Consider the following 57,671-nt stretch of genomic DNA (forward strand, 5'->3'; position numbering starts at 1 on the left):
CGGTAAAGGTTCGGTCTCGGGGATTCCGGAACAAGGAGAGGTTCAAGCGGGCGATTCTATTTCACTACGGCGGACTGCCAATGGCACCTGACCCACACAGATAAGTGAAGAGCCATATAAAACCAGTAATGAAAGATCGATGGATATGGAAATCCCCACCCCGATACCAGCCCAACCAACCCGCTTTTTGGACAAGGTCCGTGCTTTTATACGCCTGCGAGGCATGGCGTATAAAACAGAGAAAACCTACCTGTTCTGGATCAAGCGTTTTATCCGTTTCCATGGTCTGCAGCACCCTGAGGTTATGGGCTCTTCAGAAGTCGAAGCATTTCTGTCTCATCTTGTTTTGCATGCAAACGCAAGCGCCTCTACCCAGAGGGTCGCTCTAAACGCCTTGGTATTTCTCTATCGGGAATTCCTGAGCCAACCTCTGGATGATCTCAACTTCAAGCACTCAAAAAAACCGGTTAAGCTTCCAACGGTATTCAGTGCCGAAGAAGCGAGATCCGTTATTCGTAATCTGAGCGGTGACTACAAGCTTGTTGCCATGCTGCTCTATGGCTCCGGTCTGCGTATTAATGAAGCCTTGCGCCTGAGAGTGAAAGATGTTGATTTTGATATGCAACAGTTAGTGGTTCGAAGTGGCAAAGGTGGTTTTGGTGTTCGCAGTCCGGTGGACGAGGGCTTCTGACTTGGCCAGTACTGAGGCATTACTTCCCGAGTAGCAGGCAATTCAGCCTTTATGTTGGTTCTTTTGCCTAAAGCCGCCGAGTAACGTACATATACAAGAGCCGTTTTGGCCAGGCTCCTGGAGCCTGTTACTCATTGAGCCGCCATTCAATGCACTAATTTGGTCGGCGACCAACTTTGAAGGATATATCATGAGCGATCTAACAACCCTCAGGGACATCGTGGGTCTTGGCAATACTGCCAGCCCAATCAGCGAATCTGCCCTGGTGATTATTGATGCCCAGAATACCTATCGCGAAGGCGTGATGAAGCTCGACCACGTGGAGCCTGCCTTAGAGGAGTGCAAGGTTCTACTGCAACGTTTCCGTGCTGCAGGCCGCCCGGTCTTTCATATTCAGCACGACGCTGGACCAGGCTCACCTTACGATCTGACAGCTCCCATCGGCCAGATTGCCGACGCGGTAGCCCCGATTGCGGGCGAAGCGGTTATCACCAAGAACTTCCCCAGCTCCTTTGCCCAGACAGACCTGGACGAACAGCTGCAGAACGCCGGTATCAAGAACCTGATTCTGACCGGGTTTATGTCTCACATGTGCATTAATTCTACTGCCCGCGCTGCATTCACGCTGGGGTACAATCCCACGGTGGTTGCCTCTGCTACGGCAACCCGTTCTTTGCCGTCGAGGGCCTCTGGCAAAACGGTTCCATCCGAGCAGGTTCATGAGGCCGCATTAGCAGCCCTGTCGGACTTGCCTTCTGCCGTGGTTCCCTCAACGACTGATGTTCCAGACTGACCGGTATATCCCGTAACTCTCTTAACCGGGGCTCAGCATGACCACGCCAGTTGCGCCCCGGCCTGGCACTCAACCGCCCTGGCGTCAGCGCTGCAAAGCGAAGATGGTGCTGAAACGGATACTGCTCCAGCGCCTATAATCCTGCCTCTGCTAATGTCTGGTAAAAACTGCGCTGGCTCTCCAGTGCCTGCTTTGCCAGTTCACATCGCTCCCGAACATTTACTTTCCCTGTACCGGCCTCACACAGTTTTTGATTCAACATGTCATGCAGAGGCACTTCATATCGTTTAGACAAGTAATACTGGTCGGCGACGTAGGCATCGGGAAGGTCAAGTTTGGCCAATTTTAACACTGCTTCATACACCAGTGACTTGCGCTCCGAATCGGTTACTTCATGATGCTGATCCAGAAAGCGGGTCGCTTCACTCAAGGCACTAAAGGTTGCATCCGGCCTTTGAATAAATCCTCTGGCCATCTGAGTTGCCTGTTGCCAGTCTTTTCGAGCCAGCACTGTCCGGAATTTCACCAGTTGCAAATGGAGGTTGTTGGGCTCGTAGGCCAGTGCCTGATCAACAAGCTCTGCATAAGATGGGCTTGTCGGCTCATAGTTATCGATCTTCTTAAGTGACGTCACCGGCTTCAACTCATCCACATTGATCTGCATATCGCTGAACGACCGGGCCAAGGCAGCCCCATCGAGATCATAGATAACCATCCGGACAATCTGTCGCCGCTCCTCTGAGGATAGGTATTCCCGGCCGCTCATGTCACTGGCGACGGAAGAAATCCATTTCTGGATCTGGCTGTCGCTGACTTCAGTTTCTTCGTTTTTGAGTTTATTTGCCGCAGCGGCCCCCATTTCTTCATAAGCACTGCCGGCTATCGGCACATCGTTTTTTCCTTTACTGAGTTTTGTTAGCAGCGCGACCATCGACATCGGGCTGTAACGGGAGGCTTCCAGTACTTTGGCTGCCAACAGATCGGCTTCTGTCTCCTGCTCCCTGTTCCACTGAGTAAAACCCGCAGCGGCAACCAAGGCGTCCGTTGATCCGCCAATGCGTAGCGTTGTTTCCCGCGCATTGTCGTCGTGACTGAATATTGAAATTGCCTGGGCCAGATCGACTAAACCCGTTGCACCGGTCTGTAGCTCATTTTTTTGGTGATGGGCCAACCACAAATGGGAAAGTTCATGCGCCAGCAGCGCTGCGACTTCGTCGCGGGTATCCAGGTACTCCAGTGTGCCGGCCTGAACTACGATGGTGCCGTTGGGGTAGGTAAAGCCACCAAAGCTATACCGCGGCCCCAACCGAACCTGACAACGGCACGGTGTGCCATGCCAATCGTTTGAAAGTTCGTCGGCAATGGCCTGGAGTTCGGCTGTCACGGAAGTAGCCTCCAGCGGAGATACACTATCGCTTCGAAGCAGCACCGCGTCCTCTAACGGGTCCCGATTGTCGGCACTGTGCTGTTCAGCTTTGGCCGTGAGTTTTTTGATTTCTGTCTGCCTTAACTCGCGGTCGCTGGCCCAGTCTTCAGACTGATACGGTGAAGAACTGCACCCGGTCAGCCCCATTACGACAATCAGAGCAACCCCGGAATATCGTGTATGTAACCTCACTCGCAGTCCTCCCCCAGGCCACGGGCGCTGGCATTACGATGATCGCTGGCAAGCAGGATCTGGGGGCGATCACACGGAATTTTGATTGCCGCTGTCTGGTTCGTTATTACCTCGGGAATAAACACCCGATACTGTTCTCCCTCTGCATTAAACAGGTACTGACCACCCTCCTTGCCGGTAACATCAAATTTATAGGGGGCTTTCAATCCCGAGTTCTTAAGCTCCACCATAGAACCATCGGATTTGAACACGAAGGCATCTTCCCCATCATGAAAACCTTCAATAACCAGCGTCTCTGCCACTACCGAGCTGCTCAGGAGTACAAGCAGCCAAAGCGCGTGTTTTATATTCATTTTCCATCTCCTTTCGCTCATTCCGGATGGCTACCCACAGCCACGGCATAAAAGCCATGAGGTCTGTGAGGAAGCCAGGGGTACGATTGCACTGCAAGACCGCGATATAGATCAGACCAAGCAAAACCAAAACCACTGTTGTTTCAATAAGTTCCATCGTTAATTCGGGCCAGCCCGAGGTGTATTCCCAGCCCCATCGCCAGTGTAAAAGCATGCGCACCACAACCAGCACAACCCAAAGGAGCAACGGCCAGGCCAGAATCAGATCAATGGGAAGAGTCCAGGGCGGCTTCCCGTTAAACCCCAGATTTAGCTTCAAACCAATGGGTTTCAGATAGTCAGGGCCGTAAAAAAGCAGATTGCGGAGAGCCTCCGCGTGCAGATAAACGCCCGGCAAGCGACCGGGTATAGGGGGATCAAACAGGTCTCTTGCCGACGGAAGGGAAACCCCAACCATGGCAATCCGTTCGCTCTGCGATCCTCCTGTTGGAAAGAAATCATCGCATTTGCCCTTAGGACAGAACACATCACTGAGCATCGCGGTGGGTATAGGTGGGCAGGGCTGTTGGCCACCGGATCCAATGGTCTCGGATCCGAATAAATTTCGGATAGCATCCCACACTACAAGACCAAACACTTTTACTGAATTAGCACTTGGCTCATGGCCGGTGTCGCAGCGTAACGAAGCAGCCACTCTCTGCGCAGGCTGGCCCCAGCTTATATGCATTCCCGTCCCACTGGGCACCAACGGGGCCGCTTTCGCCTCGGCCAGGTCATCACAGTCGGGGTGGCGACAGTAGGCATCAAATCCCGCTTTTGCCAGTGTCTTACGGTCGCCCAGTTCCAGGAATACCGGGTAATACTCGCCATAACCTGACCAACCGGTTAACCCCGCAGCTGTTACCGAGTCAATCAGGGGCAATATTGACTCTTCAAGCTCTGGTTCTGGATTGACACCTGCGCCCAAAATTACACGTGTGCCCACTTCATCGCGCAAATAATCGAGTCGTCTGATCAGGTTCTGGAAACTCTTGTTCGTCTCCCCCCCTAACCGACGCTCTCTGTAGAAGGTAATATCAAGAATGATCGTGCCATAGCCAAGCCGCTTCAGCGCATTAATTATTACACCATAGTCGTTGTAGGACAGCGGCCAGTCATTCGCTTGCAGGTATCCAATTTCCGGATTTGAAAGAGAGCGAATCGAAAAGTCGTCTATGAGGATAACGTCAACAAGGTCGGCGGAAGGGAAGTTGGCGAGTTCACGGGTGTAGACCGGAGAGTACATGCGATCAAAAGCATCGCTGAGGGCCTGACTAGTCTTCGAATTGATACCGAAAGGATCAACAAAAGCGAAGACGTACCCCACTAATAGTACCCGCCAGTGACGGCGTACCAAGTCCAATAAAGAGATGCCCTTTATTGTGCCCACCCTGCGCCTCCGCATGGGAATAGAATCCCGGTTTGCCCGCACTGCGGAAGCGAGCATTATTTACATCTGATAAATAACGCAACATTTAAGCCATTGGCTAAAAATTTACCCCTAGTTAGACAGTTAAGTGCATACGCCTTTTGAGAGTATGCACTTAACTGTAAAATGAGCTGACACTTTCCACTCTTTGTGACAAGTGCCGGGCGTTAATGGACACCTGTAACCCGAGCGAGACATAGAGCCTGGTCGATCACCACTCCAACTGAGCCCCGGTTTGGTACTCAATCACCCGCGTTTCAAAGAAGTTCTTCTCCTTACGCATGGTGGCTTGTTCTTCCAGCCAGGGGGATACGTTTTTCGCCCCCGGGAAGGGTTCTTCCAGGCCCACGGTGCGGGCGCGGCGGTTGGCTATGAAGCGGAATTGTTCTGTGTGGTATTCCGCGGAGTAGCCCAGTATCGGGTCGCGTAAAATGTAGTTGGCGTAGTCGCGTTCGGCGGCTTCGGATTCGTCCCACATCTCACGCACGGCTTTGGGGTCGAAGCTGATGTTTTCTTCTTCCAGTATCTGGTTGACCACTTTCAGGCCGAAGGCGAAGTGCATGGCTTCATCGCGCAGTATGTACTGGAACTGTTCGCCGGTGCCGCGCATCAAGCCGCGGCGTTGCAGGGCGAAGATGGGGCTGAAGCCGTTGTAGAACCAGCAGCCTTCAAACACTGCGGCGAAGAACAGGTACGACATGATGAATTCTTGCAGGTCGTCTTTGTTACGCAGGTTCAGATCGGAGCGCATGGCGGCGTCCAGGCGACGGTTGGCCATCTGGATTTTGGCGTTTATTTGCGGCACTACGCGGTAGCGGTTGTAGATTTCGCTTTGGTCTAGGTTGAGGGTTTCAATGCAGTGCTGGTAGGTCCAGGTGTGCAGGGCCTCTTCGTATACCTGGCGCGCCTGGTAAATTTGCAGTTCGGGCGCGGTCATTTTTTCCATCACCGCGAGGCCGATGTTGCGCATGGCCAGTATGTCGGAGGTGGTCAGGTAGGCCACCACGTTTTCGAACACGTGCTTTTCCGCCGGGTTCAGGCGGTGGTGGTAGTCGTGAACGTCTTGCGCCATGTTCACGTCTAGCGGGGTCCAGTGGTTTTTGTTGGCGTTCATGAAGAACTCCCAAGCCCACGGGTATTTAAACGGCGCCAACTGGTTTACGTCGGTTTCGCCGTTGATCACGCGTTTGTCGTCTACGTTCACCGGGGCCACGCTGCTGTGTGCAGCGGGCTGGCTTTGGGGTTTGGTTTCGTCGTCCCAATTCAACATGGTTGTGCCTCTCTGAATAAGTAAGTGGTTACTGACAGGCTTCGCAGTCGGGTTCGTCGATGCTGCACACTTGGGGCTGCGGTGCGGCTACCGGGGCAGCACTTTCATTCACGCCAGTAGCACCGAGCGAGCGCAGGTAGTAGGTGGTTTTCAGGCCACGTTCCCACGCCAGTTGGTACAACTCGTCCAGCTTTTTACCGCTGGGTTCGGCCATGTACAGGTTCAAACTCTGGGCCTGATCCAGCCACTTCTGGCGGCGGGAGGCGGCTTCCACCAGCCAGCGCGCGTCGATTTCAAACGCGGTGGCGTAACGGGATTTCAGTTCGGTGGGTATGCGCTCAATTTGCTGCACGCTGCCGTCGTAGTATTTGAGGTCGTTCACCATCACGTTGTCCCACAGGCCGACCGCCTTGAGGTCGCGCACGAGGGATGGGTTCACCACGGTGAATTCGCCGGAGAGGTTCGATTTCACAAACAGGTTTTGGTATGCCGGCTCGATGGATTGCGACACACCCACAATGTTGGAGATGGTGGCGGTGGGCGCAATGGCCATTACGTTGCTGTTGCGCATGCCATGCTTGGCGATAAGGTCGCGCACCGGCGCCCAGTCCAAACGGCTGTCGGTGTTCACGCTCAGGTCGCCTTCAAGGCGCGCGGCTTTCAACAGTTCGATGGAATCGATGGGCAGTATGCCCTGGCTCCACAGGGAACCTTCGTAGGTTTCATAAGCGCCCCGCTCGGCCGCCAGTTGGGCGGAGGCGCGAATGGCGAAGTAACTCAGCTGCTCCATGGCCACGTCGGCGAATTCCACTGCTTGCGGGCTGGTGTACGGCAGGCCCAGTGCGTACAGCGCATCCTGGAAGCCCATCAGGCCAAGTCCCACTGGGCGGTGCTTCAGGTTGGAGTTACGCGCTTGTGGCACGGCGTAGAAGTTGATGTCGATCACGTTGTCGAGCATGCGCACAGCGGTGTTTACGGTGCGCTCAAGGCGCTGTACATCCAACTCGCCGTTGCTGATGTGAGCGGCCAGGTTCACCGAGCCCAGGTTACACACGGCGATTTCATCGGCGCTGGTGTTCAGGGTGATTTCGGTACACAAGTTAGAGCTGTGCACCACGCCCTTATGCTGCTGTGGCGAGCGCAGGTTGCAGGGGTCTTTGAAGGTGATCCACGGGTGGCCGGTTTCAAACAACACGGTCAGCATTTTGCGCCACAGCTGTTTGGCCGGGATGGTTTTGAACAGCTCGATTTTGCCTTCCGCGGCCAGAGCTTCGTAATGCTCGTAACGCTCGCGGAATTCGTTGCCGTACAGGTCGTGCAGGTCCGGCACGTCGCTGGGGCTGAACAGGGTCCAGTCGCGGTCCTGGCGCATGCGTTCAATCAGCAGGTCCGGCACCCAGTTGGCGGTGTTCATGTCGTGGGTGCGGCGGCGTTCGTCACCGGTGTTTTTCCGCAGTTCCAGAAACTCTTCGATGTCCAGGTGCCAGCTTTCCAGATAAGCACACACGGCGCCTTTGCGCTTGCCGCCTTGGTTTACCGCTACGGCGGTGTCGTTCACCACTTTCAGGAACGGAACCACACCTTGGCTTTGGCCGTTGGTGCCTTTGATGCGGGAACCCAGCGCGCGCACGGGCGTCCAGTCGTTGCCCAGACCGCCAGCCCATTTCGAGAGCATGGCGTTGTCGCGAATGGCGCCGTAGATGTCTTCAAGGTCGTCGCCTACGGTGGTGAGGTAGCAAGACGACAGCTGGGAGTGGCGGGTGCCGCTGTTGAACAGCGTGGGCGTGGAGGCCATGTAGTCGAACGACGACAACAGGTTATAAAACTCGATGGCACGGCTGTTGGGGTCGTCTTCACGCAGGGCCAAGCCCATGGCGGCGCGCATGAAGAATACCTGCGGCAGCTCCAGGCGCTCGCCTTTCCAGTGCAGGAAGTAACGGTCGTACAGGGTTTGCAGGCCGAGAAAGCCAAACTTCTGGTCGCGTTCAGGTTTGATTGCCGCGCCCAACCGCTCGAGATCAAATGCGGCCATGGCTTCATCCAGCAGTTCGTAACGAATACCGGCATGGATAAAGGCGGTCAGGGCCTGTGGATAAATGTCCGCAAGGCTCAGGCTGGCATCGAGGTTCAGAGCGGTCACGCTTTCAAGGCGCAGTTGCTCCAGCAGCAAGCGAGCAGTCACGGCGCTGTAGTCTGGCTCGCGCTCGATACGGCCGCGAGCGGTCATGATCAGGGCGCTCAGTACTTCGGCTTCATCGATGCCGTTGTAGAGGTTGCGAATGGCGTCTTCCACCAGGGATTCGGCTTCTATGCCATCCAGCCCTAGCGCGGCCTTTTCGACCTGTTGCTTCATCAGGCCCAAGTCCAGCGGCGCAGTTCGGCCATTGGCCTGCCTTACGGTGAGCGTTGGGTGAGCTTCTACCGGTTCGTGCAGGGCGCGTTCGCGGGCGTGTTCTTCGCGGTAGAGCACATAGGCACGGGCAACTTTCTGCTCTTCCGCACGCATCAGGGCCAGTTCTACCTGGTCTTGTATGTCTTCGATGTGTACCCGGCCACCGGCTTTCAATCGGCGGCTGATGGCCTGCACCACTTGCTCGGTTACCCGGTGTACAGCGTCGTTTATGCGAGCAGAGCCTGCAGCTTCGTCGCCTTCAACGGCAAGAAAAGCCTTGGTTACGGCTACGCTGATTTTGGATGGGGTAAAGCTGACCAGATTGCCGTTGCGCTTGATAACTTGCAGGGCTTCTGTGGCGGATGGTGATGAGAGTTGGGGCTCGGCCAGAGCGGTCGCAGACATGCGGTGTTCTCCTGAATACGCGTGAATTCCATAACCTTCGCGTACGCAGGACAAACGTCGGCATCAGCCTTTAATCGCTGCAATCATGCCTTGTTCGTTGCTGCTCACCTTATGGTGCCAAATGCAGGCGCCTGAGTCGCGAAGGTGCAGTGTGTATTCCCTGGCTTGTCTTCGGACTCAGGGGCATGAACCTTTCGGCTCTGCCTTGCGTGGCGACTTCCCGGCTTGCGCCAGTGTCTTTATGCCACGCTCGTTCCCCAATACCGCTGCGCGTCAGTTCCGGATTCTCACCGGATTCCTGAATACCATATTTGGTATCCAACCAAGGATGTGGGCACTATATACGGGAAAAACAGGAGAGACAAGGCACCTTTCCCTAATCTGCCGGTCTATCACAAACACACAGAAAAGTGGGAAAATTTCATGTTTATCGCCAACCGCTCTTATAGCTCACTGGTTTGCATTCTGGCCTCTCTGGCTTCTCCACACCTGCTGGCGCAGGAGCCATTTCTTTCCCCTTTCTCAAAAATGGAATCGCTATCCGATGGCTGGGAACCGCTGGAATTCCCCAAGATAAAGCAGCACTCACGTTATGAACTTGTTACGGAGGACGGCGCCCAGGTAGTTAAAGCTGAAACAGACGGCGGCGCTTCCGGCCTGATTACCCGGCTGGATATAGAACCTGAAATCGCACCGCTGCTGAACTGGCGCTGGAAGGTGTCCAATGTGTTTGAAAAGGGCGATGCCCGGGCAAAATCCGGCGATGATTACCCTGCCCGGATCTACGTCGCCTTTGAATTCGAGCCGGGAAAGGCGGGCTTTTTTGAACGGGCGAAGCGCAAAACTGTGGAATTGCTGTTTGGCGAGGAACTGCCGGGCAATGCCCTGAATTACATCTGGGCAAACACCCTCCAGGAGGGTGAATTCGTAGCCAACCCCTACACAGACAAAACCGTAATGATTGCGGTCAGTTCTGGTAAGGAAAAGGTCGGAGAATGGGTGAGTATTGAGCGGGATATTGTGGCGGACTATCACCAAGCATTCGGGGAAAACCCACCACCAATCCGGGGTATAGCAATTATGTCGGATTCAGACAATACCGATGGGCAGGCGACGGCCTGGTATGGCGATATTACCCTGACCAAAGCCAAACAGGATTAGAACGCGGATCTAACGATACTCTTCGGGAAACCCGGGGATAACATAGCCCGCCTTGAAAGGATGAACGGGTGGAGCCTCACCTCGATCAACAAGCCGCAAATAGGCATCATCAAGTTTTTCCCGGAGCAGTGCCGCCTTGGGGTTTGCCAGGGAATACAGCCAGGCGGAATAGCGTGATCTCACCTCAGAACCGCGAATTGAGCTATCTGAGGGTTTAATCAGCATTTCCTCCACCGTTTCGCGGTAATCCAGTACAAAATCACCACGCTTTAGCTTGAGCATCTCCATCGCCGCCCGGCTGTTCGGAGCTTCCGTAACCTGAATGTGATCGGAACGCTCAAGCCATGACAGCAGCCCACCATAGGTGTACCCCGCAATCACGATAACGGTTTTGCCTTCAAGTTGTTCAAAATGAGTCAGCGGCTCTGAACCCGCCAGGTACCAGGCATTGAGCCGTGTTGGATACACGTTCACCCAACTCTCCATTACCTCATTCGCAAGACTGGGGGTATTGGAGAGGCCGGGAAACAGATCAACCGTGCCGTTTTTCAGATAAAGATAAATCCGGCTTACAGGCAAGTAGATAAACTCAGCCTCGTAGCCGGCTTCCTCCACAACTCTTCGAGTGAGGTCAACAAAAAAACCTGCCGGCTCACCCTGCTCATTCTGGTACTCCACGGGAGGAAAGTCAGCGTAGGCGATGCGAAGTCTGTTTCCGCCGGGATCAGCCAGAACAGGATGCGCCAGTCCGGCAACCGCCAGGAATGCGAGCATAACCAGTGCCCGCACTGACGTCCGACAAAACAAAGCCGGGACCCTGTACACATTCCAGACTCTACGCATAGTAACAATACGCTTACGGAGCTGATTGGAAACCATCAAATATGGTACATAACCATATACAGGCCAACACCCCCCATCACAACCGTGTAGGGGAATGCCATAACCACCATTCGACCATAGGACAGTCGAACCAATGGCGCAATGGCTGAAGTCAGCAAGAACAGGAAAGCCGCCTGACCATTCGGGGTCGCAACGCTTGGGAGGTTGGTACCTGTGTTGATGGCAACGGCAAGGCTTTGGAAGTGCTCGTAGCTGATACTGCCGGCATCCAGTGCCTGTTTGATCTCACTGATATAAACCGTTGCCACAAAAACGTTATCGCTGATCATGGAAAGCAGGCCGTTAGCGAGAAAGAACATGCCCGGCTGTTGCCCTTCGGGTAGTGACAACACATAGTCGATCACCGGTTTGAACAAGTGCTGTTCATGGATAACCGCCACCACGGCAAAGAAAACAACCAACAGCGAGGTGAACGGCAATGACTCCTGAAAGGCTTTCCCTATCTGGTGTTCACTGGTCACACCGGTAAATGAGGTGATCAGGATAATTACAAGCAAACCGATCAGGCCCACTTCCGCCAAGTGCAGTGCCAGACCCAGCACCAGAATAACCGCTGCAGCCGCTTGCACCCAGAGTGCCGCCTGATCTGCCTTGGTGCGCTTGGCCCGCTCGTTATCAGCAAACTCTTCCAACACCCGCCGTACCGGCTTGGGTAGGCGACCGCCGTAGCCAAACCAGCGCATCTTTTCCAGCACCCAGCAGGTTACCAATCCTGCTACCAGCACCGGCACACTGACCGGCGCCATGTGCAAGAAAAACCCGATAAAGTCCCAACCCACCACCTTGGCAATCAGCAGGTTTTGGGGTTCACCAACCATGGTTGCAACGCCACCCAGGGCTGTCCCTATGGCGCCGTGCATCAGCAGACTGCGCAAAAACGCCCGAAAATTTTCCAGGTCTTTCCGGTGAAGTTCGATAACCTCGTCATCACTGTCGGAATTATGATCACTGCTCTGATACCCCTTACCGGAGGCCACTTTGTGGTAAACGGAAAAGAAACCGACGGTCACGCTGATAATAACGGCAGTCACCGTAAGCGCATCCAGAAAGGCAGAAAGTACCGCTGAGGTTGCACAGAACAGAAGCGAGAGAGCCGATTTGGAACGCACCCCAACCAGAATCTGGGTAAACGCCACCAACAGCAGATCCTGCATGAAGTAAATGCCGGCCACCATGAACATCAGCAGCAGAATGACCGGGAAGTTGGTCAACACTTCCAGATACACAGCATCGGTCGTAGTAAGACCAATCAACAATGCCTCTATCGCCAACAAACCACCGGGTAATAGTGGGTAGCATTTCAGCGCCATGGCGAGGGTGAAAATGAACTCGGCGATGAGCAACCAGCCGGCTGTAACCGGCCCCAGCAGGTACAAAACAATTGGGTTAATGAGCAAAAACAGCAGAATAATCTGCTTGTACCAAACGGGAGCCTTGCCAAGAAAGTTGCTGGAAAATGCGGAAAACACGGTTGTGGGCATTACGGAATTCTTCTGGTTTAGCGAGCGATAACAGTTATGGCGTCATGCCTTTAACTTCCTTGACATTTCTGCGCCGATTAATGTTACAAAGATACAGGATAGTCCTGTTCTTTAGTACTGTCAGCTAGGCGCCCTACCTCTCATCAAACGGGGCATAAACTGGAAAACTGCGCGGAACGCCCGATGTTCTTTGACTGCAGCCGCGCTTCCTCTGGCCACCAGTCTTACTCGCTCTCTCGGTAAACACTGAGCCAGTCGCGAGGCTGACAGGGGCGTTAGTGAGCCTAGCCGCGGATAACCGCCAATGGTCTGGCGATCATTCAGCAATACAATTGGCTGACCATCCGGCGGCACTTGCACGCCGCCGAGGTTAATTCCCTCTGAAACCAGTGTGCTGATACTGCTTCTCAGCCTCGGCCCGGTAAGACGCACCCCCATACGATCGGCACGGTCATCCACTTGCCACCAGGCATTGAATGCATCAAACAGGCTACGGCCGCTAAAAGATGCAATCTGTGCACCTGGAAGCAAATGCAGAAAAGCCGGTTGACTGAAATCCGGCACGATCTCTTCCGGGGCTTGTCCAGATATCTGGCCACTGGCAGGCTCCGGGCAGAACACAGAAAGCTCATCACCCGGTGCCAGTTTCATTCCATCCCCCCTGAACCCGCCCAGTTGTTCACGGGTTACGCAGGCCACACTCCCCAGCACCGGTTCCGCCGCAAATCCACCACATACTGCCAGGTAAGCTCTAAGCCCGCTCACAGGTGCTGAAAACCTCAGGATTTCGCCTTCTTTCCAGGTTATTCGCTGCCAAAGGGGAACAGGGTTATGCTCGATGGTTACGGCCAGGTCGGCACCTGTAATGGCTATATCGAGATCTTTCACCGCAACCAGTTGCAGGCCACCGAAGGTAACCTCCAGATTGGCTGTACCCCAGGGATTTCCGGTGAGGTGGTTAGCCCATGCCCAGGAGTAGAGATCGGCCGGGCCGCCCTGAGTCACACCCAGGTGGCGTGCACCAAACCTGCCGCTGTCTTGAAGGAGAGCAAGGGGCCCGGCGCGCATTACCCGGATTCCCGGCTCCGGATTTGCCCGCAGCCTCACGTTACAGACCCCATGGGTTGTGTGTTCCCGCCTTCGCGCTCAAAGGTTTCGCGACTTACGGAAACAAAACGTACCCGATCGCCAACCCGCAACAGGCTGAATCCTTCGCGCTTGCGATCAAATAAACGGGCACTGGTTCGGCCCAGAAGGTTCCAACCACCGGGGGTTTCTGTCGGGTAAGCTGCTGTTTGCCGGCCAGCCAAAGCCACACTGCCAACGGGTACTCGCTGGCGCGGCGTCTCCAACCGGGGGCACTCAAGGTGAGGATCGACTAGCCCCATGAAAGCAAAACCGGGTGCAAAACCCAACGCAAAAACCCGATAGGTGCGCTGGCTGTGGGCTTCAATCACCTCGCTAACCGCCAAACCAGCATGCTCTGCCACCCGCGGCAACTCCGGGCCTACGCTGATGTCGTACCAGGTGGGTAGTTCGTGGGATTGTCCGTCTTGAACAGCATCCTCCGGCTGCAGATCAGCCAGAATCTGGCAGATCATGGCTCGGCTCTGTGATGGCGACAACGCAAGCGGATCAAAAACAACAAGAAGTGTGGTGTAGGAAGGCACCAGATCAATCAGTGCATCACCAAAAATCTGCTCGCACCGCTGTGACAAGGCAGACAGCCAGGGCAGATTGCGCTCGTTGATATCTTCAAACAACCTCACAATCCAACCATCCAGCCCGGCAGATTCAAGCACTGGCTTGCAACTCACTGCTTCAGAGCCTTTTCCATCGCTTGTGCAATGCCAAGCACAGTGCTATCGGTGCCATGCCGACCAACCAGCATCAAGCCGCTGGGCAGATCACCGTCTTGCTGGTTCGGCAGTGTGATTGCGCACAAATCGAGCAAGTTCGCTACGGTGGGGTTGCGCAGAACCAGTAGATTCAGGCGCAAATAATCCACATCACTTTCAAACTCCGTAAGCAGAGGGGGCGCAATAGCCACAGTGGGCGCAAGAAGCCCGTCATAGGCACTGAGCCAATGGTCTGCCTGCTTCTTCCGTGTGGCCCTGCGCTGTAACAAATCAAGGTAATCCGCGGCGCTTATGCCGGCGCCCCGCTGCATACGCTCGCGCACTCGCGGGTCGTATTCCTCGCCTCGCTGCTGCAGCCATTGCCGGTGAACATGATAACTTTCAGCCGCTGCAAGACCACCACTCTCCATCAGTTCCGGCAATGCATCCAACACCGGAACTCGTGCCTCCACAATCTGAGCACCACTATCACGCAACTTGCGGAGGCTGCCGGCAAACGCCTCGGCGACGCCCGGCGACACATCATCCAGCATGTGATTCGCGGGCACCACGAAGCGACGCCCACGCAAATCTGCCGGAGCACTCTTTTTCCAGCGCTCGCCAGCCATAACAGCATCCAGGCGTGCGCAACACTCAACGGTATGGGCAATGGGGCCTATGGAGTCCAGGCTTCGGGACAAGGGGAATACACCGTCACGGGGGATGCGTTTTTGAGTGGGTTTGAAGCCCACCAGGCCGCAAAAAGCCGCGGGAATGCGTACCGAGCCACCGGTATCACTGCCAATGGCTGCTGAGGCCATGCCAAAGGCGACTGCGGCTGCGGCTCCGGAGGACGAACCTCCCGAAATCCGCCCCGGTGCAAGCGGGTTGGCGGGGGTGCCGTAGTGGGGGTTAAGCCCGAGCCCGGAGTAGGCGAACTCGGTCATATTGGTGTGGCCGGTGATGACGGCCCCGGCCCGGCGCAGACGCGAGACAATCAGCGCATCGCTTTGCGCTTTCTGGCTCCACCATTTGGAGCCAGAATGGGTCACTTCACCGGCAACATCAAACAGCACTTTTAGTGCAATGGGCAGGCCCGCAAGCTCTCCCGGAGGAACACCTCCCTGTTGAAGAACATCTATGGCAGCAGCTTCAGCCCTGGCTGTGTGATCAAAGCGGGCTGTGTAGACCTGATTGGCGGGGTCGTCGTAACGCTCAATATTGCTCAGGCAGGTTTCAAGGAGTTGGCTGGCACTCCATTTGTTCCGCTGCAACCCGGCCAACAGAGATGACAAGGCTATCTCTGTCATTTTCAAGGACTTCACACAGTGCCCTCCTCACTAGCGCTCGTTTTATAGACTGACTGCGACTCGCGAGACACCTCTTTCTCCAGTTGCTCGGCTTTCTCCCGGTCATGTTCTTCCAGCATCTGGATTACACGCCCACGGGTCACTGCCTCTCGAAGCTCTTTCTGGCGCTGTTCATTACTCAGTGAGCGCAGCAACGATATTGCCATAAATACCATCAGCACCATAAACGGAAATGCCGCCAGGATGGATATTGTCTGTAGTGCCTCCAGGCCACCACTGACCAGAAGCACTCCGGCGACCAGCACCTGAATCAGACCCCAGGCAACCCTGAGCCAGCGTTTCGGTGTCAGCGTACCCTTACTGGTAAACATTCCTAGAACGAAGGTCGCGGAGTTGGCTGAAGTAATAACAAACAGAACAATCAATATAAGCATCAGGGCGCTGATGATGGACGTTCCGGGCAAATACTCCAGAGTTACAAACAGAGCCGAGCTCATTTCCCGAATGACGGCTTCACCCAGAGGCGCACCGTTAAACATTTCAAAGTACAGGGCCGAGCCACCAAAAGTGGAGAACCAGAGAATACTTAGCAGCACCGGTGTACCAATAACCCCGAGGATAAACTCGCGAATAGTTCTGCCTCGGGAAATACGGGCAATAAAGCTGCCGACAAACGGCGCCCAGGACAGCCCCCAGGCCCAATAGAATATGGTCCAACGCTCAACCCAATCATCGCCGGTGTAGGGGGTCATTACCAGGCTCATGCCCATCATGTTGGCGAAATAATCCCCAATAGCGTTGGTCATGGCTGCCGTGATGAAATCAGTGGGGCCAAAGAAGAACACGAAAACCAGCAGGAAGGCTGCCAGCACCATGTTGGCGTCACTAATATAGCGCACGCCACTTTCAAGTGGAGCCAAAGCACAGAGCAGAAACACCACCGCGATCGCCCCCAGAACCAATAATTGCTGGTTGGCACCGAAGCTCATATCAGTTACGGACACCAGCCCGCTGTTAATCTGGATAACCCCGAGCCCCAGCGTGGTGGCAACACCAAAGACCGTAGAGACCACCGCAAGGGTGTTGATGCCATGACCAATACCGCCGTCTACACGATTGCCAAGGGACACACGGAAGGCTTCACTGATCAGGCCGGGGCGTTCCAGGCGAAAACGCACGTAGGCAATGGCAAGCCCTACCACTGCAAAGTTGGCCCACTGATGAAAGCCCCAGTGGAACAGCGAATAACGCATGGCAAGACTGGCTGCTTCGGGGCTTTCTGCCTCCGCCGCGCCAAATGGAGGCGCCATGAAGTGACTCATGGGTTCTGCCACTGCCCAGAAAACCAGGCCGACCCCCATACCGGAGGAAAAGATCATCCCGAGCCAGGTCAGGTAGGGGAATTCAGGCGCCTCACCGTCCGACCCCAGACGGATCTTCCCGTAATCGCTCAGAGCTACCGCAACGCAGAACACCAGAAAACCGGTCGTGGCAAATAAATAGAGCCAGCCAAAATGAACCGTCGTGAACTCCAGCCCGATATTGCCCCAAAGGGTGAGCTCTTCCGGGAGAAAAACTCCCACCCCAAAAAACACTGCCAATAGAATAACCGACAGGTAAAATACCCAGCCAGGCGCTGTAGTACTTGCCAATTTTTTTGCCTCCTTTGCTTCAGTCTGACTTCTGGCGCGTGTGGCCTCGTAATAAAGTTGTAAAGTTGGTTACTCTCCGAAAGGCAAGCAGGGTCTCCTATCAGGGAGTTGGGACATGATGACACTCATCGAGGATGATCTGGCGATATTACCGGACTAGGCTGGAGATCTTATTCTGATCACCGCGCAACTATCCTTGATTGCTATAGTTCAACGCAGGCTTTCTGCCCCCCCGGTTTACAATTATCCGATGTCCCTCATATATCCCAAGGGCCAGTATCGTAAAACCAGCCGCGACCATGCTCAGATACTCGTTGCCAAATATTTGAGATACATGCTTTCCAATAGATGCAGAAAGCGAAACCCCCAGATATATAGCTGAAGTATTCAGCCCCAAAACAATGGATGCGCTAGACGGCGCTGCTTTCACTAACTGGTGCTGCAGTGGCACCAGACAGCTCCACGCAATCGCCCCCCAAACGGCAAGTGGAAAAACCGATACTAAAGGAGAATAAGTAAGCACTGGCAACAGTAAGAAGTTGAGGCTTAGAACCGTGAGCCCGCCAACAATAATTGGTCTCGCACCCCATCGGTCGGTCAGCCTTCCCGCGGTAAAGGTTCCAATAGTGGCCGCAATGCCCCAAGCCGCCATTAAAAGAGCCAATGTCTCACCCCTTCCATTAGTCGCGGGCATAAGAATGACACTGGCATAGGTATGAACGATGTAGGACCCGATCATTAAAAGCAGTGTCGTTCCCAACACGCCCAATACAGCCGGCTTCGTCACAGAGGCCAACAAATCCTTGGGTCTCTTCTTTGTATCCGGTCTTGGCATGGCCTCTAGTAAAGTACCAATCCCAATAGCCGCTGCAACGGCTAGTGCAGCGACAAGCCACATGCCCAGCCGCCAGTCACAAAAACTCGTTGAGAGAGCAATTCCCACCGGTGCTCCAATTGCGGTTGACGCACTCAGACCGGCTGTAATGATAGCCAGTGAACGCCCCCAATGCTCCTGTGAGACTATCGCGGTCGCCGCTGCTCCGGCAATTGGCATAAACAGTGCCCCGCCCAAGCCTCCCAGCGCACGACCCGCAACCGCCACTTCCAGACTTGGCGCCACCGCTGAGACCATATGGCCTGCGGCAAGAATGCTCATGCCCACCACCAGTATGGGCTTATAAGGCAAATTCACCATCAGAGTTGCTGCGATTGGTATCACCAAAGCATAAGCTACGGCGAACGCGGCGATCATACTCGCCGCATCACCAACACTGATATTAAAACTGGCTGCCATCTCTGGCAGAAGGCCTGCCATAATGAAACTGGCCGTGCCAATGGAAAACATTCCTAAAGCCAGGATGAGCAATCTGTTCATCGGTTCTTCAAACGCCTGTTACAAGATATCACTCCGCATCGTCATATTTCATGACAGCTGAACGAAAGCTCAAGCACTTACGTCTCCTCAGAATTACGACCTGTTCGGAAGAGAGGCTTCACAGCGGAGCTAGATAAATTCGGTCGTCGTTTTCCGTTATTTCAGCAACGCCAGAATCTCGTGCGCGGTGGCAGCGGATGAGGCAGGGTTCTGACCGGTGACGAGCTTGCCGTCACGCAGTACAAAGCTGGCCCAATCAGCGCCTTTCGCATAATTGCCACCATTGGCTTTGAGCATATCCTCGACCAGGAAGGGCACAACGTTGGTCAGGCCAACAGCCTCTTCTTCTGTGTTGGTGAAGCCTGTCACTCGTCGCCCTGAGACTAAAGGCTTGCCATCTGTACCTTGAGTGTGGCGGAATACGGCGGGAGCGTGACAGACGGCCCCGATAGGCAAGTCAGCGGCGGCAAAGGCTTCGATCAGGCGTTTGCTATCTGCATCTTCGGCGAGATCCCACAAAGGGCCATGACCACCGGGATAGAAGATTGCATCGAACCCGGCTTCTGTCATATCAGAAAGTTTCACCGTAGTCGCAAGATGCTTTTGCGTCTCAACATCGCTCTTGAAACGACGGGTGTCGTCGGTTTGCGCTTCCAGACTATCGCTGGACGGATCAATGGGTGGTTGCCCACCCTTAGGCGTGGCCAGAGTAATATCCACACCGGCATCCTTGAAGACGTAATAGGGCGCGGCAAACTCCTCCAGCCAAAAGCCGGTCTTCCTGCCGCTATCACCCATCTCATCGTGCGATGTCAGTACCATTAAAATCTTCATGTATTTTCCTTAAATTGACTGCATGGTTAGCGCTTTGTTATCCCACTTTTCATCATCTACTGCCTCGGCCAAAACTGCGGCGACATCGCCTCTTGCAGCGATTCCATCAACATCAACTGATTCGCCAAAACGCATGTTCCTGGTCCCGCTTTCATCGGTCAGCCTAACCGGACGAACGATGGCATAGCTCAGGCCAGAAGCTGTCAAGTGTTCGTCAGCGTCATGCTTGGCCTGAAGGTAATGCGCGAGCTTATGTTCAGGGTCGGGGTTGTCCGCGCCCACACTACTCAACATAACGAAACGGGATACCTTTGATTTCGCTGCTATATCAACGAGACGCTGCGCGCCATCACGGTCAACCTTATCGGTCATATCAGCACCCGTGTGGCTGCCAGAACCTGCGGCAAAGATAACAGCGTCACAACCCTCACAGACATCTTCTTGCAGGTCGGTCAAATCGCCATAGCGCAGTTCAACATCAGACGGCAGTGTATTCGTGTCGGAACTTTCACGAACCAACGCAATCGGGTAATGGCCACGAGATTTAAGTTCATCAATCAAGCGAAGCCCTGTTTTTCCGGTAGCTCCAGCGACAAGAACTTTCATTATCTTCTCCACTATTTCGAGTTTAGGATTCATGATTTACCGGCAAAAAAGACTACGCCGGCACCATAAGCACCTGCATGCGCTTCAGTGTTAGTCTTGCCCAACCCGGATCACGCGCTTGCCAAAGTTTTCACCATTGAGCAAACCAATGAACGCTTCCGGCGCATTTTGCAGGCCATCGATAACCTCTTCACGATATTTGATCTTCCCGCTTTCCACCCAAGCCCCCATCTGTTCGGCGAAATCCGGGTATAGGTGACCGAAACTGTCAAAGATGATGAATCCCTGCACCTTGACCTTGTTCCGCAGAATCTGTCCCATCAACCAGTTCATGCGGTCCGGTCCGCCGGGCAGTTCAGTAGCATTGTATTGCGAGACCAGTCCACACACTGGCACACGCGCATGCGGATTCAAAAGTGGGATCACCGCATCAAGAACCTTACCGCCCACATTTTCGAAATAGACATCGATACCGTCGGGGCTAGCCTTGGCAAGCTGGTCTGCAAAGTCTTCTGCTTTGTGATCAATGCATGCGTCGAAGCCCAGTTCGTCGACCGCGTAGGCGCACTTGTCTGGACCGCCTGCGACACCCACAACACGGCAGCCCAGCAGTTTGCCAATTTGACCTACGGTTGCACCGACCGGCCCCGTCGCCGCGGCCACCACAATCGTCTCGCCGGGTTTGGGCTCGCCGATTTGGGTCAGGCCAGCCCAGGCGGTAAACCCAGGCATGCCTAAGATTCCAAGCGCCCAGGATGGGTGCTCTGGCGAATTACCAAGATTGGTAACCCCTTCGCCATCGGAAAGAGCGTAATCCTGCCAACCATTGAAGCTAAGCACCCAGTCGCCCTCCGCGAAGCCATCAAGCTTCGAAGTAACCACTTTGGCAACCGTGCCGCCAACCATCACATCACCCACCTCAACCGGTGCAGCATAAGAAGGCGCATCACTCATTCTGCCGCGCATATACGGGTCGAGTGACAAGTACTCGGTCCGCAAAAGCATCTGATTCTCACCGACAGCAGGAATCGCCTCCTCTTCTAACCGTAGAGTGTCCACGGTCGGCTCGCCTTTAGGGCGTTCCGCCAATACGAGTTTGCGGTTTGCAGTGTCTGTTTGTTTCATGCTCGACTCCTCCTACAAAGCAGCTTCAAGAATGCGACGAGCATCATCGGGGCCAATAGCTTTATGTTCCCCAAGTGCTGTCATCCCGTGTTCCTTTAAAGCACTAACGATGTGATTGATTCCGTCAGCATCAACGTCGTAGTCGCCTAACCGGGTCTTGATGCCCATCTGTTCGAAGAAACCACGCGTCGCTTCGATCACAGCGTCAATTCGCTCATCGTTAGAGCCTTCGCGAATATTCCAGACATTGCTGGCATACTGAAGAAGCTTCTCACGCTTAACCTCACGCTGATCATTCAACAATGCAGGCAGCACAACCGCCAGGGTACGGGCGTGATCGGTGTCATTCAGTGCAGTAATCTCGTGCCCGATCATATGAGTGGCCCAATCTTGAGGTACACCTGCGCCAATAAGCCCGTTCAGAGCCATTGTCGCGGTCCACATCAAATTGGATCGAATGTCGTAATCTTCGGGAGTCTCAAGCGCCTTGGGGCCAAGTTCGATCAATGTGCGCAGAAGGGTTTCGGCAAAACCGTCCTGAACTGGCGCGGCAGCTGGGTAGGTCAGATACTGCTCGGTCGTATGAACGAAGGCGTCCACTACACCGTTGGCAATCTGACGCGGTGGCAAGGTATAGGTCACCTCTGGATCTAACACCGAGAACACCGGGTAGCAATGAACGCTGCTAAACGGCAGTTTTGCCTCTTTTTCTGGATTGGTAATCACCCCGCCAGAGTTCATCTCGGATCCTGTAGCTGGTAGCGTCAACACAGATCCAAACGGCACCGCTTGGGTAATGACTGATCCACGTGAGGTGAGAATGTCCCAGGCGTCACCGTCATACTTTACCGCCGCCGCAATAAACTTGGTGGCGTCGATGACCGACCCGCCGCCAACGGCAAGCAGGAAAGTGACGGCATTTTCGCGAATCATCTCAACTGCTTTTAGCGTTGTAGCATAGCGTGGGTTAGGTTCAATACCTCCAAACTCCAGCATTGCCCGGCCAGCAAGAGCATCGCGTACCTGGTCCAGCACACCCGTACGTTCGGCACTGCCACCGCCATATAGAATCAAAACTTTCGCATCAGCGGGAACCTGATCTTTCAGCTCCGCAATGCAGCCTTTACCAAACAGAATTCTGGTAGGGTTGTGAAAGTTGAAATTTTCCATAATCAGTTTCCTTCAGTTTCAATATGTAAGCGGACATCAATATTTCCGCGGGTCGCATTGGAATATGCGGCAAAGCTGGAACCTATTTATAACCCGGGAATTAATAGACCGGTCACCTATAGCCGAGACAAATAAAAACAACAAAATTGTCTTGCTAATCATGTGAATTTCTAGCTTAGCCGCAACTAGACCAGTCGTCTAGTGTTTTTTTGGAATAACCTTGTTCTTTAAGGGCAACACCCTGTAAAAGGCCGTTACTCCGCCTCATGAATTCTCGCGGCTCTGTATTTCAACATGCCGCCGTTTCGACCATTTACCACTGCACTGATCTCTGAGAGGATCGCCATAGCAACGCTCTCTGAGGTGTCTCCCCCAAGATCAAGACCAACAGGGTAATAGAGCTTTTCACGAGCCTGAGCAGTTTGTGCATCATCACCAATGTCAGCCAACAGTCGCTCTGTTCGGTACCGAGGCCCCAACTGCCCAACATAGCAAGCACCGCTCCTCAGGGCTTTGCTCAACCACCGTGTATCCTGAGTCACGCTATGGGTCATCACGACAACAGCGGCGCCATCTAGCAAGGAACTCGCGGACAGCGGCTCGTCAACATTCATCACCCGAACATCATCAGCTTCAGGGAAGCGGTGTGCCATCGCGAAGTTTGCCCTTCCGTCTATAACGGTGACATGCCAGCCTAGAGTTTTCGCCAACCGGACCAGTGGTTGAGCATCATGCCCCGCGCCAAACAGCACAAGCTTTTGAGGTGGCGATACAACTTCCAGGAACACCTCAACCTCAGCCGCTTGGTCGCTGTATTGATTCAGCGCCGATTTCCCGCTTGCCATTACCTCACGTAAATCGTCGGCAAGCACTTGCTCCAATGAGCTATCCACCAAACTGCCGTCTAAATCTCCTTCAGGGGGAACTATCAGACGGTCTCCGACAACAAAGGCGGACTCGTCATCCGCCGAGATTACGGTAGCGATCGCTGCCTTTCGTTTTTCTTCATGAACCATTTTCAGGGTTCGGACAAGTGGAGACGCAGCGGCAGGCAAAATTCTCTCAAACAGCAGAAATATCTTGCCATCGCAACCGAGACTAAAGTGATAAGAAGATTCGCTTTCTTCACCATCTTCAGCCGTACTATAGCTGCGAACCACCGGGCCATCGGAGGTCAGCCACCAAGCCTTTTTGATGACATCCTGCTCCAGGCAGCCTCCACTGACCGTTCCTTCAGATTGTCCAAGCGCGGAAATCAACATTCTGGCCCCGGGGCGGCGATAGGCCGAGCCTTCGACTTTAACAACCGTTGCGAGGACAAATCCCTCGCCCAGGCGCTCCTGCTCGTCGATCGTCTTTATCAACGACACTAATCCCGACATACCTCAACACCCCGTTCACCTTCAGTGCAATGACAACGACCGACGCTCGCCGACCTGCTCCGGCTCTATTGCAGTATCAAGCCTGCCAAAATGGCTCAGTACAAACGTCGCCAAGGCCGCCAGCTCCTGGTCATTATAGATAGCGCCGAAATCGGGCATTCTATGATTCACCGGCAACGACGATGCAGGGTTCCCCTCCAGCAATATGCCTAGCAGATTAGAAGCACGAGGGTCGCTTACTGTCTTCAGACCCGACAGCGTAGCTGTGGGGCTCTGATTACCTCGCCCATCCCACTGGTGGCAACTAACACAGGCATCGGCGAAGATTTTACTGCCCAGATCTTCATTCAACGGTGCTCCCGCTAGTTTCGGCTTCACGGCGGGCCTCGGTACCCCAACAGCTTTGGGGTCGGTTGCTTTTAGATAAGTAGCTATGGCCCTGAGATCACTCTCACTCAGGTGTCTCAGGCTATATTCAACCACCTCGGCCATTGGTCCCCCAGCTACGCCATGACCTTCTGCATACCCCTCACTGAAATAGGATACCAACTGATCTTCTGACCACTGGCCAATCCCGTGCGAATCACTTGAGGTAATGTTATAGGCTCGCCAGCCCCCAATATCGGCACCAGCAAACAGCTCGCTGGACTGCGTCGCCTGAAAAATATTTCTCGGGGTATGACATTCGCCGCAATGCCCGGGCCCATTCACCAGGTAGGCACCGCGATTCCAGGCCTCGCTTTGATCAAGGTCAGGCTGGAAGCGCTTGTCATCCAAGAAGACAAAATTCCAAAGGTACATTCCCCAGCGCTGATTGAAAGGAAAGCCAATATCGTTCTCCCTCGCTGGTTGGTGCACCGGTTCCAGACTGAACAAATACGCCTTGATTGCAAGAATATCTTCCCTTGGCATTTTGGTGTACGAGGTATATGGGAAAGCGGGGTAGTAATGCTCACCCTCTCGGCTTATCCCCTCCTGCAACGCCCTGACGAACTCGTCATCTGTCCAGTCTCCAATACCCGTTTCAGCATCTGGCGTAATGTTCGGGGTGTAGAGCGTCCCGAACGGCAATTCAAAAGCAAGCCCTCCGGCGAACGGCTTTTCGCCCGGAGCCGTGTGGCAAGCCACACAATCCGCAGCGGTTGCCAGGTATTCGCCTTCGGCGACTAACGCCTTGTCGCTGCTAACTGCCATAACATCAACACACACCAGAAGGTACGCGAGCAGGCCAAAAATAATCTTTCTCACAACGCCCTCCTTATGCAATAAAATAGCCCGAACGAACAAGCGGTAGACGGCGAACCCGATCTCCGAATGTCGCGTTGACCGCGTTAAGCAAAGCAGGCCCTATTAGCGCGGTACCAGCTTCTCCCACCCCTCCCGGCGCTTCAGCGCTGGGTACTATATGCACTTCTACAGGCGGTGCCTCGCTGATGCGCAACTGGCGGTATGCATGGAAGTTTTCTTGCTGCACCTGACCGCCTTTAATATCAATTTCATTAAACAGCGCTGCTGACAACCCAAACAAGGTGCCGCCCTCCATTTGCGCTTTCACCGAGGTCGGATTCGTCACCAGTCCGCAATCAACGACGGTGACCAAACGCTCGATTCTGACGCCCTTTTCTCCAATGGCGGATAGCTCAACCATCGTAACCACAATGCTGCCGAACACTTCCCCGACAGCCAGCCCTCGACCGCGACCACGGGGCACCGGGCTATCCCACGCAACCTTGCTGGCCAGCAGATCCAATGCCGTCAGCACCCTGGGCTTGTGGGCCAACAAGGTTTTTCGGTAGCTCAGTGGATCTTTTCCGGCGTTATGAGCTAACTCATCAACAAAACACTCAATGGCAAAAGTGCTGCGCAGAACACCAACACCTCGCCACCAGGAAACGGGCACCACTTCAGGCTCTTCACGAATGAAGTGGACCTTCAGGCTGTCCAGTTTGTAGATGGGGTCAACGGCCACTTCTACGGCGTCAGGGTCGACACCGCTGGCCGGGAGGCTCCCCACATAACGGGCAAATATAGATCCCCCTGCAATGCGGTGCTGCCAACCAACCGGAAACCCTTCGCCGTTAACAGCAGCGGTCATCCGATCGGCATACTGTGGGCGGTAGAGGTCGTGGGTCATGTCCTCTTCCCGGCTCCAGGTCAGCTTGACTGGATAGCTAACTTTGCTCGCGATCCGCACCGCCTGGGTAATAAAGTCAAAATCCAGGCGCCGCCCAAAAGCTCCCCCGATCCATTGGTTATGCACTTTGACTTGCTCGGGTTTCAAGCCTGTTACTGCTGCTGCGGTTTGCTGCGCAAATCCAGGCACTTGCGTTCCTACCCAGAGATCGCATCCGTCATCCCGCACATGCACCACACAACTCATTGGCTCTAACGGTGAGCGGGACAGAAAAGGCTGTTCATAAACGGCCTCAAACTTCGAGCTCGCCGCTTGAAGCGATGCGTCTATAGCCCCTTTCTCAGTGGCAACTACACCATCCCGCTGAATTGCATCCTGAAGTTTCTGATCGACCACAGCGGAGTCGATCTTGCTGTTGGCTCCATAGTCCCATTCAATATTCAATGCCTTGAGGCCCTGAAAGCAGGCCCAGGTGTTGGTCGCTGTTACCGCAACCACATCCTCGAGGATCACAATATCTCTCACTCCAGGCACACGTCGGGCGGCTTTGTCATCGACCTGCCGCACCTTCCCACCATAAACGGGACAGGCCCGTGCCGACGTTATCAACATGCCCGGCATATCCAGATCGATGGTGAATTTTGCCTGACCATTCACTTTGGTCGGTGTATCCAGACGTGTGGCCGGGGTGCCGATCAGATGAAAATCTTCCGGTCGCTTCAAGATCACATCGTCGGGTAAAGCGTAGGTCGCGGCGAGATCAACCAGGTCGCCATAGCTGATTTTCTGCCCAGTCGGGCCAAAAACCTTGCCGTCCCGTGCATGACACAGGTTGGAATCCGTTTCCCAAACCGAGGCTGCTGCTCGAACCAACAGCATTCGAGCAGTAGCACCGGCCCGTCGCAACGGTTCCCATGTGTAACGCGTTGACGTAGAACCACCGGTCGCCTGGAACTGAAGCAAAGCGTCGGTGTACAGTTCCGCGTTGGGTGGAGCTTCCTGTATGTCTATCTGATCCAGACCGACTTCCAGCTCTTCTGCCACCATCATGGCAATGCCCGTCTGGATGCCTTGCCCCATCTCGGCCTTGGGCGAAATCAACGCGACGCGACCGTCATGCCCAACACGGACAAAAGCGCCGAATCCATCGGCCAAAGAATCCCCGAGCGAAGCCTTTCCCTGTGCAACCGCCTCTGCCGCGGCACTTTTAGGCGCCATTGGCGGTAACCAGGCGCCAACCACCAACCCGCCCAAAGCTGCACTAATACCTTTCAGAAAACGTCTCCGGGAAGCCATCTCAAGTTTCACCTGCTGATCCTTCATGGCTGCCATACTCCCACGCTTTCACTCACATCTTTGATTGCTTCCCGAATACGCGTATACGTTGCACATCGGCAGAGGTTGCCTGCCATCGCAAGATCGATCGCATGATCATTGATTGATGTCTGGTCGTTCAGCAAAGCCAAAGCCGACATGATCTGGCCTGACTGGCAATACCCGCACTGCGCCACCTCATGGTCCAACCAAGCGCGCTGCACCTTTCGAGCCAAGGGCTTTTCAGAAATACCTTCAATCGTTGTTATTTCTTGCCCTGCAACACTTTGAACCGGCAACACACAAGAGCGGACAGGTTTCCCGTCCATATGAACCGTGCACGCGCCACACTGGGCGATACCACATCCGAACTTAGTGCCAGTGAGCTTCAAAATATCCCGTATTACCCAGAGCAGCGGCATGTCCCCGGGCACATCCACCTGATGCGTTGTACCATTTACATTCAATGTCAACATTGTGGCCGTCTCCTCGCCCGTATTCCCTTCACTGGCACGCTCTCCTTTCTAACGTTGAACTCATCCGGCCTGGCAGTCCGGAGCAAAAATTGAATATCGAGCATTCCGCGAAATACTCGAGCTAAATAGCGATATCGTTAAACTGTTGTCATGCTAACAGAAATTAGACCGGTCGTATATTAGAAAACGGTACGTTCACAGTACGTTCGATGTTGTCGTCGCCAAGAGCAGACAGACCTATAGCAATGACAAGAGCATCAGCAAGCCAAAGAACAACGCGAGAATACCGATAATCGGGCTAAAGCTCTGAATCTCTTGTTGCTGGCTGAAAAGGCTTCGCTTGAGGGCCTTATAGAAGCGCTTAGGTGTGTAAAGGTTTTTCTTGTAATGCGTTCGATAGTAATTCCGCAATCCTCCCGGCATTCTCTTGCGGTCAAACCGATACCAAAGCTTTAACACACCGAGCAGGTCTTTTTTACGAGCCCAATTCTTTGACATTATCGGGAGGTGCTTGAGCAAAACAGCTGAGCCAAAATCAATAATCTTCGGCTCCCCTGACGGAGTCATCAAAATGTTGCCGGAATTACCAAGATCAAGGTGGACCATTCCAGTTTGATGAAGTTGCTGCACTGCAGCGTAAAGCTTTACAAAAAATTCCTTTGGAATCTCGCCGTTTTCCTGGAGCTCCTTCAATGAAAAACCTTTGAGGTACTGATAACAAACTCCACCACCACCGTTGGCGTTCCAACGTACCTGATTTGGCGTAAATACTAACTCCTCAGCCTTTTTGAGCATTTTATATTCATGACGGGCCAACAATCGAAAACAATAACTGAGCGGGAAAAACAACAAGGGATAGGTTTTCATAATCCTTTTCTCACCGCACTGGTCTACGGTGACTACGGTAGCCGGCTTGTGCCAGCGCTTTGAGCCAGAAGTACCGTGAGCATGCACATCCAGACAATCCAATGAGTTGCCTTTATCAAAGCTCATTGCTTGATCCTTACCAATCATTTTATATCACCCCGTCATCTCGATGACTCCGAGCAGAAATTATTGCGAGGAATTGAGAGCCTGAATAATTCTGTAGCGATATTCGCGATATCACTATGAATGATGGGGTCCAGCGAAAAGACCAAAGTTATCGCGCAGCCGGGATAATGTTCCCGAAATACTGAAAGTGAGCCCCCTATCAAGGAGGCTCCTCTCATCCAGCAGTTCCTTAGCCTGTCACCCTCTCTGGTGTTCTGGGCTCCGAGGCAGCCTGCGAGTCGTAGGTGGGATAATCGATATATCCCTTGTCAGTTCCACCGTACATGGTTGTGGGGTCAACCTCGTTCCAGGGCAGCCCTTGCCGTATCCGATACGGCAAATCCGGGTTGGCAATAAACGGCTTTCCAAAAGCGAAAAGGTCGCCGTATCCTGCATCAAGCATACGAAGTGCTTTTTCCGGAGTGTAGCGGCCCGCATAAATCAAAATGCCACTAAAGGATTCCCTGAGTGCACTGCAGAAGCTTTCCGGCAGTCTTGGCGCATCATCCCAATCGGCCTCAGCAATTGAAATGTAGGCAACACCCATCCGATCCAACACCCTTGCGGCCTCCAGATAGGTTTCGTGAGGGTCCGATTCAACCAGCCCAAGATAGACGCGCTCCTCTTCCGTGCTCTCAAACAAGGGAGCAAATCTCACTCCCAGGCGCTCGGCCCCCACCTCCTCTGAGATTGCGGCCACAACTTCCTCCAGGAAACGCAACCGGTTCCGCAAACTGCCGCCGTATTGATCGGTCCGGTGGTTGGTATGCTCTGAAATGAACTGATTCACCAGGTAGCCATTCGCGCTGTGTATTTCTACGCCATCAAACCCGGCATCAATGGCATTACGAGCGGCGCGAGCGTATAGCTTTACAAGCTGCTGAACTTCCTCGGTTGTAAGTGCTCGAGGCTCATCGGGATCAGCTAGCGCACCTTCCCCGGGCGCTGTTTCTACGAACACTTTCACACCTTCAGCACGAATGGCGGAGGGCGCCACCGGCGCCTGCCCGTCTGGCTGAAGAGAACGGTGAGAAACTCGCCCTACATGCCACAACTGACAAAAGATCTTGCCACCTTCCCGATGAACCGCATCGGTTACTTTTCTCCAACCTTCAATCTGTTCTGCCGTGAAAATTCCTGGCGTCCACGCGTAACCCTGACCTCTAGGATCTATCTGCGTGCCTTCTGTGACCATAAAGCCAGCTGAAGCCCGCTGCGCATAGTAGTCAGCCATCAGTTCGTTCGGAATATTTCCTGGCTGAGAGCTTCTTGAGCGCGTGAGAGGTGGCAGGACAATACGGTTTTTCAGTTCAAGCGAACCCAGACTCAAGGGCTCAAAAAGAGGACTTACATTCATAACGCTATTTCCTTTAAATAAAGTTTTCATACCGGAGCAAGCAGTGCTCCGTTGCATTAAAAGAGGCCCGGACCGGACTCATTCAGGCTGATAATGATATTTTTCTTCTCGGTGTAACTATCCAGCACCATTTTGTGGGTCTCCCGACCAATACCGGATTTTTTGTATCCACCAAAAGGCGCATGTGCAGGCAGTTCGTGATAGGTATTCACCCATACCCGTCCTGTTTTGATAGCGCGAGCAATGTTGAGAGCACGATTGATATCCTGCGTCCAAACTGCGCCTGCCAAGCCGTACTCAGACTCATTGGCCAGCTCAATCACCTCGTCATCATCTTCGAACGACATAACCACCAAGACAGGACCGAAAATTTCCTCTTGTGCCACCCGCATTTGAGCTCGCGCGTTCACCTGGTATCGAGTCATGACAAAAGCGATCTTACGGTGGCATACTTACAAGTAGAAACAGTAATTATTGGTTACAACTACAAATATGAATGGTATTAGTCGGATCGACTTAAAACAGCTAAGGGTTTTTAAAGCACTCTTAAAAGAGCGAAACGTGACACGTGCCGCCGCCCAGATGGGCCTCACCCAGCAAGCTGTAAGTGCTCAACTGAGCAAGCTTAGGGATACGTTTCAAGATCACTTGTTCCTGCGCTCCGCACAGGGCCTCATTCCCACGCCGCTCGCTGAACAGCTTGAGCCAAGAGTGAATGCAGTGTTCGAGAGTCTTGCGGCACTATCACCACCCGACAGGTTTGACCCTGCCGAAGTGCATACGACCTTTGTGATATCTGCGACGGATTATGCTGTAGCGGTTATATTGCCAAGATTGATGGCGAAGGTAAGAGCCCAAGCTCCGGGGTTAAAACTGATCATCAGGGACTTTGAAAGCGATCGACTGTATCCGCTTCTGACATCGGGAGACCTCGATCTTGCATTAACTTTTCCTGCGTTCGTCCCCGATGGTTGTCAAACGAAATGGTTGTTCTCCGAACACCACATCTGCGTAACAAGGAGTGATTCTCCGATGCAAAGCCGGCAATTCACCATTGGTGACATTGCCGATTTGCCCCAGATTATTGTCTCCCCGACAAGAGCAAACCTGATCGGTTCAGCGGATGACTGGTTTGCAAGCAAGGGCTACAGCCGAAACATTGTTATGTCGGTACCGAGCTTCGCCGCTGCGCCGGCCTGTATCGCCTCAACTGACTGCATAGCTTTCTTGCCCTCACGCATTCTTCCGAACCCACTTGTTCGTCCGATCCAGCTTGATGATTCACCGCCCTGCTTCGATGTCATTGCCGCATGGCACCCTCGCTCAAGCCAGGACCCGCTGCACAAGTGGATACTTTCACTTCTCCAACAGGAATTCCCGGCGCAACAGAGCGCTAACCAATAGGGGCGCCCGACGGTTACCACTCAACAACGATTTTGCCAAAGTGACTGCCGCTTTCCTGGAATTTGAACGCGTCTGACAAACGTTCCAGAGGGTAGCTGCAGTCGATCACGGGGCGAAGATTATTCTGTTCCAGTGCTGCAACGTATTCCTGCTGCTGGCGGCGACTGCCAACCACCAACCCTTGCAGGCGAGCCTGCTTCGCCATCAACAACGAAGTGGGCACCTCGCCACCGCGCCCTGTCAATACGCCAATCAATGCTACATTTCCACCGACGCGAACAGCCTGCAATGACTGCCCAAGCGTTCCGGGCCCACCAACCTCAACAACATGATCAACACCCCGCCCTTTGGTTAATGCGAGCACCTCGGCACCCCAATTCGGACTTGTCCGATAGTTAATAACATCGGTTGCACCAAGGGCCCGAGCCCGTTCAAGCTTCTTGTCAGAAGACGAGGTAATAATGACTCGCGCCCCCATGGCTCTGGCAATCTGCAAGGCCGCAATGGATACACCCCCGGTGCCGAGCAACAGCACGCTATCCCCTGCCTTGATTCCGCCCTCAACCACTAACGCCCGCCACGCTGTGAGGCCCGCTGTGGTGATCGTTGCCGCTTCGGAATGCCCCCAGCACGCAGGTGCATGGGTAAAATAGTGTGCTGGCCGCACCACATACTCAGTTGCGTAGCCGTCTATTCCATCACCTGGAGTTCCCCGGAAATTGCCTACATCATCAAATGCCCGACCGTCCTGCCATTGAGGGAAAAACCCAGACACAACGCTTTCGCCAACAGCGAATTCAGTCACGCCTTCACCAACAGCCTCGACCACTCCCGCACCGTCGGACATCAGAATCCGCCCATCGGCGGTTGGGATACTGCCATTAGCGACCAGTAAATCGTGGAAATTCAGGGAGGTTGCATGTATTGCCACACGTATTTGTCCCGGTCCGGGTTGGCCAGGGTCGGGCAGATCACTCAGCTCCAATTGATTCAGCCCACCCGGGGCCCGAAGAATAACCGCTCTCATAAGGATTCCTCTATTTTCATAAATAGACCGGTCGTCTATAGTTAGATTAAATTTTTTTCCGGCTAGCTCTTAATTCAACCCCAGCAACCCTTGTGTTGCCTCAAACGCAGACTCCAAGGGCTCACGGTTGCGTGTGATTTTCGCTCGCAGGCTTGCACCCAACCATAATTGATAGAGAGTTGACGCTGTCGTTTTTGCATCCAGGTGAGCAGGTAACGAGCCATCAGCAATGCCGTCCTCAACTGCCCGGGCAAGTCTTGCGATAACTCGGTCCGTTCCCTGTTGCAACACAATGCGCATGGTTTCGGATAAGTCGCTAACTTCGGCTGCAAGTTTTACTGCCAAACACTTACCTTTCGGGTCGCAGGCCGACTGAGTTTCCAGCCAAACTTTCCAATAACCGATCAATCGCTCTGCTCCGGACAAGCCCGGGCGCGAGAGTAGTGCCTCAAGAGAGACTTGGTAGTCCGAAAAATAGCTCTTGAGTAACTCCTCACCAAAGGCTTCTTTGGACCCAAAATAATGATAAAAAGACCCTTTGGGCACACCAGCAGTCTGCAGAATTTCACTCAATCCGACAGCACTGAACCCTTTGCCACTGATAATACACTGGCCGGTTTCCAGGATATGACTACGTACATCGTGAACATTAGCTTTTGATTCCATAAACAGATTCTAAGCCGGACTAGACCAATTGTCTAGACGAGAGACTCTGGTTGTGCGCGGAGACCTATGGAAAACAAACACTCGACCAGCTGCTTTTATTACGCTTGGCTGCCATATCGCAAGACGGCGATACATTATGATTAGACCGGTCGTATATGATGTGAGATAGTAATAATCTCACGTTTGAGTGGGTAGCCACCCGGCAAAACCGCCTCTTCACTCATCTCGCACAAATCTTCCGGAGTTATACATATGATCCTCGTTCATCACTTAAACGATTCGCGCTCACAGCGTATTCTCTGGTTGCTCGAAGAACTGGGCCTTGAGTACGACATTAAACGCTATGAGCGTGATTCGGTTACACATCTGGCGCCACCAGAGCTGTTGCGCATTCACCCACTGGGTAAGTCGCCGGTCATTGAAGACGGCAGTTTCATCATCCATGAATCCGGGGCAATTATTGATTATCTCATCAGAAAATATGCTGGAGACCTCCTGCACCCTACTCCTGAAAGCCGGGCGTATGAGCAATATGTGCAGTGGCTTCACTACGCTGAGGGATCGGCAATGCTTCCTCTGCTGTTAAAGGTTTATGTTGATCCTCTGGGAGATGGAGGTGCAGCTCTGCAGCCGCGCATAAACAGTGAACTCAATAATCATTTGGGTTTTGTAGAGGCTTCGCTGGAGGGTAAAACCTTTCTGCTAGACGAACTGTTCAGTGCCGCAGATATCCAGATGAGCTTTGTTGGGGAGATTGCAGGCTCGTTTGGCCTATTACACCAACGTCCTAACCTGACAGCTTGGATCAAGCGGCTCCAAGCCCGCCCAGCATACCAATCTGCCTTAACAAGAGGTGGCACCTACCGTTTAGCCGACTAGTATAAAACCTGTAGGCTCGATTGAGGTGTTTAGTGTGAATGGCAGATCCATTAAACACCTCAATCAACGCCTTCCTCGTTATTCAGGATAACCCTGCAGTCAGCCTTACCGACATTATTCCCAGTGCTTTATTAATTCACCGTCTCCGGATAGTCATCCACGGCAGGGACCTTCGCTCGCTGAATAACGGCATAAAATACCGGCGTAAAGAGCAGCCCGAAAACCGTCACACCAATCATTCCGGAAAACACTGCAATACCCATGGCGTGACGCATCTCTGCTCCGGCGCCCGTGCTCAAAACAAGTGGAACCACACCGGCAGTGAAGGCAATTGACGTCATCAAAATGGGCCGTAACCGCAAACGACACGCCTCCACAATTGCCTCATAATGCCTTTTCCCCTGAAGATTCAGATCTCTAGCAAACTCCACCATAAGTATTGCGTTTTTACTTGCCAAACCAACAAGAACGATCAGGCCAACCTGCGTAAAGATATTATTGTCACCCGACACCAACCAAACTCCAGCAAGTGCAGAGAGCAACGTCATCGGCACAATCAAAATGATGGCGAAAGGCAATCTCAAACTTTCGTACTGGGCTGCCAACACGATGAATACCAAAAGAATCACCAGCGGGAATACGTACACCATCGTGTTACCTGCCAATACTTGCTGATACGTCACGTCCGTCCACTCGAACGCTATACCCTCAGGCAGGCTTCGCGCCAACACATCCTCAATGGCAGTCTGCGCTTGGTCAGAACTATATCCGGGGGCAGGTGAACCGTTTAATTCAGCCGTCGGATAGCCATTGTAGCGCATTACCCGATCAGGCCCTGTCGTGGCGTTTACAGTCATAACAGCAGACAACGGAATCATCTGCCCCTGCCGATTACGCACCTTCAAGTTCAATATATGCTCGGGGTCTAAACGTTTCTCGGCTTCTGCCTGGGCAATAACCTGATAGGTACTGCCGAACAAGTTCACATCATTCACATAGACCGATCCAAGATAGACCTGCAGCGTATCGAACAATGACTCAACCGGAATCCCCAGCAGCATCGCTTGCTCACGATCAACCTCAAGATCAAACTGAGGCACTTGCACTCTAAAACTTGAATACAATCCCATCAGCGCAGGGTGCTTCCGCGCCTCATTCAAACTACTTTCGAGCGCGGCGAATAACGCTTCAAAGCCCTTATTCGCTCTATCTTCAATCTGCAGTTTGAAGCCACCCGTGGTGCCGAGACCGAGAATGGGTGGTGGCGGGAAAACAGCGACGAAGCCCTCATCAATGCCCGCAAAAGCCGCATTCAGTTTCCCGGCAATTGCGCCGGCACTCAGTTTAGCCGTTTGACGCTCACTGAAGGCATCCAGCGGCAAGAAGACTATTCCGCTATTCGAGCTGTTGGTGAAACCGTTGATGGACAAACCCGGGAACGCGATGGTGTTAGCGACACCCTCAGTTTCCAAAGCAATCCTTTCCATCTCGCTCACTACCGCGGTAGTGCGATTCAGACTCGAGGCGTCCGGTAGTTGTGCTACCGCAACCAGATACTGCTTGTCTTGCTGAGGAATGAATCCGCCCGGCACAATGTTGAACAAATGACCGGATACCGCCGTCAACCCCACATAAAGCACGCCCACCAACACCGTGTATCGGATCAACTTTTTGATCAAAGCTTCATAGGCCTGCCCGGTTCGCTCAAAGAAACGGTTAAACGGTACGAAGATAAAACGCCCGAACAACCAGTTAATCCCCTTGGTCAGACGGTCCGGAGCGTCTTCATGGGACTTAAGCAGAAGCGCGGATAACGCCGGTGACAATGTGAGCGAATTAAGCGCAGAGATAACAGTCGAAATAGTAATCGTCAGAGCAAACTGCTTGTAGAACTGCCCCGACAGCCCGGTAATAAACGCTGTCGGAATGAACACCGCGCAGAGCACCAAGCCTATGGCGATAATCGGGCCTGTCACCTCGGTCATCGCCACCTTTGTGGCCTCCTTCGGCGACAGTCCTTTGGCAATGTTCCGCTCAACGTTTTCGACCACGACAATCGCATCATCCACTACGATGCCTATCGCCAGGACCAACCCAAACAGCGACAAGGTATTGATGGAAACACCAAACCACTGCATGACCGCAAAGGTACCCACTAACGACACCGGCACGGTCACCAGAGGAATGATGGATGCCCTCCAGGATTGGAGGAAGAGCACCACCACAACCACAACCAGAAGAATCGCTTCCATTAATGTGGTAATGACCGCGTCAATCGAGCCCCTGACAAACACGGTCGGGTCGTACGCTATCTCATAGGCAATGCCCTTGGGAAACGTCTTAGACAAACGCTCCATGGTTGCGCGCACACTGTCAGACAGCTCAATAGCGTTCGAGCCCGGACGCTGGAAGATAGGCATTGCAACCGCTGGCCTACCATCAAGCATCGCCTGAAGTGCGTAAGTGTTCTGGCCGAGCTCAACCCGGGCAACATCCGACAAGCGGCTAATGGCACCGTTGTCACCCACCTTCAGCACAATATCCCGGAATTCTTCCAAAGACGTCAGCCGCCCCCGAATATTCAGCAGCAACTGAAACTGGCTATCATCCGGCGCCGGTTCGGCGCCCAGTTGCCCCGCAGCTACCTGTCGGTTCTGCGCACGCACGGCCGCCACTACATCAGGTGCCGTTAAGCCGCGTGCTGCCAATTCATCAGGGCGCAGCCAAAGCCGCACCGCGTACTCTCCGCCGCCGAACACCCTTACGTCACCTACTCCGTCTAGCCGGGCAATCTGATCCTTTAGGTTCAACTCTGTAAAGTTCGCCAGGTAGGTTGTGTCACGATCGTCGTCGGGCGAATAAATGTGAACCACCATCGAAAGGTTCGGTGATGACTTTTCCGTCACCACACCTAGCCGCTGTACCTCCTCCGGCAAACGGGGCAGCGTGCTGCTAACGCGATTCTGGACTTGTACTTGCGCCTTGTCCAAATCGGTACCGAGCGCAAACGTTACTGTCAGCGTCATACGGCCATCCGCGGTTGCCTGTGAAGACATGTACAGCATGTTTTCCACGCCATTAATCTCTTCTTCCAGGGGCGAGGCTACGGTTTCAGAAATAACTTTAGGGTTTGCGCCTGGATAATTGGTCGTAACAACTACGGTTGGCGGAACCACCTCCGGGTATTCGCTGATGGGTAGCAGGAAAAGAGACAGCCCGCCGCCGATCAAAATGATCAACGACAGCATGCTTGCGAATATCGGGCGATCAATAAAAAAGTGGGGAAATTTCATAATGATGACCTCACGATCCAACGCTTGAGTGCTGTGCTGTAGCCTGCAACTGAGCCTCGTCCAGCAATACCGGGGTGATGGTCATATCAGGGCCCACTTTGGCGACACCGTTTGCAACCAAGGTATCCCCTGGCGAAAGCCCTTGTTCTATCACCCGAAGAGCGCCCAAACGCTCGCCTGTTTTCACCGGCGTGTACCGTGTTTCGCCGCTGTCGCTCACGGTCAGCACGAAACGACTGTTCAGATCGGTCGCTACTGCACGATCAGGAACAACAATTTTCTGCTCTGCCTCAGCTATAGAGACCTGAAGCCGCGCAAAAGCACCCGGCACAAGCGCCTCTCCAGAGCCTGCTATCAACGCCCTGAGACGAATCGTTCCGGTATCTATATTGATTGAGTTGTCTACAAAATCGATCTGGCCGACGTGCGGGAAGCTACCCTCCCCTGTCAATTGAATCCGAACAACAGAACCCAGCGCGCGTTCCCGAACACTAAAAAACCGGTACCACGTACGCTCATCCATATCGAAATACGCATACCTGTCCTGATTCGAAGTGATACTTGTGAGAACACTCTGGTTGGCAGATACCGTATTGCCGGCCGTAATATTGGCGCGTGAAACAACCCCGTTTATAGGGGACCTGATGATGGTGTAACTTAAATTTAACTCCGCTTCTCTGAGCTGCGCCCGTAAAGAAGAAACGATTGCACGTGCCTGCTGGCGATCAGACTCTCTCTCCTCCGCCAGTTCTTCCGAGATGGCTTTGCGAACCAGTAAGCGAGATGCCCGTCGTGACTCGTTTTCGGCCTGATCTAGTGCTGCCTGTGCGCGCGCAAGCTCAGATTGGAGCTGGCTTACCTTGGCCTCCAGTTGACGACCATCTAATTGAAAAAGTACATCGCCTTTAGTGACCTCCTCTCCCTCAACAAAAAGAACTCGATCAATAACGCCGGATATACGCGGGCGTAACATCACGTTTTCTGTGGCCTCAATACGCGTGGTGTATTTTTTTTGAGATTTAACCAACGTCTGGACAGCAGTGACAACCTCGACGGAAGGTGGCTGTGGTTCGCCTGGCGTATCTTGGCTTGAGCTGGCGTTCTCACAGCCAGACAGAATAAAACCCGCTAAAACCAGCACCGCAGATAGCCTTAAATTCATTGACTCATTCCTTTTGACTTTACTTTCGATAGGCGAGGCTATGGGACTAACCGAACTAACAATGGCGCGTCAGCCTGGGAGACCCAATAATGTGCGGGGGATTATGTTGAGAGGGAGCGGGGAGTAATAATTACTAGCCAATATTCAAGTTATCACCTTGGGTGATAATTTGTTCATCAGAAGGGAGATGCCTCATCAACCGGCCATGAGGGATGGCCAGTTGACAGGCGTCGAGGAGATCAGCATTTCGGGGATGCCATGATTTCGTGCCAACGCTGTTGAAGGAGCCGCTCGATGTGCCCCCTCATCCAGATCACGCCGGGATCACGATCATGACGTGCATGCCAGATCAGATAGAGGCTTGTGGGATCGACCTCAAATGGCAATTCCCCCATCCACAGACCATTTACAAAACCGCAATCCTGACTGATGAGTTCAGGTACAGCAGCAATCAGATTCGTTTCCCTGAGGACCTGAGGAACGATTGAAAAGTGGTTGACCGTTGTTGCAATCCGTCTACTCAGCCCTTTCTGGTCGAGATAGCTGTCTACGAAGCCATGCGCATCCCCAGACATAGTCACCAAAAGGTGGCGCGCTTCGAGAAATTCCTCCATAGTGATTTTTTTCCCCGCGAGCGGATGATCTTCACGCATGGCCAATACATAGCCACCCTGAAATAGCCAGGTGCTGCGAAGGCTGTGATCATGCTGGTTCAGCATACCAACAGCAAGATCAACATGGGCTTCACGCAAATTCTCATGGGTGCCCTCGGGGGTATATGGGACAGCATGAACATCTACGCCCGGCGCTTCTTCTTCCAGCAACTTAATTAGCGGGCGCCAGACCATTTCGACAATCATGTCCGTTACCGCCAGACGAAATTTTCTTTTCGACGTGCCGGGGTCAAACTGAGTGGCGCTAACGGCGTTGGTCAGTGCAAACATCGGCCCACCAACCTGATCCCAAAGGCTCAGGGCATATGATGTGGGCTCAATATTTCTACCTTTACGCACAAATACCGGGTCGTTCCAGATATGACGCATTCTGGAAATCGCATTTGACACAGCTGGCTGAGTCATTGCGAGCCGCTCGGCTGCCCGGGTAACAGAACGCTCTGTCATTATGGCATCAAAAATATAGAGCAATTGGAGCTCTTGAGTTTTCATCAAAACATACCTGAGTGAATGTGCTATCGCTCGCTAGTCTACTTGAGGGCACGCTTCTATCACCGTTAAAGATGACCTTTCACGAACGTGCGAAGCTGACTCAAACTGCTCGCCCCTGTTTGCTGGGCAAGAACACCTCCATCTCGAAAAAGTGCCAACGTCGGAATGCCCCGGATTCGCAGTTTCGCGGTAATTTCCGGGCTATCATCAACGTTTACTTTGGCAACGGTCAACTGTCCATCAAACTCGTCTGCAATTTCTTCCAGAAGGGGCGCGACGGTTTTACAGGGGCCACACCAAGGTGCCCAGAAATCAACCAATACCACCTGGTCACTCTTTAAGACGGCCTCGTCAAAACTAGCGTCAGTTACATGAATAACGTCAGTCACCTCAAATCCTCCCGTAATGTCATAACGTCTCTCTACTATGTGACCGACTTACCGGGGATACCAATTTCACGAACATATAAATTGTATTCACCTGCGTGATACCGACGAGAAGCCCTGCGATATAGTCCCTGTCTGTTTGGGTCGGGGGAAACTGTCGTTATCAGTAGAGATTGCAAGCGCCTGACATAACCTCAGGTGATATATCGCATACTGATTCCGAATTATTCACTCACGCTCCTAAACCACATACTTCCCTCCATCTGGTCTCGAGTCACTTATGACATCGGGATGTACATTTATTCATGTGAAGATTGGAGAAGAGAATTATGCGCAAGACTGCCCTGCTCACTATTGCATCCCTCGTGGCAATCACAGCCCTGCCTGTACAGGCATCTCTGGCAGACCGGAAATCAGACGAGGCAAGAGTAGAGCCAGCCGAACCGGCTCCATACAGCGGCCAAACTGTGATTCGAGGTGAAATACAGTCTGGAAGGCATCGTTAAACAAGAAGCGTTTGATTTTTTGCGAGGCACCAAGGATGGTGCGTTTTCAAAGCCCCCCAAGTTGATCAGGCGGGACAGAACAGAATACGACGACCAGATCAGCGCACAACTGAATACCACGGCATAATCACGCCAAACAGCTTCCCAGATTAGATACACCGATCGCACAAACTGCCGGTGGCGGGCGAACGCTACACCCCAGAAGGCATGAAAGAAGGCAGTCTGCTGTTGGCTTATTCCACCGTCACGCTTTTTGCGAGATTTCTGGGTTGGTCCACATCTGTGCCTTTGAGCACAGCAACGTGATACGACAGCAACTGCAGCGGCACGGTATAAACAATCGGCGCGGTTATTTCGTGTACTTCGGGGAGCTGCACCACGTGGATATTATCTTCCGGCTTTATGTTCGCCGCACGATCCGCAAACACGAACAGTTCACCGCCCCTGGCGCGCACTTCTTCAAGGTTCGATTTCAGCTTCTCGGCCATATGGTTATTGGGGGCGACTGTAACAACTGGCATTTCACTATCTACCAATGCCAGCGGGCCGTGTTTGAGCTCACCAGCAGGGTAAGCTTCAGCATGAATATAGGAAATTTCTTTCAGCTTCAGGGCGCCTTCCATCGCTACCGGGAATTGGGAACCTCGGCCCAGGAACAGGGAGTGGTTTTTATCCATGAAGCGCATGGAGATGTCTGCGATTTCGCTTTCCAGTGCCAGCACATCGTTAACCTGGCCAGGCACGAGGTGAAGCGCCTTGACGATCTCGGCTTCCCGATCTTCACTCAATCCGTTCTTGCGCGCCAATGCCAGGGTAAAGATAAGCAATGCTGTGAGCTGGGTGGTAAATGCTTTAGTGGAAGCTACGCCAATTTCCGGGCCAGCCTGGGTCATGATCACCAGGTCGGATTCCCGTACCAGCGTGCTCCCTGGCACGTTGCAGATTGCCAAAGCAGCGCGAAATCCTGCTTTTTTGGCCTGACGCAGGGCGGCGAGAGTGTCTGCGGTTTCGCCAGACTGTGAGATGCACAAAAACAGCGTGTCTTTCTGGATCACATGCTTGCGATAGCGAAACTCGGAGGCGACTTCTACAGAGCAGGGTACACCGGCCAGATCTTCAATCCAGTAGCGAGCCACCATACCAGCGTGGTAACTGGTGCCACAGGCAATGATCTGCACGTGGCGGACATCTTGTAGCAGGTTACCAGCCTCGGTTCCCAGCGCCTGCTCAAGTACATGGTCCCCAGTTACACGGCCTTCCATAGTGGCCTTGATAACTCTGGGCTGCTCATGAATCTCTTTGAGCATGTAGTGGCGGTATTCACCTTTGTCTGCAGAGTCTGCGCTGTGTTCGAAGCGGTTGATTTTACGTTCAACAGGCGCACCCTCACGGTTATGAATCTCGATGCTGTCCTTGCGGATATCGGCAAGATCGCCTTCTTCGAGAAACATGAAGCGGTCGGTCACGGGCAGCAATGCAAGCTGGTCGGAGGCTATAAAATTTTCGCCAATACCGACGCCAACAACCAGCGGGCTACCTTCACGGCAAACCACCATGTGGTCGGGTTCGTCAGCATGTACCACGGCCAGCGCATAAGCACCCCGCAGGCGGGTAACGGAGGTTTTCACTGCTTCGTACAGCTTGCCCAGCTCGCGGTAGTTCTTTTCTATCAAATGCACAACAACTTCTGTGTCGGTCTCCGAGGTAAACTCGTAGCCATCGGCCTTGAGCTCTTCCCGTAATTCCTGGTAGTTCTCGATGATACCGTTGTGCACTATGGCCAGGCGGTTGCCAGACATGTGTGGGTGAGCATTAAGCTGTGACGGCTCACCATGGGTTGCCCAGCGAGTGTGAGCAATGCCCAGATAGCCGGAGAGCGGGTTGGCTTCAATGGCAGCCGCAAGTGACGCTACCTTGCCCACTTCCCGGGCGCGCTGAACAGCGCTCTTGCCGTCCAATACGGCCATACCGGCAGAATCATATCCCCGGTATTCCAAGCGGCGCAGGCCCTCAAGAAGAATGCCCTGAACGTCCCGTTCCGAAACTGCACCTACAATGCCACACATGCTGTCTGTCCTGTTCGTGATAAATAATCGTGGTAAAACTCTGGAGAGCTGTGATCAGTTCTTTTCCGGTTTTTGCCAACCGGAGATGTTGCGCTGGCGACCTCGGGCTACGGCCAGTTCTTGCTCTGGCACATCCTTGGTAATTGTAGAGCCTGCACCTATGGTGGCGCCTTCAGCAACGGTAACCGGTGCTACAAGTGAACTGTTCGAGCCCACAAACACGCCATCACCCAAAACAGTTTTATACTTGTTCACACCATCATAGTTGCAGGTAATAGTGCCTGCACCCACGTTTACGTTAGTGCCCAGCGTAGCATCACCCACATAGCTGAGGTGGTTAATTTTACTGCCTTCCCCGACCATGGTGTTTTTTGTTTCAACAAAGTTACCTACCTTGCTGTTGGCCGCCAGTTGCGTACCCGGGCGCAAGCGAGCAAATGGCCCGATCTGGGCATTGGGGCCCACACTGGCTTGTTCGATAACGCTATGGGCATGTATGTGGGTGCCATCGGCGATGCTGGCATCAGTGATCACACAACCGGGGCCGATGGATACATGGCTGCCCAGTGTCACCTTCCCTTTAAAGACAACGTTTACATCAATCAGTACGTCGTTACCGATAGTCAGCTCGCCGCGCACATCTACCCGCGCTGGGTCGGCCAGGGTTGCGCCTTCGGTCATCAGACGATCCGCTTCCCGGCTTTGGTACCAGCGTTCAAGCTCGGCCAGTTGCAGGCGATTGTTGACGCCCTGTACTTCAAACGGATTGCCCGGCTGAGACACGCTCACCTTCATGCCAGCTGCCACAGCCATCGCGATAATATCAGTGAGGTAATACTCGCCTTGGGCGTTGCTGCTGGAAAGCTGGGGTAGCCAGTTTTTAAGATGACGAGCGCTGACCGCGAGAATGCCGGTGTTAACCTCGTTGATGGCCAACTGTTCCGGGCTGGCATCTTTCTGTTCAACGATGGCCGTAACCTGGCCGGCCTGATCGCGCAAAATACGTCCGTACCCCTGTGGGTTATCCAGAGTTACGGTCAACAAGCCCAGCGTTGTTTCATCCAGATCCTCAACCAACCCTTGCAGCGTATCTGCAGTGGTTAGGGGTACATCGCCATAGAGCACCAGTACTCGCGCATCGTCTGGTAGCTCTGGCAGAGTTTGGGCTACGGCATGGCCTGTTCCCAATTGCTGCTCCTGCATTACCCAGCTCACGCTGTAAGCATTGGAAGCGGCTTTAACTTGATCAGCTCCATGGCCAATAACGCCGTGAACTTTCTCGGCGCCCAGGGTTTGAGCTGTCTCGATGACGTGATGGAGCATGGACCGCCCTGCCACCTTGTGCAGTACCTTCGGAAGCGAAGATTTCATCCTTGAGCCCTGGCCTGCAGCCAGGATAACAACGTGCAACGGTGACATGAGGTAACAACTCCCTTACGTGGTCGGGGTTTTAATAAGGATAGTTCACACAATAAAAAAGCCGCACCTCGTAGTGGAAACCGGCATTGTGGTCGCCGTCTCAGGCGAAACAATACCCGCTACCCACGCCGGGATGCGGCTTTTTCGGTGCAAGCTCTGGCAAGCAGTTCTAGCGAACGCTCTTGCGCAGTTTTTGCAAGGTACGTAGCTGAGCGGCCGCTTCGGCCAACTCTGCAGCCGCACGATAGTACTCAAACTCGCCCGTTTTATTCGCCAATGCGGCTTCGGCGTCTTTCTGAGCCTGCACGGCGGCAGCCTCATCAACGTCTTTCGCGCGCACCGCTGTATCGGCCATCAGTGTTACAAGATTTGGCTGAACTTCCAGGTAACCCCCGGAAACGTAGAGGATTTCCTCTTCGCCACCTTGTTTGATGATCCGGACTGCCCCCGGTTTAAGGGCGGACAGCAACGGAGCATGGCCAAACTGAATACCCAATTCACCCTCGGAACCGGTAGCGATAAGCATCTCTACCAGGCCGGAGTAAATCTTCTTTTCAGCGCTTACGACGTCACAATGTACGGTCATAGCCATATCTCTAAGCCTCTTGGGTCAGAAAGTGAAAGAGGATTACTTACCTTCTTTCGCCTTCATAGCCTTTGCTTTTTCGATGGCTTCGTCCATAGAACCAACCATGTAGAAAGCCTGCTCAGGCATATCATCATAGTCACCGTTCAGGATGCCTTCGAAACTGCTGATGGTGTCCTTCAGAGACACGTACTTACCTGGTGAACCGGTAAATACCTCAGCAACGTGGAATGGCTGAGACAGGAATCGCTCAATCTTACGGGCGCGGGATACGATCTGCTTGTCTTCTTCTGACAGTTCGTCCATACCCAGGATAGCGATGATGTCTTTCAGCTCTTTGTAGCGCTGAAGTACGTTCTGAACACCACGAGCAACAGTATAGTGCTGCTCACCAATCACCAGCGGATCCAGCTGACGGGAAGTGGAATCAAGCGGGTCGATCGCTGGGTAAATACCCTTCGAAGCGATGTCACGGCTCAGTACCACAGTCGCGTCAAGGTGCGAGAAGGTGGTTGCTGGGGACGGGTCAGTCAAGTCATCCGCAGGTACGTATACCGCTTGGATAGAAGTGATAGAACCATCTTTGGTGGAGGTAATACGTTCCTGCAACTCACCCATTTCCTGGGCCAGAGTCGGCTGGTAACCTACCGCTGAAGGCATACGGCCCAGCAGTGCAGATACCTCAGTACCGGCCAGGGTATAACGATAGATGTTGTCAACGAACAACAGTACGTCACGACCTTCGTCACGGAACTTCTCAGCCATGGTCAGGCCGGTCAGGGCTACACGCAGACGGTTTCCAGGGGGCTCGTTCATCTGGCCGTAGACCATCGCTACTTTATCAAGAACGTTAGAGTCCTTCATTTCGTAGTAGAAGTCGTTACCTTCACGAGTCCGCTCACCAACACCGGCAAATACTGAAAGACCAGAGTGCTCTTTCGCGATGTTGTTGATGAGTTCCATCATGTTAACGGTTTTACCAACACCGGCACCGCCAAACAATCCAACCTTACCACCCTTGGCAAACGGGCAAATCAGGTCGATAACCTTGATGCCGGTTTCCAGCAGGTCGGCAGAGGCTGACTGGTCTGCATAGCCAGGTGCCTTGCGGTGGATACCCCAACGCTCTTCTTCACCGATCGGGCCTGCCTCGTCAATGGGGCGACCCAGAACGTCCATGATGCGGCCCAAAGTCTTGGAGCCCACGGGAACGGAAATTGGCTTGTGTGTATTTTCTGCTTTCAGGCCTCGCTTAAGGCCTTCAGTGCTGCCCATCGCGATGGTACGAACAACACCGTCGCCCAGCTGCTGCTGAACTTCCAGAGTTGTTTCGCCACCTTCAAGCAGCAGTGCGTCGTAAACGCTTGGCACGGAGTCACGTGGAAATTCCACGTCGATAACCGCGCCAATGATCTGAACGATGTGTCCGCTACTCATGCTCGGTTCCTCGTTATCTTAATAGTCAATAAAACCAGTAGGATTGTGGCGGATCAGACCGATGCCGCGCCGCTCACAATTTCCGAAATCTCTTGCGTAATGGCTGCCTGACGAGCTTTGTTATAAACCAACTGCAGTTCGTCAATAATGTCACCGGCGTTATCAGTGGCACTCTTCATGGCAATCATTCGTGCCGCCTGTTCGCAGGCAAGATTCTCTACCACGCCCTGATACACCTGGGACTCAATAAAACGTGGCAGCAGACCGTCCAGAATCGGACGCGCATCCGGCTCATAGATGTAATCCCACTGGCGACCAATATCTTCTTCTGTGCCTTCCGGCAGAGGCAAAAGCTGCTCAGCTTTTGGCATCTGCGTCATGGTGTTCACAAACTCGTTACTCACCAGGTACAAGCGGTCAATCTTGCCGTCCTGGAATGCATCGAGCATGACCTTGACGTTGCCAACCAGGGTTTCCGCACTTGGGTCATCGCCCAGGTGGGTCAGTGCAGCAATTACGTTTCCGCCGTAGTTGCGGAAAAATGACGCACCTTTCTGCCCGATTGCACAGATATCCGTGCCAACACCCTTATCTTTCCAGTCACGCATTTCGCGCACAAGCAGCTTGAACACGTTCGCGTTCAAACCACCGCACAGACCGCGATCAGAGGAGACAACGATGTAGCCAACACGCTTCACCTCACGCTCAATCATGAACGGATGGCGGTAATCCTTGTTGGACTTGGCAATATGTCCGATTACCTGGCGCATCTTTTCAGCGTAGGGGCGGGTTGCCTGCATACGCTCCTGGGCTTTACGCATTTTACTGGCGGCCACCATTTCCATGGCGCTGGTAATTTTCTGCGTGCTCTTGATGCTGCCTATCTGGTTACGTATTTCTTTTCCGATGGCCATAAGTCACTGCCTTTTCAAGTTAGACACTCATTGGGACCAACAAGCCCGCCGCAGCGGGCTGGTGGTATTACCAGGTTTGAGTGGTCTTGAATTTCTCCAGGGCAGCTTTCAGGTCAGCGGCAATTTCATCATTGTACTTGCCTTCCGAACCGATTTTTTCGAGCAGTTCTTTTTGCTCTGACCGCATCCACTCCAGCAACTGGGCTTCAAACTTGACCACTTTATCGACGTCTACGTCGTCAAGGAAGCCTTCGTTAGCGGCAAACAGAACTGTACCCATCTCAGCCACAGACATCGGGCTGTACTGGTTCTGCTTCATCAATTCGGTAACACGCTGACCGTGCTCAAGCTGTTTACGGGTGGCTTCGTCCAGATCTGAAGCAAACTGGGCAAAGGCCGCGAGTTCGCGGTACTGCGCCAGTGCCAGACGGATATTACCGCCCAGCTTCTTCATGATCTTGGTCTGCGCTGCACCACCTACTCGCGATACCGAGATACCAGCGTTCATCGCCGGACGAATACCGGAGTTAAACAGGTTGGTCTCAAGGAAGATCTGCCCGTCGGTAATGGAGATTACGTTGGTCGGTACGAACGCAGATACGTCACCAGCCTGGGTTTCGATGATTGGCAGAGCGGTCAAAGAACCGGTCTTCCCTTTCACTTCACCGTTGGTGAACTTTTCAACGTAGTCCGCGTTTACACGGGACGAACGCTCCAGAAGGCGGGAGTGCAGATAGAAAACGTCGCCCGGGTAAGCTTCACGTCCTGGTGGACGACGCAGCAACAGGGAGATCTGACGGTAGGCAACGGCCTGTTTGGACAGGTCATCGTATACGATCAGAGCATCTTCACCGCGGTCACGGAAGTATTCACCCATGGTGGTACCAGAGTAGGGTGCCAGGAACTGCATGGATGCAGGATCTGCCGCACCGGCTGCAACCACAATGGTGTGGTCCATAGCGCCGTGCTCTTCCAGCTTACGTACAACCGCAGCAATCGAAGATTGCTTCTGGCCGATGGCTACGTAAACACACTTGATGCCAGAGTTCTTCTGGTTGATGATTGCATCGATGGCAACGGCAGTTTTACCAATCTGACGGTCACCGATAATAAGCTCACGCTGGCCGCGGCCAACCGGAACCATGGTATCAATAGCTTTCATACCCGTTTGTACCGGCTCGTCAACTGACTGACGATCGATTACACCCGGTGCTACCTTTTCAACAGGGTCTGTCTTGGTCGTACCCAGATCGCCTTTACCGTCGATCGGGTTGCCCAAGCCATCTACTACTCGACCCAGCAGTTCCGGACCAACCGGAACTTCCAGAATGCGGCCTGTGCAACGTACTTTCTGGCCTTCAGCCAGATCTTCGTAGTCACCCAGTACCACGGCACCAACGGAGTCGCGCTCCAGGTTCAACGCCATGCCAAATACGCCGTTGGCGAATTCGATCATTTCGCCGTACATTACGTCGGCCAGGCCGTGGATCAGCACGATGCCGTCTGCGACAGACAGGATAGTGCCTTCATTTTTTGCTTCAGAAGAGATATCGAGCTTCTCGATTCTCTTTTTGATGATGTCACTGATCTCGGATGGATTCAGTTGCTGCATGCCTTTGTCCTCAAACCTTTTGCTGAAATCAGGAGCCCAGTGCTTTAGCCATTTTGGCCAGCTTGCCACGGACTGAAGCGTCAATAATCAAATCGCCGGTATTTACCACCACGCCGCCAATCAGCGAACGATCAACAGCGGTTTCAAGGGCGACTTTACGCTCCAGTTTGCTGGACAATGCCTCTGCCAGCTTTTGCTGCTCGTCGGCGGTCAGTTCATACGCCGTGCTCACCTTCATGTTCACCGTGCGCTCAAGCTCTGCACGGTAGAAGCTAAACAGGGTAGAAATTTCCGGCAGCAACGCCAGGCGCTTGCTTTCAGCAAGAATCAACAGGAAGTTTCTGAGCGCTTCGGGCAGCTGTTCTTCTGCAGTATCGAAAAACAGTTCCGCCTTGCGTTCCTCAGCCAGACCAGGATTGGCCAGTATGTTCTTCACAGCGTCGTCCGCCGCCAATAAACCAACAAAAGCAAGAGCCTGATCCCAGGAACCAATTGCATCTTGCTCTTTAGCGGCATCGAAAACGGCTTTCGCATAGGGCCGGGCTAACGTAGTCAGTTCTGCCATGGGACCCTCGCTTAGAGTTGTGCGGCCAGCTTGTCCAGCATCTCGCTGTGAGCTTTGGCATCGACAGAGGTTTCCAGGATCTTCTCGGCACCGGCAATGGCAAGCAATGCCACTTCTGACCTGAGTGCGTCGCGAGCCTGAACACGCTCCTGCTGAATTTCCGCCCGGGCCTGCTCAATGAGCTTTTCACCTTCTTTGCGGGCATCGTCTTTAGATGCTTCCACAATCTGGGCGGCGCGCTTGTTGGCCTGATCAATAAGTACAGCAGCTTCTTCTTTGGCTTGCTGCATTTGCTGGGCAGCTTTTTCCTGAGCTAGCTCAAGATCCAGTGAAGCCCGGTCAGCAGCAGAAAGACCATCAGCAATTTTCTTCTGGCGCGCTTCCATGGCTGCCGTGATTGGCGGCCACACATACTTCACGCAGAACCAGACGAAAATAGCGAAGGCAATCGATTGCCCTATTAACGTAAGGTTGATATTCACGGCAATATACCTCTTGCTATTCGTTGCGTGCTGGAAACCAAAAACCGGGCGCCTGGCTCTGTTTGAAAGCGTAGCGCCCGCATTATTGGGCTAATTAGCCAGCAACAACGAAGATCAGGTACATCGCGATACCAACACCGATCATTGGAACGGCATCCAGAAGACCGGCCATGATAAAGGTTTTAACCTGCAGCTGGTTAGCCATTTCTGGCTGGCGAGCGGTTGCTTCGAGCAGCTTGCCGCCCAGAATACCAAAGCCAATACCGGTGGCCAGTGCGCCCATACCGATGATGATTGCTGCTGCAATAAATACCATTTCCATTGAGAACTCCTCAGTTTTTCAGATAGTTAAGGGTTTGCTTTTTAACGGGTAAATCAGTGATCTTGGTGCGCTGCTGCAAGATAAACTATTGTCAGCATTGTGAAAATAAACGCCTGCAGCGGAATTACCAGAATATGGAAAATGGCCCAAGGCAGGTTCAGTGTCCACTGTGCCCATAGTGGCAGCAGTGCAATCAGGATGAATACAACTTCACCTGCATACATGTTACCGAACAGACGCAGTGCCAAGCTGATTGGCTTCACGATCAGTACCAGAACTTCCAGTACCAGGTTCACCGGAATCAAAGCCCAGTGATTGAAAGGCTGCATACTCAGTTCCTTGGCGAATCCGGTGATGCCTTTGACCTTCAGGCTGTAAAAAATGATCAGCAGGAAGACGCCAATGGAAATACCAAAGGTGGCGTTGGGATCGGTAGTTGGAACAATCTTGAAGTATTCAAGACCCAAAGCAGAAGCCAGAGTGGGGATGTAATCCACAGGGATGAACTTAAGCATGTTCATCAGCAGAATCCACACAAAGATAGTCAATGCCAGAGGTGCAATCAGGGGGTTGCGGGCATGAAAGCCATCGCGCACCAGGTTTTCAATGAACTCTACGGTAACTTCGACCAGGTTTTGCAAGCCACCGGGAACCCCGGTTGTTACTCGCTTGGCCACATAACGGAACAGTCCAAGGAACAGGACGCCCATTGCAATAGACCAGCCCAAGGTGTCCACATGGACAGCCATGAAGCCCATATCAGACGCTTCTTGTGCGGTACGGGCGAAAGTCCAGGCGGACTCATTCATCACGGTGCCGTCAAAACGCTCGTAGCCGGCGTCGAGCTTTCCGTAGGTCAGATTCTGGAGGTGGTGCTTAATATACTCTACTGGGGTATCAGCCATTCTGCTCTCGTCCCATCATCGCCGTGGTTGCGGCCGTATCAGCCAGCGCAAGGCGCCGCCCGCTATGACCATCACAGCAAAAGTGAATAACAGAGCCGGTACGTATACCGGCTCCATTAAAGTGAAAACGGCCGCGAAAAAAATTGCGGTAAGGGCGATTTTAGTGGTTTCCGCCCGAAACAAATTTCCCACCATCAGGTGCGCATTACGAGCGCCCTGGTAACGATAAACCCGATGTACAAACCAGGCATTTGGCACTATAAATATAAGACCGCCAACAAATGCGGAATAAGCTGCCAATGGGCTATGTAGCACCAACCACAACAAGCTGAAAATGCCTAACCCGCTGAACTCGATCGCCAACCAACGGGCTAAAGGAACATGGGTGATTCGAGCTTGCCGGGATTTCATATCACCACCGTATTTCCAATCGCGCGAAATTATATGTTTTAAGCACTTGTTGTTCAACCAGACTCTGCACGAATACTGGCTAAAATTTCACCATCTCAGACTTTAGAACTGTTATCTATCACACAATTAGTGCTTTGCGTCTGTTGCGGTCACGACATCTGGTGGTTGTAGGTCTTTGGGCCTATAGGCAGTTTTTTACTCGTGATTAGCGGATATGACCAAGAATGCCGTCCAACTCATCGAGCGAGCTGTACTCTATGACCAGTTTTCCTTTGCCTCGCTGGCCATGATCTATGGAAACTTTTGCTCCCAGGCGCTCAGCCAAGTCATCCTGAAGTGCGCGTATGTTCGGGTCGAGCGCGCCCTTTTTCGCAGGTTTCCCTGCTGACGCCTCTTGCTGTAACCGGCGCACAAGCGCTTCGGTCTGTCGTACAGAGAGCGATTTGGCAACAACCTGTTTCGCCACCTGCATCTGCTGTTCTGGCGAAAGGGTCAGCATGGCCCGGCCGTGCCCCATTTCCAGATCACCGTGCTCCAGCATTAACCGCACATCTTCGGTTAAACCAATCAGGCGCAGAAGATTGGTGATGGTCGTGCGGGATTTACCTACTGCTTCAGCCACCTGGGCCTGAGTCAGGCCAAACTCTTCCTGCAAACGCTGCAGTGCGAACGCCTCTTCTATGGGGTTGAGATTTTCCCGCTGAATGTTCTCAATGAGCGCCATGGCAATGGCAGCTTCGTCGGAAACATCGCGGATGATGGCCGGAATGCTATCCAGTTCGGCCATCTGGGTGGCACGCCAGCGACGCTCGCCAGCAATCAGTTCATACCGACCCTCTGCTAAGGGGCGCACCACAACCGGCTGCATTACGCCCTGTTGGCGAATGGAGTCGGCCAATTCCTGTAAAGCGGCAGGATCCATGTCGCGTCGTGGCTGATAACGGCCGCGCTGGATCAGATCAATCGGAACCTGTCGCAACTCACCGTCGTGGCTTTTCAGCTCCTGATCCAGGTTAACCCTGGATCCGGCCAGCAAGGCTCCTAGCCCACGCTCACCCAATCCTCGTTTCTTCGCCGCCATGGTATCAGTCATTCTTCCTGTTGATAGTCGTTGTGCATCTTATATAAACAAACGAGCTAATATGTTACACCGCAACCGAAGCAGATGTCTTTTTCGCCCCGTGGCGGCGCACCATTTCCCCAGCCAGGGCCAGATAAGCGATGGCCCCTTTCGACGCTTTGTCATACTTTAACGCTGGCATGCCATAGCTGGGCGCTTCAGCAAGGCGCACGTTACGCGGAATAACCACCCGGTAAACCTGATCCCCGAAGTACTCGGTCAGCTGGCCGGACACATCCCGTGTGAGGCTGCTCCGGGGGTCGTACATGGTTCTGAGAATGCCTTCAATTTCAAGGTTCGGATTAACTGTCTCCTTGATCTGCTCCACTGTATTCATCAGTGCAGCCAGACCCTCCAGGGCGTAATACTCACACTGCATGGGAATAAAGATAGAGTCAGCTGCAGACAACGCATTTACGGTTAACAGGCTCAGTGAAGGTGGGCAATCGATCAGAATGTAGTCGTAGTTTTCCCGAACACTGTTAATGGCGAGCCTTAGCCGGTGTTCGCGACCAATTTCATTCATCAACTCCACCTCAGCGGCGGTCAAATCACCGTTGGAAGGAATAATGTCAAAGCCGGAGGCTTCCGCCGGGACAATCACTTCGGCAGCCGACGCGCGCTTGGTAAGCAGGTCGTAACCGGAAAGTTTCAGGTTGTTTTTATCCACACCACTGCCCATGGTGGCATTGCCCTGGGGATCCATATCCACCAGCAAAACCCGGCGCTTGGTGGCGGCCAATGAAGCGGCAAGATTGACGCAGGTGGTGGTTTTTCCCACACCGCCTTTCTGATTGGTCACTGCAATCACGCGCGCCATGTCTCGCCTCCTTGTTGATGGATACAATTACTGAATACGGTCGCGAATTACTCCCTGTCGGGACTAATCAACCCGGCTCACAACCAGCAGGTGTCTCTCGCCGCCTGCGCCGGGAACATTCAGGGAATGCGTAGATGATACCTGCCAGCCAGCAGGAAGGGCAGCCACCTCATCATCCGGATACTGCCCTTTCATGGCAAGAAAGCTGCCGTTGTTCGCCAGCAACCCTTCGCACCAGTTGACCAGATTCTCCAGGGCGGTAAAGGCACGGCTACTGATCTGGGTGTATGGCTGCTCCGGTTTACAGTCTTCTGCCCGGCCATGAATAACGTCTACATTATTAAGGCCGAGCTCCAGTACACACTGGTTCAGAAAGCGGGTTTTCTTGCCGTTGCTGTCCAGCAAGGTAAAACGCCGTTCTGGAAGCACAATGGCCAGAGGAATACCCGGCAAACCGCCACCGGCACCAACATCGAGCAAGTGTTCTGTCGTTACCCAGGGCAAAATACTGAGGCTGTCCAATAGTTGCCGGGAAACCATTTGACGCTCGTCCCGCACGGCTGTCAGGTTGTAGGCCCGGTTCCACTTATTGAGCAATGCCAAAAACGCCAACAACTGTTGTTGCTGGGCTCCACTGAGGGGAATTTGCATGTGTGCCAGCCCTTCCCCGAGCTGACGCTGCCAAAGTGCTTGTGTCATGTTTGTATCAAGCAGTCTGCTTGCGGAGAAGCTCTCGCTTCTTCAGATGAACAAGAACCTGCGAGATTGCAGCCGGCGTAACACCCTGGATTCGCGAAGCCTGAGCAACCGTTTCTGGCCGCACTTCTTTCAGTTTCTGTTTGATTTCGTTGGAAAGGCCACCGATCACATCGTAATCCAGATCTATGGGCAGCGCGGTGTTCTCATTCCGGCGTAACCGTTCAATTTCGTCGGTCTGGCGAGAGATATAACCTTCGTATTTGATTTCGATTTCAACCTGTTCCGCTACCACCGGGTCATCTGCTTGTGCGGCACCGATTTCAGCAATATGGCTATAGCTGATTTCCGGGCGGCGAAGCAGTTCTGCCAATGTGTTATCGCGGGTCATAGGTTGCTTAAGGTAAGCATTGGCGCGCTCGGCTGCGTCCGTGGACGGGTGAATGCGCGTGGTTTCAAGCCGCTTACGCTCACTCGATATGGCTTCACACTTTTCACTGAACTTTTCCCAGCGTTCATCGTTCACCAGGCCCAGCTTGCGACCGGTCTCAGTCAGCCGCAGATCGGCGTTATCTTCACGCAGAATCAAACGGTATTCAGCACGGCTGGTAAACATGCGGTAAGGCTCTTTGGTGCCCATGGTGATCAGATCGTCCACCAGCACTCCGAGGTAGGCCTCATCCCGGCGCGGGTACCATTCGCTTTTGCCCTGCGCCCGCAAGGAGGCGTTCAAGCCCGCCAGCAAGCCTTGGGCGCCGGCTTCTTCGTAGCCGGTGGTGCCGTTGATCTGGCCAGCAAAATACAGCCCCTGGATAAACTTGGTTTCCAGAGTGTGGCGCAGATCCTGGGGGTTCAGGTAGTCGTATTCGATGGCGTAACCCGGCCGGGTGATATGGGCATTCTCAAAACCAGGGATCGAGCGCACGGCCGCCAGCTGGATATCGAACGGCAGACTGGTGGAGATGCCGTTGGGGTATAGCTCGTTGGTTGTCAGGCCTTCCGGCTCCACAAAAATCTGGTGGGAATCCTTGTCGGCAAACCGATTGACCTTGTCTTCGATGGACGGGCAGTAACGCGGCCCGACACCTTCAATATTGCCCGCAAACATGGGCGAACGGTCAAAGCCACTGCGGATAATGTCGTGGGTCTGCTCGGTAGTGCGGGTTACATAGCAGCAAACCTGGTCGGGGTGCTGGTCGCGACTGCCAATAAATGACATAACCGGCGCAGGGTTGTCGCCCCACTGCTCCTGCATCACAGAGAAATCGACACTGCGGGCATCAATGCGTGGCGGCGTACCGGTTTTCAGGCGGCCTACATTAAACGGCAGCTCCCGCAACCGCTTCGCCAGTGCATTGGCGGGCGCATCGCCGGCACGGCCGCCGGAATGCTGCTGCATGCCAATGTGGATAACCCCGCCGAGGAAGGTGCCCGTGGTCAACACCACGGTTTTGGCGTTAAACCGGATACCTGTCTGGGATACCACGCCGGTAACCTGATCGTTTTCCACAATCAGATCATCTGCCGCCTGCTGAAACAGGGTCAGATTGGGCTCGTTTTCAAGAGTGTAACGAATGGCGGCCTTGTACAATACCCGGTCGGCCTGGGCACGGGTGGCCCGCACGGCCGGGCCTTTGCGGCTGTTGAGCACGCGGAACTGGATTCCCGCCAGGTCTGTGGCCTGCGCCATGGCACCGCCAAGGGCGTCAATTTCCTTCACCAGATGGCTTTTCCCGATACCGCCAATGGCGGGGTTACAGGACATCTGGCCCAGGGTTTCGATGTTGTGGGTCAGCAGCAGGGTTTGCGAGCCCATGCGCGCCGCCGCTAGAGCGGCTTCGGTACCGGCATGGCCACCACCAATGACAATCACATCGAAACGGGTTGGGAAATCCACAGTTCACCTCAGAAATCGGGGGGATAAAAACAGGGCGGGAGTATAACGTTTCACCCGGGAAATTGCAGTCAGAATGTGCAATTTTTAACCAGAAGTACCTATAAACCGCAATCGTTAAGTGGCAAACGCTGGGGCAAATACCTGCCCCACACCGTTTTTCGGCTTGTGGAAAACTGAAATCACCGGGTTTTCATAGGCTTGGGCGGCTCTCCTAACAAAAGTTTTCAATAAAGTTATCCACAAAAACTATCGCCTTTCAACAACCAGCATTGACAAGCAAGCCTTTGTTTTATTTACTATTACTAAAAACCATCCAAAGCTTGTGCGCAGCTTATTCAACCATTTATCCACAGATTAGCACACTGCTCGCCGCCTCAGGCGCCATACGGCGATGAGTACAAGCCCGTTGGCCAGCGACAGCAGCAGGAAGAAGCCGGGAATCCCCACGTCCATAATCCCGAGCACCACTATGCCGGTGAGCGCACTCACAACCATAAACAAAGCGTTTATCACGTTAAGTGCGGCAATGATTCGCGCACGTTTATGTTCGGGGGTTTCATGCTGGATAAACGCGTAAAGAGGCACAATGAACAAACCACCGCACACGCCTATGCCTACCAGATCGAGCAATACCCGGATATAAACCGGGTCGGTTAGCAGTGTCCACCAGGTGGATGACCCCGGGCTGGCAGGCACAGCAAAGAACACATCCACCCCGAACAGAGTCAGGCCCAAGGCGCCCCAAGGCACTGGAGCCAGTGAAATTCTGTGCCGTGTCAGACGCTCACAGAGCATTGATCCAATCGAAATTCCTACGATAAACATGGACAACAATAGTGTGACTACGGTTTCGTCACCTCGAAGATCACTTTGAGCGAAGTTGGGGAACTGCGTGAGGTAGGCCGCACCAAGAAACCAGAACCAGGAAATTGCCAGAATGGCCCAGAGCACGGGTTTGCGTTCAGCCGCGACACTCATCAGCCGCCAGGTTTCCATAACCGGGCGTATGCGCACCGCTTGTTCGTTACTGGCCACTCCGGTGTCGGGCACCTGCCGTGCTGCGACATACCCTAGAACCGCTATCACTAAAACACTCATAGCCATGAGCTTTGCAGCTCCCTCAAGCCCCATAAGCAAGCCGGCGGCTATGGTGCCCAGCAAGATGGCCACAAACGTGCCCATGCTTACGAGGCCATTGCCGCCTACCAACTCATCATCGTGAAGCACCTGAGGCAAAATGGCGTATTTCACCGGCCCAAAAAAAGTAGACTGGGTGCCCATCAGAAACAACAGCACCAACAACCCTTCGTACCAACCAAGCCAGAGCGCTATGGTCGCCAACGTCATGATGCCTATTTCCGCCAGTTTTACCTTGCGGATAATTGCTGCTTTCTCATAGCGATCCGCCATCTGGCCAGCAATGCCGGAGAACAGAAAAAACGGCAGAATAAACAGAAACGCTGCCAGGTTGATGACCGTGTTCACCGATAATCCCATCAAACCCGTGGTCTGATAGGCGATCAGCAACAAAAGCGCGTTTTTATAGAGGTTATCGTTAAAGGCTCCCGAGAACTGGGTAAGGTAAAACGGCAAAAATCGCCGCTGCCCCAGTAAACGGAACTGGCTGTGTGTGGCCATGACTACATCCGGGTTAAGAGGTCACTCCAGCCCGCTCTTTAATCGGACGAACTGGCTTGGGATAAAGATGCCTGACGCTCCAGCTCATGTTCAATTGCATTAGCTGATTTGGCAAAGCCGGCCAGCAAATTATAGAGCACAGGGATGATGAA

General features: G+C 53.4%; 50 protein-coding genes, 1 pseudogene and 1 riboswitch (1 of these 52 running past the window's edge). Of the genes and pseudogenes, 5 read left to right on the forward strand and 46 right to left on the reverse strand.

The genetic code is table 11. From position 1 onward, the window contains the following. Positions 1–145 precede the first annotated feature (145 nt). Both CDH47_RS05050 and CDH47_RS05055 read left to right on the forward strand, forming a co-directional pair. Positions 146–691 (forward strand): phage integrase N-terminal SAM-like domain-containing protein, encoded by a 546-nt coding sequence (locus CDH47_RS05050; RefSeq protein ID WP_239985582.1) that lies wholly within the window; start codon positions 146–148, stop codon positions 689–691. 190 nt (positions 692–881) lie between these two features. After that, a complete protein-coding gene (locus CDH47_RS05055; protein ID WP_100638788.1) occupies positions 882–1,484 on the forward strand; it encodes a cysteine hydrolase family protein in 603 nt (200 codons plus the stop codon). 133 nt (positions 1,485–1,617) lie between these two features. Here CDH47_RS05055 and CDH47_RS05060 read toward each other — a convergent pair whose 3' ends face one another. From CDH47_RS05060 to CDH47_RS05080, 5 genes are all read right to left on the reverse strand, one after another. Continuing rightward, entirely contained in the window at positions 1,618–3,102 is a 1,485-nt protein-coding gene (locus CDH47_RS05060) for a M48 family metalloprotease (RefSeq protein ID WP_153045467.1), read from the reverse strand. Beyond that, on the reverse strand, positions 3,099–3,455 hold the full coding sequence (locus CDH47_RS05065) for a hypothetical protein (protein ID WP_153045468.1): 357 nt from the start codon (positions 3,453–3,455) through the stop codon (positions 3,099–3,101). Before CDH47_RS05065 ends, CDH47_RS05060 begins: the two co-directional genes overlap by 4 nt. Beyond that, positions 3,382–4,884 (reverse strand): CHASE2 domain-containing protein, encoded by a 1,503-nt coding sequence (locus CDH47_RS05070; RefSeq protein WP_161494477.1) that lies wholly within the window; start codon positions 4,882–4,884, stop codon positions 3,382–3,384. The genes CDH47_RS05065 and CDH47_RS05070 overlap by 74 nt, the downstream gene beginning before the upstream one ends. Before the next feature lie 250 nt (positions 4,885–5,134). After that, the gene (locus tag CDH47_RS05075) at positions 5,135–6,193 is read right to left on the reverse strand and encodes a ribonucleotide-diphosphate reductase subunit beta (RefSeq protein WP_100638792.1); all 1,059 of its coding nucleotides are present in this window, start codon (positions 6,191–6,193) and stop codon (positions 5,135–5,137) included. Between the two features lie 28 nt (positions 6,194–6,221). Then, positions 6,222–8,990, reverse strand: a complete 2,769-nt coding sequence (locus CDH47_RS05080; RefSeq protein WP_100638793.1) for a ribonucleoside-diphosphate reductase subunit alpha — start codon at positions 8,988–8,990, stop codon at positions 6,222–6,224. A gap of 145 nt (positions 8,991–9,135) precedes the next feature. Next, positions 9,136–9,332, reverse strand: a riboswitch (cobalamin riboswitch). A 186-nt stretch (positions 9,333–9,518) separates the two neighbouring features. On the opposite strand from CDH47_RS05080, the gene CDH47_RS05085 reads away from it, so the two are divergent. Continuing rightward, positions 9,519–10,151, forward strand: coding sequence for a DUF3047 domain-containing protein (locus CDH47_RS05085; protein WP_420843666.1), 633 nt, complete (start codon positions 9,519–9,521; stop codon positions 10,149–10,151). A gap of 9 nt (positions 10,152–10,160) precedes the next feature. On the opposite strand, the gene CDH47_RS05090 is transcribed toward CDH47_RS05085, so the two are convergent. The 18 genes and pseudogenes from CDH47_RS05090 to CDH47_RS05175 form a co-directional block, all read right to left on the reverse strand. Then, positions 10,161–10,925 (reverse strand): substrate-binding periplasmic protein, encoded by a 765-nt coding sequence (locus CDH47_RS05090; RefSeq protein WP_100638794.1) that lies wholly within the window; start codon positions 10,923–10,925, stop codon positions 10,161–10,163. 104 nt (positions 10,926–11,029) lie between these two features. Then, on the reverse strand, positions 11,030–12,535 hold the full coding sequence (nhaB, locus tag CDH47_RS05095; protein WP_100638795.1) for a sodium/proton antiporter NhaB: 1,506 nt from the start codon (positions 12,533–12,535) through the stop codon (positions 11,030–11,032). Between the two features lie 120 nt (positions 12,536–12,655). After that, the gene (locus tag CDH47_RS05100; RefSeq protein WP_100638796.1) at positions 12,656–13,603 is read right to left on the reverse strand and encodes a 5-oxoprolinase subunit C family protein; all 948 of its coding nucleotides are present in this window, start codon (positions 13,601–13,603) and stop codon (positions 12,656–12,658) included. 35 nt (positions 13,604–13,638) lie between these two features. After that, on the reverse strand, positions 13,639–14,337 hold the full coding sequence (locus CDH47_RS05105) for a 5-oxoprolinase subunit B family protein (RefSeq protein ID WP_239985584.1): 699 nt from the start codon (positions 14,335–14,337) through the stop codon (positions 13,639–13,641). Between the two features lie 11 nt (positions 14,338–14,348). Continuing rightward, positions 14,349–15,698: an amidase gene (locus CDH47_RS05110; RefSeq protein WP_239985585.1), complete on the reverse strand. Its 1,350-nt coding sequence runs from the start codon at positions 15,696–15,698 to the stop codon at positions 14,349–14,351. After that, positions 15,695–17,335: a BCCT family transporter gene (locus tag CDH47_RS05115; RefSeq protein ID WP_100638798.1), complete on the reverse strand. Its 1,641-nt coding sequence runs from the start codon at positions 17,333–17,335 to the stop codon at positions 15,695–15,697. The genes CDH47_RS05110 and CDH47_RS05115 overlap by 4 nt, the downstream gene beginning before the upstream one ends. 190 nt (positions 17,336–17,525) lie before the next feature. After that, complete coding sequence (locus CDH47_RS05120) at positions 17,526–18,710, reverse strand: MFS transporter (protein WP_100638799.1); 1,185 nt, start codon at positions 18,708–18,710, stop codon at positions 17,526–17,528. A 156-nt stretch (positions 18,711–18,866) separates the two neighbouring features. Beyond that, positions 18,867–19,544 carry a type 1 glutamine amidotransferase domain-containing protein gene (locus tag CDH47_RS05125; protein WP_100638800.1) on the reverse strand — a complete coding sequence of 226 codons (678 nt, stop codon included), beginning with the start codon at positions 19,542–19,544 and terminating at the stop codon, positions 18,867–18,869. A gap of 9 nt (positions 19,545–19,553) precedes the next feature. Next, a complete protein-coding gene (locus tag CDH47_RS05130) occupies positions 19,554–20,150 on the reverse strand; it encodes an SDR family oxidoreductase (protein ID WP_100638801.1) in 597 nt (198 codons plus the stop codon). Positions 20,151–20,240: 90 nt separating this feature from the next. Continuing rightward, positions 20,241–21,275 (reverse strand): NADP-dependent oxidoreductase, encoded by a 1,035-nt coding sequence (locus tag CDH47_RS05135; protein ID WP_100638802.1) that lies wholly within the window; start codon positions 21,273–21,275, stop codon positions 20,241–20,243. 12 nt (positions 21,276–21,287) lie between these two features. Further along, positions 21,288–22,445: an iron-containing alcohol dehydrogenase gene (locus tag CDH47_RS05140; RefSeq protein WP_100638803.1), complete on the reverse strand. Its 1,158-nt coding sequence runs from the start codon at positions 22,443–22,445 to the stop codon at positions 21,288–21,290. 254 nt (positions 22,446–22,699) lie between these two features. Then, entirely contained in the window at positions 22,700–23,827 is a 1,128-nt protein-coding gene (locus tag CDH47_RS05145) for an XdhC family protein (protein WP_100638804.1), read from the reverse strand. 21 nt (positions 23,828–23,848) lie between these two features. Further along, entirely contained in the window at positions 23,849–25,075 is a 1,227-nt protein-coding gene (locus tag CDH47_RS05150) for a c-type cytochrome (RefSeq protein WP_205077519.1), read from the reverse strand. Positions 25,076–25,085: 10 nt separating this feature from the next. After that, positions 25,086–27,284 carry a xanthine dehydrogenase family protein molybdopterin-binding subunit gene (locus tag CDH47_RS05155; RefSeq protein ID WP_100639308.1) on the reverse strand — a complete coding sequence of 733 codons (2,199 nt, stop codon included), beginning with the start codon at positions 27,282–27,284 and terminating at the stop codon, positions 25,086–25,088. After that, complete coding sequence (locus tag CDH47_RS05160) at positions 27,281–27,751, reverse strand: (2Fe-2S)-binding protein (protein ID WP_100638805.1); 471 nt, start codon at positions 27,749–27,751, stop codon at positions 27,281–27,283. Before CDH47_RS05160 ends, CDH47_RS05155 begins: the two co-directional genes overlap by 4 nt. A gap of 237 nt (positions 27,752–27,988) precedes the next feature. After that, positions 27,989–28,765, reverse strand: coding sequence for an RIO1 family regulatory kinase/ATPase domain-containing protein (locus CDH47_RS05165; protein ID WP_100638806.1), 777 nt, complete (start codon positions 28,763–28,765; stop codon positions 27,989–27,991). A 208-nt stretch (positions 28,766–28,973) separates the two neighbouring features. After that, positions 28,974–30,140, reverse strand: coding sequence for an alkene reductase (locus CDH47_RS05170; RefSeq protein ID WP_100638807.1), 1,167 nt, complete (start codon positions 30,138–30,140; stop codon positions 28,974–28,976). A 56-nt stretch (positions 30,141–30,196) separates the two neighbouring features. Continuing rightward, a pseudogene (locus CDH47_RS05175) lies at positions 30,197–30,535 on the reverse strand (aldehyde dehydrogenase family protein); the annotation flags it as partial. Positions 30,536–30,632: 97 nt separating this feature from the next. Between CDH47_RS05175 and CDH47_RS05180 the strand changes: the two are divergent. Continuing rightward, the gene (locus CDH47_RS05180) at positions 30,633–31,544 is read left to right on the forward strand and encodes a LysR family transcriptional regulator (protein WP_100638809.1); all 912 of its coding nucleotides are present in this window, start codon (positions 30,633–30,635) and stop codon (positions 31,542–31,544) included. 13 nt (positions 31,545–31,557) lie between these two features. Here the strand turns inward: CDH47_RS05180 and CDH47_RS05185 are convergent, their stop codons facing one another. Both CDH47_RS05185 and CDH47_RS05190 read right to left on the reverse strand, forming a co-directional pair. Further along, positions 31,558–32,571, reverse strand: a complete 1,014-nt coding sequence (locus CDH47_RS05185; RefSeq protein WP_100638810.1) for a zinc-dependent alcohol dehydrogenase family protein — start codon at positions 32,569–32,571, stop codon at positions 31,558–31,560. A gap of 69 nt (positions 32,572–32,640) precedes the next feature. Beyond that, positions 32,641–33,237, reverse strand: a complete 597-nt coding sequence (locus tag CDH47_RS05190; RefSeq protein ID WP_100638811.1) for a TetR/AcrR family transcriptional regulator — start codon at positions 33,235–33,237, stop codon at positions 32,641–32,643. Positions 33,238–33,489: 252 nt separating this feature from the next. Between CDH47_RS05190 and CDH47_RS05195 the strand changes: the two genes are divergently transcribed. Continuing rightward, positions 33,490–34,116: a glutathione S-transferase family protein gene (locus CDH47_RS05195; RefSeq protein WP_100638812.1), complete on the forward strand. Its 627-nt coding sequence runs from the start codon at positions 33,490–33,492 to the stop codon at positions 34,114–34,116. 131 nt (positions 34,117–34,247) lie between these two features. On the opposite strand, the gene CDH47_RS05200 is transcribed toward CDH47_RS05195, so the two are convergent. From CDH47_RS05200 to CDH47_RS05300, 21 genes are all read right to left on the reverse strand, one after another. Further along, positions 34,248–37,409, reverse strand: coding sequence for an efflux RND transporter permease subunit (locus CDH47_RS05200; protein WP_100639309.1), 3,162 nt, complete (start codon positions 37,407–37,409; stop codon positions 34,248–34,250). A 10-nt stretch (positions 37,410–37,419) separates the two neighbouring features. Next, positions 37,420–38,571 carry an efflux RND transporter periplasmic adaptor subunit gene (locus CDH47_RS05205; protein WP_100638813.1) on the reverse strand — a complete coding sequence of 384 codons (1,152 nt, stop codon included), beginning with the start codon at positions 38,569–38,571 and terminating at the stop codon, positions 37,420–37,422. A gap of 239 nt (positions 38,572–38,810) precedes the next feature. Next, entirely contained in the window at positions 38,811–39,737 is a 927-nt protein-coding gene (locus CDH47_RS05210; RefSeq protein ID WP_100638814.1) for a LysR family transcriptional regulator, read from the reverse strand. A gap of 65 nt (positions 39,738–39,802) precedes the next feature. Next, complete coding sequence (trxA, locus tag CDH47_RS05215; RefSeq protein WP_100638815.1) at positions 39,803–40,126, reverse strand: thioredoxin; 324 nt, start codon at positions 40,124–40,126, stop codon at positions 39,803–39,805. A 736-nt stretch (positions 40,127–40,862) separates the two neighbouring features. Further along, complete coding sequence (gene glmS, locus CDH47_RS05220; RefSeq protein ID WP_100638816.1) at positions 40,863–42,695, reverse strand: glutamine--fructose-6-phosphate transaminase (isomerizing); 1,833 nt, start codon at positions 42,693–42,695, stop codon at positions 40,863–40,865. A gap of 54 nt (positions 42,696–42,749) precedes the next feature. Continuing rightward, positions 42,750–44,114 (reverse strand): bifunctional UDP-N-acetylglucosamine diphosphorylase/glucosamine-1-phosphate N-acetyltransferase GlmU, encoded by a 1,365-nt coding sequence (glmU, locus tag CDH47_RS05225; protein WP_100638817.1) that lies wholly within the window; start codon positions 44,112–44,114, stop codon positions 42,750–42,752. 169 nt (positions 44,115–44,283) lie between these two features. Beyond that, a complete protein-coding gene (locus tag CDH47_RS05230; protein ID WP_100638818.1) occupies positions 44,284–44,706 on the reverse strand; it encodes a F0F1 ATP synthase subunit epsilon in 423 nt (140 codons plus the stop codon). Between the two features lie 36 nt (positions 44,707–44,742). Then, positions 44,743–46,137, reverse strand: a complete 1,395-nt coding sequence (gene atpD / locus CDH47_RS05235) for a F0F1 ATP synthase subunit beta (RefSeq protein ID WP_100638819.1) — start codon at positions 46,135–46,137, stop codon at positions 44,743–44,745. 53 nt (positions 46,138–46,190) lie between these two features. Beyond that, entirely contained in the window at positions 46,191–47,051 is an 861-nt protein-coding gene (gene atpG, locus CDH47_RS05240) for a F0F1 ATP synthase subunit gamma (protein ID WP_100638820.1), read from the reverse strand. 67 nt (positions 47,052–47,118) lie between these two features. After that, the gene (gene atpA, locus CDH47_RS05245; protein WP_100638821.1) at positions 47,119–48,663 is read right to left on the reverse strand and encodes a F0F1 ATP synthase subunit alpha; all 1,545 of its coding nucleotides are present in this window, start codon (positions 48,661–48,663) and stop codon (positions 47,119–47,121) included. A gap of 28 nt (positions 48,664–48,691) precedes the next feature. Next, on the reverse strand, positions 48,692–49,228 hold the full coding sequence (locus tag CDH47_RS05250; RefSeq protein ID WP_100638822.1) for a F0F1 ATP synthase subunit delta: 537 nt from the start codon (positions 49,226–49,228) through the stop codon (positions 48,692–48,694). A gap of 11 nt (positions 49,229–49,239) precedes the next feature. Continuing rightward, the gene (locus CDH47_RS05255; RefSeq protein ID WP_100638823.1) at positions 49,240–49,710 is read right to left on the reverse strand and encodes a F0F1 ATP synthase subunit B; all 471 of its coding nucleotides are present in this window, start codon (positions 49,708–49,710) and stop codon (positions 49,240–49,242) included. A 94-nt stretch (positions 49,711–49,804) separates the two neighbouring features. After that, on the reverse strand, positions 49,805–50,032 hold the full coding sequence (atpE, locus tag CDH47_RS05260) for a F0F1 ATP synthase subunit C (RefSeq protein ID WP_014873137.1): 228 nt from the start codon (positions 50,030–50,032) through the stop codon (positions 49,805–49,807). 53 nt (positions 50,033–50,085) lie between these two features. Continuing rightward, a complete protein-coding gene (gene atpB, locus CDH47_RS05265) occupies positions 50,086–50,937 on the reverse strand; it encodes a F0F1 ATP synthase subunit A (protein WP_100638824.1) in 852 nt (283 codons plus the stop codon). Positions 50,938–50,952: 15 nt separating this feature from the next. Continuing rightward, positions 50,953–51,348: an ATP synthase subunit I gene (locus CDH47_RS05270; RefSeq protein WP_100638825.1), complete on the reverse strand. Its 396-nt coding sequence runs from the start codon at positions 51,346–51,348 to the stop codon at positions 50,953–50,955. 205 nt (positions 51,349–51,553) lie between these two features. Next, positions 51,554–52,429, reverse strand: coding sequence for a ParB/RepB/Spo0J family partition protein (locus CDH47_RS05275; protein ID WP_100639310.1), 876 nt, complete (start codon positions 52,427–52,429; stop codon positions 51,554–51,556). 64 nt (positions 52,430–52,493) lie between these two features. Then, positions 52,494–53,288 carry a ParA family protein gene (locus CDH47_RS05280; RefSeq protein ID WP_100638826.1) on the reverse strand — a complete coding sequence of 265 codons (795 nt, stop codon included), beginning with the start codon at positions 53,286–53,288 and terminating at the stop codon, positions 52,494–52,496. A 63-nt stretch (positions 53,289–53,351) separates the two neighbouring features. Next, a complete protein-coding gene (gene rsmG / locus CDH47_RS05285; protein ID WP_100638827.1) occupies positions 53,352–53,987 on the reverse strand; it encodes a 16S rRNA (guanine(527)-N(7))-methyltransferase RsmG in 636 nt (211 codons plus the stop codon). Positions 53,988–53,994: 7 nt separating this feature from the next. Then, the gene (mnmG, locus tag CDH47_RS05290; RefSeq protein WP_100638828.1) at positions 53,995–55,881 is read right to left on the reverse strand and encodes a tRNA uridine-5-carboxymethylaminomethyl(34) synthesis enzyme MnmG; all 1,887 of its coding nucleotides are present in this window, start codon (positions 55,879–55,881) and stop codon (positions 53,995–53,997) included. Between the two features lie 354 nt (positions 55,882–56,235). Beyond that, the gene (locus CDH47_RS05295) at positions 56,236–57,519 is read right to left on the reverse strand and encodes an MFS transporter (protein ID WP_100638829.1); all 1,284 of its coding nucleotides are present in this window, start codon (positions 57,517–57,519) and stop codon (positions 56,236–56,238) included. 38 nt (positions 57,520–57,557) lie between these two features. Next, positions 57,558–57,671, reverse strand: the 3' portion of a protein-coding gene (locus CDH47_RS05300) for an efflux RND transporter permease subunit (RefSeq protein WP_100638830.1). Its footprint extends 3,000 nt past the window's final position; the window shows 114 of its 3,114 coding nt (coding positions 3,001–3,114); the start codon falls outside the window, past its right edge; it ends in the stop codon at positions 57,558–57,560.

Source organism: Marinobacter salexigens, assembly GCF_002806945.1.
Classification (GTDB): Bacteria; Pseudomonadota; Gammaproteobacteria; order Pseudomonadales; family Oleiphilaceae; genus Marinobacter; species Marinobacter salexigens.

Coding starts and splice junctions, on each gene's coding strand:
- atpE (WP_014873137.1), bottom strand. CDS start 50,032: ATGGAAATGGTATTTATTGCAGCAGCAATCATCATCGGTATGGGCGCA.
- CDH47_RS05280 (WP_100638826.1), bottom strand. CDS start 53,288: ATGGCGCGCGTGATTGCAGTGACCAATCAGAAAGGCGGTGTGGGAAAA.
- CDH47_RS05135 (WP_100638802.1), bottom strand. CDS start 21,275: ATGAAACAAACAGACACTGCAAACCGCAAACTCGTATTGGCGGAACGC.
- CDH47_RS05075 (WP_100638792.1), bottom strand. CDS start 6,193: ATGTTGAATTGGGACGACGAAACCAAACCCCAAAGCCAGCCCGCTGCA.
- CDH47_RS05090 (WP_100638794.1), bottom strand. CDS start 10,925: ATGCTCGCATTCCTGGCGGTTGCCGGACTGGCGCATCCTGTTCTGGCT.
- CDH47_RS05130 (WP_100638801.1), bottom strand. CDS start 20,150: ATGAAAGTTCTTGTCGCTGGAGCTACCGGAAAAACAGGGCTTCGCTTG.
- CDH47_RS05055 (WP_100638788.1), top strand. CDS start 882: ATGAGCGATCTAACAACCCTCAGGGACATCGTGGGTCTTGGCAATACT.
- CDH47_RS05185 (WP_100638810.1), bottom strand. CDS start 32,571: ATGAGAGCGGTTATTCTTCGGGCCCCGGGTGGGCTGAATCAATTGGAG.
- glmU (WP_100638817.1), bottom strand. CDS start 44,114: ATGTCACCGTTGCACGTTGTTATCCTGGCTGCAGGCCAGGGCTCAAGG.
- rsmG (WP_100638827.1), bottom strand. CDS start 53,987: ATGACACAAGCACTTTGGCAGCGTCAGCTCGGGGAAGGGCTGGCACAC.
- CDH47_RS05160 (WP_100638805.1), bottom strand. CDS start 27,751: ATGTTGACATTGAATGTAAATGGTACAACGCATCAGGTGGATGTGCCC.
- atpG (WP_100638820.1), bottom strand. CDS start 47,051: ATGGCCATCGGAAAAGAAATACGTAACCAGATAGGCAGCATCAAGAGC.
- CDH47_RS05085 (WP_420843666.1), top strand. CDS start 9,519: ATGGAATCGCTATCCGATGGCTGGGAACCGCTGGAATTCCCCAAGATA.
- CDH47_RS05250 (WP_100638822.1), bottom strand. CDS start 49,228: ATGGCAGAACTGACTACGTTAGCCCGGCCCTATGCGAAAGCCGTTTTC.
- nhaB (WP_100638795.1), bottom strand. CDS start 12,535: ATGCCCACAACCGTGTTTTCCGCATTTTCCAGCAACTTTCTTGGCAAG.
- CDH47_RS05165 (WP_100638806.1), bottom strand. CDS start 28,765: ATGATTGGTAAGGATCAAGCAATGAGCTTTGATAAAGGCAACTCATTG.
- CDH47_RS05140 (WP_100638803.1), bottom strand. CDS start 22,445: ATGGAAAATTTCAACTTTCACAACCCTACCAGAATTCTGTTTGGTAAA.
- CDH47_RS05120 (WP_100638799.1), bottom strand. CDS start 18,710: ATGAACAGATTGCTCATCCTGGCTTTAGGAATGTTTTCCATTGGCACG.
- CDH47_RS05195 (WP_100638812.1), top strand. CDS start 33,490: ATGATCCTCGTTCATCACTTAAACGATTCGCGCTCACAGCGTATTCTC.
- CDH47_RS05295 (WP_100638829.1), bottom strand. CDS start 57,519: ATGGCCACACACAGCCAGTTCCGTTTACTGGGGCAGCGGCGATTTTTG.
- atpB (WP_100638824.1), bottom strand. CDS start 50,937: ATGGCTGATACCCCAGTAGAGTATATTAAGCACCACCTCCAGAATCTG.
- atpD (WP_100638819.1), bottom strand. CDS start 46,137: ATGAGTAGCGGACACATCGTTCAGATCATTGGCGCGGTTATCGACGTG.
- CDH47_RS05270 (WP_100638825.1), bottom strand. CDS start 51,348: ATGAAATCCCGGCAAGCTCGAATCACCCATGTTCCTTTAGCCCGTTGG.
- glmS (WP_100638816.1), bottom strand. CDS start 42,695: ATGTGTGGCATTGTAGGTGCAGTTTCGGAACGGGACGTTCAGGGCATT.
- CDH47_RS05210 (WP_100638814.1), bottom strand. CDS start 39,737: ATGAAAACTCAAGAGCTCCAATTGCTCTATATTTTTGATGCCATAATG.
- CDH47_RS05180 (WP_100638809.1), top strand. CDS start 30,633: ATGAATGGTATTAGTCGGATCGACTTAAAACAGCTAAGGGTTTTTAAA.
- CDH47_RS05200 (WP_100639309.1), bottom strand. CDS start 37,409: ATGAAATTTCCCCACTTTTTTATTGATCGCCCGATATTCGCAAGCATG.
- CDH47_RS05275 (WP_100639310.1), bottom strand. CDS start 52,429: ATGGCGGCGAAGAAACGAGGATTGGGTGAGCGTGGGCTAGGAGCCTTG.
- CDH47_RS05050 (WP_239985582.1), top strand. CDS start 146: ATGGAAATCCCCACCCCGATACCAGCCCAACCAACCCGCTTTTTGGAC.
- CDH47_RS05125 (WP_100638800.1), bottom strand. CDS start 19,544: ATGAAGATTTTAATGGTACTGACATCGCACGATGAGATGGGTGATAGC.
- CDH47_RS05230 (WP_100638818.1), bottom strand. CDS start 44,706: ATGGCTATGACCGTACATTGTGACGTCGTAAGCGCTGAAAAGAAGATT.
- atpA (WP_100638821.1), bottom strand. CDS start 48,663: ATGCAGCAACTGAATCCATCCGAGATCAGTGACATCATCAAAAAGAGA.
- CDH47_RS05205 (WP_100638813.1), bottom strand. CDS start 38,571: ATGAATTTAAGGCTATCTGCGGTGCTGGTTTTAGCGGGTTTTATTCTG.
- CDH47_RS05190 (WP_100638811.1), bottom strand. CDS start 33,237: ATGGAATCAAAAGCTAATGTTCACGATGTACGTAGTCATATCCTGGAA.
- CDH47_RS05170 (WP_100638807.1), bottom strand. CDS start 30,140: ATGAATGTAAGTCCTCTTTTTGAGCCCTTGAGTCTGGGTTCGCTTGAA.
- CDH47_RS05080 (WP_100638793.1), bottom strand. CDS start 8,990: ATGTCTGCGACCGCTCTGGCCGAGCCCCAACTCTCATCACCATCCGCC.
- CDH47_RS05065 (WP_153045468.1), bottom strand. CDS start 3,455: ATGAATATAAAACACGCGCTTTGGCTGCTTGTACTCCTGAGCAGCTCG.
- CDH47_RS05145 (WP_100638804.1), bottom strand. CDS start 23,827: ATGTCGGGATTAGTGTCGTTGATAAAGACGATCGACGAGCAGGAGCGC.
- CDH47_RS05155 (WP_100639308.1), bottom strand. CDS start 27,284: ATGAAGGATCAGCAGGTGAAACTTGAGATGGCTTCCCGGAGACGTTTT.
- CDH47_RS05100 (WP_100638796.1), bottom strand. CDS start 13,603: ATGCGCGCCGGGCCCCTTGCTCTCCTTCAAGACAGCGGCAGGTTTGGT.